Consider the following 54,748-nt stretch of genomic DNA (forward strand, 5'->3'; position numbering starts at 1 on the left):
ACGCCATCACGAACGATGGCCGGCCACATCAGTCCGTTCCATGGCGCAGCGCCAATGCTGCCGCAACCGGCCCCAGCACGGCAAGAAACAAGGTCAGCGCGGCAAGAATGAGGAAGGGCTGCAGAAACGGATCAGGGTTCGCCACCGCGCCATAGCTTGCCGAGACGCCGAAGATCAGCACCGGGATGGTCAGCGGCAGCACCAGCACCGAGATCAGCAGCCCGCCGCGCGGCAGCGCCACCGCTACCGCCGCACCGGCAGCGCCGATGAAGGTAATCGCCGGCGTGCCGACCAGAAGGGTCAGCGCCGTGGCGCCGATGCCGATCGGCGCCATATTCATGAACAGGCCGAGCAAGGGTGTCGCGATGACCAGCGGCAGCACGCTTCCCGCCCAATGCGCCAGGCATTTCGTCAGCACGGTCAGCGCCAGCATCTGCCGGTCGTCGCCGAGCACCAGCAGATCGAGCGAGCCGTCCTCCCGGTCTGCCTGGAACAATCGGTCGAGGCCGAGCAGGCAAGCCAGCAAGGCACCGATCCACAGGATCGCCGGGCCGATGCGGGCAAGCAGATTGAGGTCCGGCCCGACGCCGAAGGGGATCGTGGCGATCACCGCGAGAAAGAAGATCACGCCGGTCAGCGCCCCGCCGCCGGCCCGGATACTGAGGCGGATGTCGCGCAGGAAGAGGGACCACATTACGATGCGGTCCCTTGTCGGTGGCAAGGCGAAACGTGGAGTTCCTTCGCGCCCCCCTCTGTCCTGCCCTCTTTGCCACCACTTGGCATCTCCCCCACGAGGGGGGAGATTGGCAGCTTCACCGCGGGCGCCCAATTTGCAACGTTGAAAATTGGCGAAAGCGGAGGCGACGGCCAATCTCCCCCCAAGGGGGGGAGATGTCCGGCAGGACAGAGGGGGGCGCCGTGGAACGCCGACATCAATCGACCTCCCCCATCCTCAATTCTGTCGCTCCTTCAATTCCCAGCGGCAGATGCGTGGCTGCGACAATCATCCCTCCCTCATCAAGATGCTTTGTCATCAGCTCGCCGAATCGCTCCTCCGAAGCCTTGTCCAGCCCGGCCGTAGGCTCGTCGAGCAGCCACAGCGGCCGGCGGCTGACCAGCAGTTTTGCGATCGCCGCGCGGCGGCGTTGCCCGGTGGAGAGATAGCCGAACGGCAGATGGCCGATACCATCAAGCCCGACCATTGCCAGCGCCTGTTCGGCGCTCAAAAAATCCGCGCCCGAAAAGTCGCGCCAGAAGCGCAGATTTTCCGCCACGCTCAGCGCCGTCTTCATCGCGTTCTGGTGGCCGAGATAGTGGCAGGCTGAGGCGACCGAGGGAAAATCCTCAGCCCCGCCTTCGATAAGCAAACGGCCTGCCGCCACCGGCAGCAACCCGGCGACCACCCTGAGCAGTGTCGATTTTCCCGCGCCGTTCGGCCCGGTGACGATCAGCGCCTGGCCTTTGCCAAGGGCAAAGTTGATGCCGGAAAAAACCGCCTCGCCGCCGCGTTCGCCGCCCAGATTTTCGGCGATCATCCGCATTCCTTGCCCGTCCCGAAAACGCCGCTTCACGGCAGCTGCCGCATCGCACAAAATAGCCTTTCGACTGTCTAGAACTATTCCAGGAAATTCTCTATATGCGGGGCATCCGTGCCAGCGGTCGGCACGGGAAGCGAATTAGCGCCGAACCAGCGCACGCGCCGCCTTGAACGGCTCGGGTTGGCTGGGAACGGACAGCGGAAATGGCCGTACCCGCACCTTTGCGCGTGATTGCATGCCATCGGCGTCCGTTCCCTTTCAGGCTGAACAGACAAGGACGGATCGCACGTGTCAAAATCCCTCGATAGTTTCAATTGCCGCCGCACGCTGACTGCAGGCGGCGCCGACTATGTTTATTACGACCTCGTAGAGGCCGAGAAGAACGGCCTAACCGGCATCGCCCAGCTGCCCTATTCGATGAAGGTGCTGCTGGAGAACCTGCTGCGCAACGAGGACGGCCGTTCCGTCACCAAGGAGAGCATCCAGGCGGTCGCCGGCTGGCTGACCGACAGGGGCACCGCCGGGGTCGAGATCGCCTATCGCCCGGCCCGCGTGCTGATGCAGGATTTCACCGGCGTTCCGGCCGTGGTCGACCTGGCCGCCATGCGCGATGCCATGGCCTCGCTCGGCGGCGACCCGCAAAAGATCAATCCGCTGGTGCCGGTCGACCTGGTCATCGACCACTCGGTCATCGTCGATGAGTTCGGCACGCCGCTGGCTTTCGCCAGGAATGTCGAGCTTGAATACGAGCGCAACGAAGAACGCTACAAATTCCTGAAATGGGGCCAGCAGGCCTTCCGCAATTTCCGCGTCGTGCCGCCCGGCACCGGCATCTGCCACCAGGTCAATCTCGAATATCTCGGCCAGGTCGTGTGGACCAACACTGAAGGCGGCGAAACCACCGCCTATCCCGACACCTGCGTCGGCACCGATTCGCACACCACCATGATCAACGGCCTTGGCGTGCTCGGCTGGGGCGTCGGCGGCATCGAGGCCGAGGCCGCGATGCTCGGCCAGCCCGTCTCCATGCTGTTGCCCGAAGTCATCGGCTTCCGGCTCACCGGCAGGCTCAGGGAAGGCGTCACCGCCACCGATCTCGTGCTCACCGTCACCCAGATGCTGCGCAAGAAGGGCGTCGTCGGCAAATTCGTCGAATTCTTCGGTCCGGGTCTGTCCAACATGACGCTGGCCGACCGCGCCACCATCGGCAACATGGCGCCCGAATATGGCGCCACCTGCGGCTTCTTTCCAGTCGATGACGAAACCATCCGCTACCTCACCATGTCCGGCCGCGAGGAAAAACGCATCGCGCTGGTCGAGGCATACGCCAAGGCGCAAGGCATGTGGCGCGATACCGGCTCGGCCGACCCGGTCTTCACCGATCTGCTCGAGCTCGATCTCGGCAGTGTCGTGCCGTCGATGGCCGGCCCCAAGCGTCCAGAGGGCCGGGTCGCGCTTGAAGGCATTCCCGCCGGCTTTGTCAAGGCGATGGAAACCGAATACAAGAAGGCGGTCGAAATCGACAAGCGCTATGCCGTCGAGGGCACCGGCTACGACCTTGGCCATGGCGACGTCGTCATTGCCGCCATCACCTCCTGCACCAACACCTCGAACCCGAGCGTGCTGATCGGCGCCGGGCTTTTGGCACGCAACGCCAACCGGCTCGGGCTCAAGCAGAAGCCGTGGGTCAAGACATCACTGGCGCCAGGCAGCCAGGTCGTCGCCGAATATCTGGAGAAATCCGGCCTGCAGAAGGAACTCGACCAGATCGGCTTCAATCTGGTCGGCTTCGGCTGCACCACCTGCATCGGCAATTCCGGCCCGTTGCCGGCGCCGATCTCCAGAACCATCAATGACAAAGGTTTGATCGCTGCCGCGGTGCTTTCCGGCAACCGCAATTTCGAAGGCCGCGTCTCGCCCGACGTGCAGGCGAACTACCTCGCTTCGCCGCCGCTGGTCGTCGCCCACGCGCTGGCCGGGACCGTGACCAAGGACCTGACCACCGAGCCGCTCGGCGAGGACCGCGACGGCAACCCGGTCTACCTCAGGGACATTTGGCCGAGCTCGGTCGAGATCCAGGAGTTCATCGAGAAGAACGTGACGCGCGAACTGTTCGCCCGCAAATATGCCGACGTCTTCAAGGGCGACGAATACTGGCAGAACGTCAAGGCGCCGGAAGGCCAGACCTATGCCTGGGACAGCAATTCGACCTATGTGCAGAACCCGCCCTACTTCGCTGGCATGACACCAGGCTTCGGCACAATCGGCGACATCAAGGGCGCCCGCGTGCTCGGCCTGTTCGGCGACAAGATCACCACCGACCACATCTCACCGGCCGGCTCGATCAAGGCGGCCTCGCCGGCCGGCAAGTACCTCATCGATCACGGCGTCGGCGTTGCCGACTTCAATCAATACGGCACACGGCGCGGCAATCACGAGGTGATGATGCGCGGCACCTTCGCCAATATCCGCATCCGCAACCACATGCTGGGCGAGAACGGCCGCGAGGGCGGCTACACGATCCACTATCCGTCGAAGGAAGAGAAATCGATCTACGACGCCGCCATGGAGTACAAGAAGGAAGGCGTGCCGCTGGTCATCTTCGCCGGTGTCGAATACGGCAACGGCTCGTCGCGCGACTGGGCGGCCAAAGGCACCAACCTGTTGGGTGTTCGCGCCGTCATCGCTCAGTCCTTCGAGCGCATCCACCGCTCGAACCTGGTCGGCATGGGTGTCATCCCGTTCGTCTTCGAGGAGGGCACCTCATGGGCCTCGCTCAACCTCAAGGGCGACGAGCTGGTCGAAATCGACGGACTGAGCGCCATCAAGCCGCGTCAGAAGATGATCGCGAAGATCACTTATGGCGACGGCACGGTGAAGAACATTCCGATCATCTGCCGCATCGATACGCTGGACGAGCTCGACTACTTCAAGAACGGCGGCATCCTGCAATATGTGTTGCGCGATCTAGCCGCATAATGTGAAGGGAGTAGGGCAGTAAGACAGTAGGGAAAACAATACCTACTGCCCTACTGCCCTACTGCCCTACTGCCCTACTGCTTTTCCCTTGCCGAACCGCGCCGCCGCCGCCAGCAGCACGCCGAGCATCAGCCCGTTGAGGATGTGCCACAGGAAATGCGTGCCGAGCGGGAAGCTGCCGCAGACCAGCGGATCGATCGTCCTGAAGATGACCGACACGACGAAGATCGCCGAGCCCGCCAGATTGTACCAGCCGGCGCGGTTGCCGCTCGCCGCCACCCAGGCGCCGAAGAAGGCGAGCGCCAGGAAGGGCGGCAGATAGCCGGTCGTGCCGTTCGATGCCTGGCGCAGCCAGTCCGGCACGGCCCAGGTCAACAACCCGGTGACCGCATAAAAGGCGACGAAGATGGCGATCGCCTTGCCCCATTTCATGCCGAGGAAATGGCGCAGGTTGAACAGCGTGTAGGCCAGCGTGAACCCGGCGATCGGCAGGACGTCGGCCCAGACCGTGACATGGTTGGCAAAGGTGTGGAACAGCGCCGAGCCGATGCCGATCGCCACCACCCACCAGGCCAGCATTTCGGCGTAGATGCCTGTGCCACGCCGGCGCACCTCTCGAACACCCCACAGCCCGGCGACAAGAAAAGCCATATTGGTCAGTGCATTGACCGGCTCGGCCCAGAACTCCGGCCCGGCCCGCTCGCAGTACAGGTCGATCGGCGTCAGGAGAGTTTGCCACATGCTGATGTTGCCCGAATCGGTTTCTATCTCGAAGTGTAGCCCGTCCTGTTGCGCCCTTGCAGTTGGTTGCAGCGCAAAGTTTCACCGCAACGTGACTTCCCGTTGACTGCCGCTTCTGCCACATATTTTGCCAATCAGAACAAAGCCGGCCATCACCGGCGGGAGTCGAAACGGCCATGACACCTCGAAGACCATTGCGGCTTGCGGCATTTGCGCTGGCCCTCTCGGTGCTTGCCGACGCTGGACTTGCCGGAAATGCGCTTGCCGGCGGGGCCGACCGTTCACGGACAGATAAATCCTTGTCCGGCCAGCCCCTGGGCGTGGTCGAGCTCTTCACCAGCCAGGGTTGCAGTTCCTGCCTGCCGGCCGATGCGTTTTTCGCCGAGCTTGCCGCCAAAGAGAACATCGTCGCGCTCGCCTATCACGTCGACTACTGGGATTATCTCGGTTGGAAGGACACGCTGAGTCGCAAGGAGAACACCGAGCGGCAGTATGAGTATATGCGTGCCTTCGGCAGCCGCTCGGTCTATACGCCGCAGGCCGTCATCAATGGCCGCAGCCATGTCAACGGCGCCCGCCGCGAGGAAGTCGACGGCGCGCTCGCCCGCATGGAAACATCCGGCGAAGGCATGCGGGTCAGCATCAACGTCAGCCGGACCAGCGATCGCGTCATCATCGACGCCGGCGATGCCGGGAGCGGCCCCAGCGATGCCCATGTCGTCATTGTCTATTTCGACCCGCCGCAGACGATCAAGATCGGCAAGGGCGAAAACACCGGCCGCAGCATGACCTACTGGAACGCCGTCTCCGGCATCCAGACCGCCGGCATGTGGCACGGCAAGGCGCAGCGCTACGAATTGCCGATGAGCGTGATTACCAAGAAAGGCGGCTGCGCCGTGCTGCTGCAATCGGTGGGCAAGGACGGCATGCCGGGCCCCATCCTGGGCGCCGCCTTGATCCACAAGCCTTGAACGGGAACCTCTCCTTCTCCCCTTGTGGGGCCCGAAGGGGCGGGCGAGGCCTTCGGACCCCACAAGGGAGAAGGGAAGGCCGCGCGCATTCACTCGGCCAATAAAAAACCGACGTCAGCTTGCTTCTGACGCCGGTCATTTAGGTTTTGGGATCGTCGCACTCGATTTCTCCAAGGGAAAAACCGAGGTTGGTTCGATCCGACGCAGACCCGTGGGCGGGGGGCTTGGGGTTTACGAGCCAGTGCCGGACCGAACCGTCTCAGGCAACGCCTGTAAATTCGTCGGAGATTGGGGCATTAGCGCGGATAAAACAAGGCAGAATTGTGGCGAAGCATCACCAATTCCAACGGGCGTTTTTATAAATGTGACTGGACACCGCGGAAACGGTGCGCCGCCAGCCTTTGCCCAGCTGGGCTTGCAATTCCATGGCGAAAGCGCCAACTTTGATTAGTGTAAGATTCAGTCGAAGGGATCGAGGCATGACTGATCACGGCAGTGGGACGGAGGATGGGGACGCATCCGCAATACTGATCCCGCTGCATGAGGCAAGACGCGAACGCCTCGACCAGCCGGTGCGGTTCGACCGGCGTGAATTGGACCAGATCCTGAGGCTTTACGGGCGGATGGTCGCCGCCAATGAATGGCGCGACTACGCCATCGACCATCTTGCCGACCGCGCCGTCTTTTCCGTCTTCCGTCGCACCAGCGAGGTGCCGCTGTTCCAGATCGTCAAGGATCCGAAGCTGGCGCGCCGGCAAGGCGCTTTCGCCGTCATTGCCGCCGGCGGCCGCATCCTCAAGCGCGGCCAGGAACTTGGCCGCGTGCTTGGCGTCTTCGACCGCACGCTGAAATTGGTGGAGGCCTAATTACTTGTTTTGCTGGCGGAATCTCCGTTCCGGCAGTGAGTTGGGATCGGGCGGAACCAGAGACCCGGCATTGATCGGCAGTTGCATGAACACCGTGTCCAGCCAGCGTCCGTGCTTGTAGCCGGAGCCTTCCAGACGGCCCGAATGGCGAAAGTCGAGCTTTTCATGCAGCCGGACCGAGGCACTGTCCGGCCGACCGTCGCCGATCACCGCGATGATCTGGCGGAAGCCCGCCGCCTCGGCCGCCTCGATTAGCCCTTGCATTAGCTTCAGCCCGATGCCATGGCCCGTGGCCTCGGGCGCGACATAGACCGAGTCTTCGACGATGAACCGGTACGCAGGCCGCGCCCGGAAGGGGCCGGCATAGGCATAGCCGAGCACGATGCCGTCTTTTTCCGCCACCAGATAGGGAAAGCCGCCCGCTATCAAACTGTCGAAGCGCTCGCCCATCTCGGCACGATCAGGCGGCTCCAGTTCGTAGCTCGCCGTGCCGTGGGTCACCGCATCGGCATAGATATCGGTGATCCGGTCGAGATCGGCCAATGTCGCGCCGCGTATCGTGATGCTGCTCATAATTTATGCAAGCCGTCCATCTGCCTTCTATCACAGCAAAGGCCGGCATAAAAGGAAAGGGCGGCCGTTGGGCCGCCCTTTCCAAATTCGCTGGTCCACAGACGCAGGGACCGTTTCTAACGGCGATCGCCCATGAACTGCAGCAGGAACATGAACAGGTTGATGAAGTCGAGATAGAGCCTCAGAGCGCCCATGATCGCCTTGCGGCCGGCGACATCGGTCTCGTCGCCCTCGAAATACATCTCCTTGATGTTCTGCGTGTCGTAGGCGGTCAGCCCTGCGAAGATCAGCACGCCGATCGCCGAAACGGCGAAGGTAAGCGCCGACGACTGCAGGAAGATGTTGATCACACTGGCGATGATCAGACCGACCAGGCCCATGATCAGGAACGAACCGAGCGCGGAAAGATCGCGCTTGGTCGTGTAGCCGTAGAGCGACAGTCCGCCAAAGGCGGCGGCGGTGGCGAAGAAGGTCTGCGAGATGCTGGCGGTGGTGTAGACCAGGAAGATCGACGACAGCGACAGGCCGACGAGGCCGGCATAGACCCAGAACGTCGTCTGCGCGGCCGAAACGCTCATCGACTGGACGCGGAACGACAGGAACAGCACCGCTGCCAGCGGGGCAAAGATCACCAGCCATTTCAGCGGCGAGCCGAAGATCGCGTAGCCGAAGGACGTCAGCATATCGCCATTCGGCAGCGTAGCGACCGCCGAAGCCGGATCGGTGGTGGTGGCCAGCATGATCGTTCCGACCGCGGCGAGGCCGGTGATGAGGAGGCCAAGCCCCATCAGATTGTAGACCTTGATCATATAAGCGCGCAGGCCCTGGTCGATAGCAGCATCGACGCCGACGCCGGGCACGGCACGCGTCTGATAATTGCGAACGGGTTCAGCCATGGAAATCCTCATATTGCTTCTGCCCCGTCCGGTGTCCGGTCATTTGGACCGAGGCGCCGCTGGCGGGGCTCCAGCATGCCTGCGGCGAAATATGATGGTTATTGGCGTCAAGAACAAGACCGTAACCGGGCGTAATGCTTCGTGAAGGAGCAAAAATCCGGATTTATCGGCGTTAAGAAGCCCAACATTAACAAGATTTAACCGAATCTGGTCGCGTTGAGCTTGCAGTTCCCCCACAGATCAGAGATTGCGCAGCACCGGCGCCGCCTTATGACCCAGCACCCGCCAGGTGCCGGCGAGGCCGATGCCGACCGTGACCAGCAAAGCAAAGACGATGGTTGCCACCGCCACATCGGGCATGAAATGCGACGGCAGCGCCATGACGCGCACGACAACGAACCACGCCGCAATCCCACCTGCCGCCAGCGCGAAGATCGCGGTGGCGAGGCCGATCAGCATGTATTCCAGCGAAAAGGCCGCGATCAGCGTTTTCCTGGTGGCGCCGAGCGTCTTCAGCACCACCGCATCGTGGATGCGGGCGCGGTTGCCGGCCGCCAGCGCGCCGGCCAGCACCAGCACCGAGGCGATCAGAGCCACGCCGGCCGCGGCCCTGATCGCAGTGCCGAGTTGCGCCACCAGCCGGTTGACGATGTCGAGCGCGTCCTTGACCCTGACTGTCGTCACCGCGGGAAAGGCACGGGTGACGGCGTTGAGAAGACGGGCATCGTCGGCCGGCGACGCGCCCTTTTCGGTCAGCGTCGCCAGCCAGCTGTGCGGCGCGCCGGCAAATGTGCTGGGCGAGAACACCATGACGAAATTGATGCCCATCGTCTCCCACTCGACCTGGCGGAAATTGGCGATCTTCGCCGTCACGTTGCGGCCAAGCACGTTGACGGTGACGGTATCGCCGAGTTTCAGCCCGATCTCTTTGCCTTCCTCGGCCGAAAACGAGACCAGCGGCTCGCCGGCATAATTCTCCGGCCACCATGTGCCTTCGGTCAGCGTCGCATTCGCAGGAATTCTGGCCTCGTAGGTCAGCCCGCGATCGCCGCGTAGCACCCAGGCCCCTTCCGCCGGCACCTTGACCTTGTCGACGTCGACGCCGTTCAGCGCCATCACCCGGCCGCGCAGCATCGGCACCTTGACCAGCGTGCCTTGCGGTACCTCCTTGCCGACCAGCGCCGAAAACGCATCGACATTGCTGCTCTGGATGTCGACGAAGAAGAAGTTCGGCGCTCGCTCCGGCAGGCTGCCGGAAATCTGCCGCCTGAGATTGCCGTCGATCAGCGCCAGCGTCACCAGAAGCGTCAGCCCCAGTCCCAGCGACAGCACCACCGATGGCGTCAAGGCGCCCGGCCGATGGATGTTGCCGATGGCGAGCCTGAGCACCGTCGAGCCAACGCGCGGAGTCCTTTTGGCGGCCCACTGCACCAGCGCGCCGACAAGGCGCAGCACCAAAAAAGCAAAAATGGTGGCGCCGACGAAGATCGAGGCGATGTAGCGGTCGCCGGATGACAGAATGGCCAGCGCCGCCAGGAGCAGCGCAATGCCGAGCGCCGCCGCCGTGTAGAGCGGACGCGGGAAGCCGCGGCCCTCAAAACCCATTTCACGAAACAGCGCCGTCGCCGGCACGTCGCGCGCACGGCCGAGCGGCAGCAAGGCAAAAGCCAGCGTCACCAGCAGCCCGAACAGCGCCGCCATGCCGAGCGCGCCGGGATAGAATCCGCCCTCCGCCGGCACCGGAATGATCGACTGGAGCGCCGCGCTCGCCGCGAACGGCATCAGCGCGCCTAGCGCGACGCCGAGCGTGATGCCAAGCGCGGCGATCATCAGGATCTGCACCAGGTAGACGGCAAAGACGAAACCGCCCGAAGCCCCCAGGCTCTTGAAAGTGGCGATGACGCCGCGCTTGCCGTCGAGATAGGCGCGCACCGCATTGGCCACGCCGACGCCGCCGACCACCAGCGCCGTCAGCCCGACCAGCGTCAGGAACTGCGAAAACCGTTCGATATTGGAGGACAACGCCGGTGCTGCATTGCTGCGCGTGCGGATCGACCAGCCGGACTCGGGAAAATCCTCCGCCGCCTGATCCTGAATGGCTTTTATGCGCGCCTGCCCGGCGCCGCCGGGCAGGCGGACCTTGTAGGCGTTCTCGACCAGGCTGCCGGGCTGGATCAAACCGGAAGCGGCAAGCCCGTCCGTCGAGATCATCAGCCGCGGCGCAAAGCCGAAGCCGTCGGATACCACGTCCGGCTCGTTGACGAGCCTGGCGCGCAGTTCGAAGGTGGCACTGCCCAGCTTCAGCCGGTCTCCGATCCGAAGGTTCAACCGCTCAAACAAAAGGTCGGGTGCGGCGGCGCCGAGAACACCAGATTTTTCGCCGAACAATTCCTGCTTCGACAGCACCGGCTCGGTTTCCAGCGCGCCATAGAGCGGATAAGCGCCGTCGACCGCCTTGGCTTCGACCAGCGCCTGGTCGGAGCCGTCCTCGAGCCGCGCCATCGAGCGCATGTTGGCGCTGTGCGAGACCGAGCCCAGCCCGTCAAGAAAGACGTGCTCGGCCTGCGTCGCGGCGCGCTGATTGAGCTGAAAACGAAGATCGCCGCCGAGCAGCGACTGGCCTTCGTTGGCGACACCGGCGGTAATCGCCCGGGCCACCGAATTGACGCCGCCGATCGCCGCGACGCCAAGCGCAATGCAGGCAAGGAAGATCAGGAAGCCGGACAGCCCGCCGCGCATCTCGCGCAGCGAGAAGCGGAAGGCGAGCTTCAGCGTGCGCGACAGCGGCATCAGGCCGGCACCCTGCCGGGCTTTGGAGCTGGTTCTGGCGCATCTTCGATCCGGCCCGACCGCATCGACACCTGCCGGGAGCAGCGTGCGGCGAGCGCCGGATCGTGGGTGACCAGCACCAGCGTCATGCCGCGCTCGGCCGCTTTGGCGAACAGAAGATCGGCGACCTGCCGTCCCGTTGCCTGGTCCAGATTGCCGGTCGGCTCGTCGGCGATCAGGATGCGCGGCGAAGGCGCCAGTGCCCGGGCGATCGCCACACGCTGCTGTTCGCCGCCGGACAATTCGCCGGGATAGTGAGTGACGCGGTCGCTCAAGCCCACCGCCTCGAGCTCCCTCGCCGCCACCCCGAACGGATCGGCATGGCCGGCAAGTTCCAGCGGCACTGCGACATTTTCGAGCGCTGTCATATTGGGAATGAGGTGGAAGCACTGGAAGACGATGCCAATGTTTCGCCCACGAAACGACGCGATCTGGTCTTCGCTCTTGTCGTTCAGCAATTCGCCGGCGATTCGTACCGTACCCGAATCGACCCGTTCCAAGCCGGCCAACACCATCAGCAGCGTCGACTTTCCCGAGCCCGACGGCCCGACAATGCCGGTCGCCTCGCCACTTGCCACGTCGAGGCTGACGCCTTTCAGCACATGGACGGAAGACGCTCCTTCGCCGAGCGTCAGCGATACATTTTTCAGCGCGATGACGGCTTCTGTCAAAATAAAATCGTCCTATATGGGAAAGGGAGGCCAGAATTCCGCCTACCGCCAGTATCATGTTCTCGGTCATATGGGGCCCTGCCGCATGGCTTTCAAACACCGACTTGCCGCAGCCTTCGTCCTTTTCCTCGGAATTTGCGGCGCCATTTCTTCGGCGCGCGCCGAGCCCCTGGAGATCGTCGGCTTCGGCGACAGCCTGATGGCGGGCTTTGGCCTCGGACCGGACGAAGGCTTCACCCAAAAACTCCAGGCAGCACTTCGCGCCAAGGGCCACGATGTGACCGTTGTCAACGCCGGTGTATCCGGCGATACGTCGAGTGGCGGCCTGTCGCGGCTCGACTGGTCGGTGCCGGACGGTACGCAGCTTGTCATTCTCGAACTCGGTGCCAACGACATGCTGCGCGGCGTTTCTCCCGATATCACGCAAAAAAATCTGGACGCCATGCTGGCGAAGCTGAAGCAGCGCAACATCGCCGTGCTGCTGGCCGGCATGCGCGCCGCACCCAATCTCGGCGCCGATTACCAGAACGGCTTTGACGCGATCTTCCCGAAACTGGCGGAAAAATACGGCGTCCCGCTCTATCCATTCTTTCTCGACGGCGTCGCCGGCGAACCAGCTTTGCAACTTGAGGACGGCCTGCACCCGAATGCCAAGGGCATCGACCGCATGGTCGAGCGCATATTGCCGGATGTCGAGAAAGCCATTGCCGTGGTTAAGGGCAACTCTTGAAGGGACCGGATTTCGATGAGGCTACGCATTCCCCGCACGATTTGATTTTAGGCCAGGTGCAACCAACAAACCGCTTGCCCCGCTCGATTTTCGATGATTCGCTAGGGACAAGAGTTCGATTCGAGGACAGGAGGCTTACCATGCCGCGTCTTTTCACCGCCCTCGAAATACCGCGTGATGCCGCCCTTTCGCTGTCCCTGCTCCGGGGCGGCCTGCCCGGGGCCCGCTGGATCGACGTCGAGAACTACCATTTGACGCTGCGCTTCATTGGCGATGTCGAGGGCCATGTCGCCGACGAAATCGCCAACGCGCTCGACCGTGTCCACCGGCCATCCTTCGCGCTGACACTGTCCGGCGTCGGCGCCTTCGGCCAGAAGAAACCGCACGCGGTGTGGGCCGGCGTCTCCGCCTCGCCCGATCTTGCGGCACTGCAAGCCGAGATCGAGCGCATCTGCCAGCGCCTCGGCATCCCCGCCGACACGCGCAAATTCATGCCGCATGTGACGCTGGCCAGGTTGCGCAATTCGAGCCCGCTCGACGTCGCCCAGTATCTCTCGGCGCGCGGCAATTTTTCGACGCTGCCCTTCCGTGTCGGCCGCTTCGTCCTGATGTCTTCGCGCGATTCGGTCGGCGGCGGACCCTACATCGTCGAGGAGGCCTGGCCGCTGTCGGGCACTGATGCCCGTGCCTCGAGCCGCGTCGCCAGCGCCTCCGACGCTTCGCGGATCATGCGGTAGACCGAGGCAAACGCCTCTGGCCCCTGGTGATAGGGGTCCGGCACGTCGCCCACCCTTCCCTCGGCGAACTCGAGGAACAGATGGACGCGGTCGCGCATGGCGGCAGGCACCAGCGCTTTCAGGTCCCGGAGATTGGATCGGTCCATGGCGAGAACGAGGTCGAAACGCGAAAAATCGTCCGGCGCCAGCTTGCGCGCCGTCTGACCAGAAATATCGACGCCGTGCCGCTCAGCGATCGAGATCGAGCGCGGGTCGGGTGCCGAACCGGCTTCCCAGTCGCTGGTTCCGGCCGAATCGAGCAGGATATCCCGATCGAGGCCGCGCTCTGCCAGGACGGCGCGCAACACGCCCTCGGCCAGTGGCGAGCGGCAGATATTGCCGAGACAGACGAAAAGAATGGATTTTATCGGCTTTGCGCTCATCGATCCGGCACTATGCTGAAGACTGCGAATCCAGATAGCACGGGAAATGACCATGGCGAGAGAGAAACTGGGCAGGGAGGCGGTCGCCGAGGCGCTGGCCGGGCTCGACGGCTGGTCGCTGGCCGAGGATGGTGGCTCGATCGCGCGCAGCTTCAGCTTCAGGAATTTTTCCGAAGCCTTCGCCTTCATGACCCGCGTCGCCCTGGCGGCGGAGAAGATCGATCATCACCCCGACTGGTCGAACATCTACAAGACCGTGAACGTGACGCTGAACACCCATGATGCCGGCGGCCTGACCGCGCTCGACTTCGAACTGGCCAGCAAGATGAACCGCTATTTCGGCGGCTGAGCCAACCCAAAGCCTGCCCCCGGGGCACGACCCTAGTTGCGCAGCATGAAAAGACAGCATCTTGCAGCGCGGTTCGGGTTTCACCACATTTCCATTCGCAGGCGCGTGTAGAACGATATGCGCAGCCTGGTTAGGAGAAACTGATGGCGCAAAAATCAAGTTTTGATTTCTTCGGCTTTGGCGGCAAGCCGGGCGACGAGGTGGAAGTGCGCGAGAAATTCTGGCGCACCGCCAAGCGGGCTGCCCGGCAGATCCCGTTCATGGAGGAGCTGGTCGCCGCCTACTACTGCGCCATGGACAAGAACACGCCGCTGCGCGCCAAGGGCATCCTGGTGGCGGCGCTCGGCTATTTCGTGCTGCCGGCTGACGTCATCCCCGACTTCCTCTTCGGACTGGGCTTTACCGACGATATCGCCGTGCTGACCGCCGCGATCACCACCGTCAAGGCCCACATCACATCAGCGCATCGGCTCGCCGCCAAACAGGCGATTGCCGACAACGGCTGAGCCGGCGATAAGGCAGAAAAGTCAAACTCTTGCCGCTTTCGTGGCATCCAAGTCGCGAAAGGGACGTTGCAACTGCCGCTTTCGAGCGACGGGCGCAAGGATGGCGGCGGTTTCCTGGGGTGGATGTCCTTTTCCTGAGGTAAGTTCACCGTTTGGTAACCCAGATTAAATCAAAATGAAGCGACGGGCAGGACGCCGAGCCGGCCTGCCTCCGCACCATATATGGGAAAAGCGATGCGCGGATTGATTGCTACAATTTCGAGCCTGGCGCTGGTGGCCATGACAGCGCCGGCTCTGGCGCAGTCGGCGACCAAGATCGGTCAGCACAATGCCTGGGGCACCTACAGCTACCAGGCGTCGGGCGGCAAGGTTTGCTATGTGTTGACCGTGCCGACCGACAAGCAGCCCCCGACGCTTGACCATGGCGACATGTTCTTCTTCGTCAGCCAGCGGCCGGGACAGCAGGTGTCTTACGAGCCGCAATTCATCGCCGGCTACAATTTCCAGGAAAACTCCAAGGCCACCGTCACCGTCGACGGCAAGAGCTTTTCGATGTTCACCCGCGGCAAGTCGGCCTGGGTCGAAAACGCCGCCGAGGAGCCGGTGCTGATCGCCGCGATGAAGTCAGGCAGCGACATGAAGGTGCAGGCGAAGTCCGGCCGCGGCAACACCACGACCTATGTCTTTTCGCTGAAAGGCATTTCGGCGGCGCTGTCGTCCATCGCCAGGTGCAAATAGCCAAAGTTAGGTCTTCCCTTCTCCCCTTGTGGGAGAAGGTGGCCGAGCGTAGCTCGGTCGGATGAGGGGTTTTCCAGCTTGGCGCCGATGGTGTTCCGTCCAACACCCCTCTTCCGTCTCGGCGCTGCGCGCCGATCCACCTTCTCCCACAAGGGGAGAAGGAAACCGCCGCCACCCATGACTCCGCCGTCAAGCTGTGCTATGCGCCGCGCTTCATTTCGGGCACGATACTGTAATCGGCCGTAAATCGCTTATTTGGCGCACAATGACCCTTTCATTCGACCATACCACTGAAGGCGCCCGTGATGCGTTGCGCGCCCGCGCCACGCCGGCCGAAAAACCGTCGCTGATCGGCCTGACCCGGGCCGAGCTTGGCGCGGCCCTCGTTGCATCAGGCATCGTGCCGGAGCGCCAGGCCAGGATGCGCACCCAGCAGCTCTGGCACTGGATGTATGTGCGTGGCGTCTCCGACTTTGCCGGCATGTTCAACATCTCCAAGGATCTGCGCGCCGAGCTCGACAAGCATTTCACCGTCGCCAGGCCCGAGATCGTCGACGAGCAGATTTCCTCCGATGGCACGCGCAAATGGCTGTTTCGCTTTCCGCCGCGCGGCGCCGGCCGGCCGGTCGAGATCGAGACCGTCTACATTCCCGAAGAAGGCCGCGGCACGCTGTGCATCTCGTCGCAGGTCGGTTGCACGCTGACCTGCTCCTTCTGCCACACCGGCACGCAGAAGCTGGTGCGCAACCTGACCGCAGAGGAAATCCTCGCCCAGCTTCTGACCGCCCGCGACCGGCTCGGCGATTTCCCCGACCGCGACACGCCTGATGGCGCCATCGTGCCGGCCGAGGGTCGGAAAGTGTCCAATATTGTCATGATGGGTATGGGCGAGCCGCTCTACAATTTCGAGGCGGTGAAGAAGGCGCTGCTGATCGCGTCCGACGGCGACGGGCTTTCCCTGTCGAAAAGACGCATCACGTTGTCGACTTCCGGCGTCGTGCCGGAGATCTTCCGCACCGGCGAGGAGATCGGCGTCATGCTTGCGATCTCGCTGCACGCCACCAATGACGATTTGCGCGACCTTTTGGTGCCGATCAACAAGAAGTATCCGTTGAAAGAGCTGATCGCCGCCTGCCGCGCCTATCCCGGCCTGTCGAACGCCCGCCGCATCACCTTCGAGTATGTGATGCTGAAGGACGTCAACGATTCGATTGATGACGCCAAGGGGCTGATCAAGCTGCTCAAGGGTATTCCGGCCAAGATCAATCTGATCCCGTTCAATCCGTGGCCGGGCACCAACTACCAGTGCTCGGACTGGGAGACGATCGAGAAATTCGCCGACTACATCAACAATGCCGGCTATGCCTCGCCGATCCGCACGCCGCGCGGCCGCGACATCCTCGCCGCCTGCGGCCAGCTCAAGTCGGAGTCGGAGCGCATGCGCAAGGTCGACCGGCTCGCGCTGGAAGCGATGATGATCGCGGGCCACGGCGAGGCGTGAACCGCCTTGTCGCCTATCTCATTCGCTTCGCGATCATCCTGATCGGCTATGGCGTTGCCGCGCTGGCGGCCAGCGCCTTCCTCAACATCATGTTCCTGGCCTCTCTCGGGCTGATGACGGACGAGACGCAGCCGGCAGCGCAGGCCTCGCTGTGGTTTTCAATCCCGTTCGTTGCACTGTTCGTCGCCTACTTCGCCTTCATGCCGGCAGCGGTGGCGATTCTCGTCTCGGAAATCCAGGGACGGCGCGACTGGCTGTTCTATGCGCTGGCGGGCGCGGTGGTCGCGGCGGTCTTCCTCGGCTTCGCCCACCAGACCGCCGATGCCAATTTCGAGATCACCGACCCGCGCGTCGTCGCTGCCGTGATCGGCTGCGGCATGGTCGGCGGCATTTTTTATTGGCTGAGCGCCGGGCGCTGGGCCGGAAGCTGGCGGCAAGCCGGAAGGTCCGCGCCTACTTCGCCTGAGCGGTCAGGATCTTGAGCGCGAAGGCCGAAAACACCCCGGCGAACAGATAGTCGACGGCGCGCGTCACCCGCGGGCTGGCTTTCATCGCGGTCGAGAACTTTTCTGCCGCAAAGACCATCGGCGCTGTTACCGGGATCGACAAAACGACGAACATCGTGCCGAGGAAGAACAGCTTTCCAGGCGCGTTGGGATCATGGGCTGAGACGAACTGCGGCAGGAAGGTCATGAAGAACAGGATGATCTTCGGGTTGAGCAGATTGACGCCGAGCCCCGCCGCCCAGGCGCGAAACAGCGAAATCTCCGGCCCGCTCTTCTTCTCGGGTGAGAAGGCCGATCCCTTGGTGATCGCTTGCCAGGCCAGGAAGACGAGATAGCCGGCGCCGAACATCTTGAGCGCAAGAAAAGCCGCCGGCGAGGCGACGATCAGCGCCGAGATCCCGACCACCACAAGTGTGGTGTGGATCAGCGTGCCGCATAGCGCGCCGGCCATCGAGGCAAAGCCGGTGGCGCGGCCATGGCTCAGCGTGCGCGACACGAACAGCGTCATGTCGGGCCCCGGCGTGATCGCCAGGATCACGGTGGCGATGGCGAACTGGATCAGCGTGGTGGTGTCGGGAATGAAGGACATCTGCGGGCCCGTGGATAAAGAATGCGCAGCCTATACCGTAAGCGTCTTCTCTGCACCAGCGACTGGCCGGCACAAGGGCTGATCCAGTATGCCAGCAGCGACCGAGGGACCGTTCATCACTTGCGCAGCCCGGAAAGGCCGTGATACCTCGCCCGCGAAGAACCCTGTCGCGGAACAGCCAGATGTCGAAAGCAAAAGCCGTCAAGAAGGTCGTGCTCGCCTATTCCGGCGGCCTTGACACCTCCATCATCCTGAAATGGCTGCAGACCGAGCTTGGCGCCGAGGTGGTCACCTTCACCGCCAATCTCGGCCAGGGCGGCGAACTGGAGCCGGCGCGGCGCAAGGCCGAGATGATGGGCATCAAGGACATCCGCATCATGGATGTCCGCGAGGAGTTCGTTTCCGACTTCGTTTTCCCGATGTTCCGCGCCAATGCCGTCTATGAAGGCACCTATTTGCTCGGCACCTCGATCGCCCGTCCGCTGATTTCCAAGCACCTGGTCGAGATCGCAAAAGAAACCGGCGCCGATGCGATTGCGCATGGCGCCACCGGCAAGGGCAACGATCAGGTCCGTTTCGAGCTTTCGGCCTATGCGCTCAACCCCGACATCAAGGTCATCGCGCCATGGCGCGACTGGTCGTTCAAGTCGCGCACCGATCTGATCAACTTCGCCGAGCAGCACCAGATCCCGGTGCCGAAGGACAAGAAGGGCGACGCGCCGTTTTCGGTCGACGCCAACCTGCTGCATTCGTCTTCCGAAGGCAAAGTGCTGGAAGACCCGTGGAGCGAGCCGCCGGAATTCGTCCACCAGCGCACCATCTCGCCAATGGATGCGCCGGACAAGGTCACCGAGATCGAAATCGAATTCCTGAGGGGTGATCCGATCGCGCTCGATGGCAAGAAACTGTCGCCGGCGACGATGCTGGCGGCGCTCAACGATCTCGGCCGCGACAACGGCATCGGCCGGCTCGACCTTGTCGAGAACCGTTTCGTCGGCATGAAATCGCGCGGCGTCTACGAGACCCCCGGCGGCACCATCCTGATATCAGCCCACCGGGCGATCGAATCGATCACGCTGGACCGCGGTGCTGCCCACCTCAAGGACGAATTCATGCCGCGCTACGCCGAGCTGATCTACAACGGCTTCTGGTTCGCGCCCGAGCGCCTGATGCTGCAGGCGATGATCGACAAGAGCCAGGAAGATGTCGAAGGCACGGTGCGGCTGAAACTCTACAAGGGCAACGTCATCGTTACTGGCCGCAAGTCGAAGAAGACGCTCTATTCCGACGCGCTGGTCACCTTCGAGGACGATCGCGGCGCCTACGACCAGAAGGACGCCGAGGGCTTCATCCGCCTTAACGCGCTGAGGTTGCGGACGCTGGCGGCGCGTAATCGAAAAAGCTAGCCAGTTTCTCTGCGCAGAGAGATTTGGCTCTTTGACTGAGACCGAAAGGGGTATGGACCGCCACCGCGGCTCAGGATAAATGCTGATCTGTCGTGATCCTTCGCGCCCCCCTCTGTCCTGCCGGACATCTCCCCCACTTGGGGGGAGATCGGCCGTCACCACCGCCTTCGCGAACTGCCACCGTCGCAGGAGTGAGCGGTGCGCCAACGCTGCCAATCTCCCCCTTATGGGGGCTTGTGGGGGAGATGTCCGGCAGGACAGAGGGCGGCGCTGTCCCTCCGGCATCAAAGGTTCTGCACCGTCGTGACGCCGACGTCCCCGGCCTATAACGGTTTTGCACTGTCGATCCACCCCCGCCTGGCCCATAGTCGGAAGGCACTTCTTCAGCTCAATATCGCCTAAAAATATGCGAGGAAAGGCCCATGCGAAAACTGATCTCCACCGGCTCGCCCTTCGAGAAGGCCGCCGGTTATTCGCGCGCCGTGGTACAGGGCGACTGGTGTTTCGTTTCCGGAACGACCGGCTACGACTATGCGACCATGTCGATGCCGCAGACGGTCGAGGCGCAGACGCGCAATTGCCTGGCGACGATTGCCAAGGCGTTGCAGGACGGCGGCTTCGAGATGGCCGATGTGGTGCGGGCGCATTACTACATCACCGACGCGGCTTTCGTCGACATCGTCTTTCCGCTCCTCGGCGAGGCTTTTGGCGACATCAGGCCGGCGGCGACGATGATCGTCTGTCAGCTCAACAAGCCGGAAATGAAGATCGAGATCGAAGTGACGGCACTCAAGCGCTGAGTTCGACGGCGGTGCAGGAGCTTGCGCGACCTTGTCGAGGCGCGATGATCGACAAAGATGCTCTGAACCAAAGGCTTGCGCATAGTCCACTTGGCGTTTAGCAAGGCCGCGGCTCACGACAGCGCCGCGCGTCCTTTGGACGCGCAAAGGACGCTGTAGAATTTTGTTTCTGCGCATGAAGCTTTCCGAAATCGATTCCGATTTCATGCGCCACAGTTAGGACGGTTCCGGATGGCTTCGAAAAATCTTCTCCTGCTCGCCGGCGACGGCATCGGCCCCGAGGCGATGGCCGAGGTGAAGAAGCTGATCGCCGCCATGAACGTCAAGCTCGGCAGTGGTTTTATCACCGATGAGGGGCTGGTCGGCGGCTGCGCCTATGACGCGCATGGCGCGGCGATTTCCGATGCCGACATGGCCAAGGCGATGGCCGCCGACGCGGTGCTGTTCGGCGCCGTCGGCGGGCCGAAATGGGATGCGGTGCCTTATGAAGTGCGCCCGGAGGCCGGACTGCTGCGGCTGCGCAAGGACATGGAGCTGTTCGCCAATCTCAGGCCGGCTATCTGCTATCCGGCGCTGGCCGCATCCTCCTCGCTCAAGCAGGAGGTGGTCGAAGGGCTCGATATACTGATCGTGCGCGAGCTCACCGGCGGCGTCTATTTCGGCGAGCCGAAGCAGATCATCGATCTCGGCAACGGCCAAAAACGCGGCATCGACACGCAGGTCTACGACACGTTCGAGATCGAGCGCATTTCGGGAGTTGCGTTCGAATTGGCGCGCACGCGCAAGAACCACGTCACCTCGATGGAAAAGCGCAATGTGATGAAGTCGGGCGTGTTGTGGAACGAGGTCGTCACGCAGACGCACAAGGCCAGATATGCCGACGTCAAGCTCGACCACATGCTGGCCGATGCCGGCGGCATGCAGTTGGTGCGCTGGCCGAAACAATTCGACGTCATCGTCACCGACAATCTGTTCGGCGACATGCTGTCCGACATCGCCGCCATGCTGACCGGCTCGATCGGCATGCTGCCGTCGGCGTCGCTCGGCGCGCCGGATGCCAAGACGAAAAAGCGCAAGGCGCTTTACGAGCCGGTGCACGGTTCGGCGCCCGACATTGCGGGCAAGGGCATCGCCAACCCGATCGCCATGATCGCCTCCTTCGCCATGTGCATGCGCTATTCCTTCGGCATGGTGGCCGAGGCAGATCGCCTGGAAAGCGCCATCGCCGCCGTGCTCGATCAGGGCTTGCGCACCAGGGATATTCTTTCCCCTGGGATGACCGAAGTCGGCACCACTGAGATGGGCGACGCGATTATCGCCAAGTTCCTGGGCTGAGCCTGTGGCGGTCGACGTCCGCCCGGCTTCCAGCCCCTCAAAATCGCTGTGTGGAGCAGCTAGGCCCTGACGCCCGCCGGCACCGGGCCCCACTGATTTTCACGGGCCTGCGTCGGGATCAGCGCAAAGACCAGGATGATCAGCCAGCCGATGGTCGGGATGAACACCACCAGAAAAAGCCAGCCGGTCAGGCCGATGTCGTGCAGGCGACGCACGTTCAGTCCGATCCAAGGCGGGATTGTCGCCAGCACAAACGCGCCGCAAAGACCGACCGTCACTGCCGGCAATTCGTCAAGATGGCCCATGGCGTCATCGACGAAGAGGCCGACGCCAACGACCACGATCAGCGCGATCGTCGAGAACAGGCAATAGCCCCAATATTCCTTGCGGCGGGCACGGCCGGAGAAATTGAAGTAATTTTCAGTCAGGCCCCGCCGGAAGTAGCTCCAAAGGTCGGTGGCGGGAGCATTTTCAGCGAAACGGCCGAAATGTTGCGGCGCCACGGGCGCGTTGCCGGTTTGAGTCGGGGCGGCGGTTGCGGCAGGCGCATCGGCGGACGGGCTGGCAGTTTGGGCGCGGATCGAAAAAACGTCGCGTGCCCGTCCGCCGGTCGGCTGGAACTCGATAACCGTGCCCTTGGCCATCGACGCTTCTCGGCGCAGATCCTCGCGCGCGAAAGTGTAGCGATTGCCGTCGGCTCCGGTGATGAAGCCAAAGCCGTGGTCCTCGTCATAGTGAAGCACTTCGCCGCGCATGTCCTGCCCCTCGTCCCGCTGGCCAGACTGTTCAAAGTTGCGGCAGACCGCAAGGGGTGCGGGGCGAAATGCAGGTGCGTCGGCTACGAGCAGGCCGCGTGTTTTTCGTCATACCGGGCCGGAGCAGGAACGGACATCGCCCCCGCAAGGGGGAGATTGGCGGTCATCCCGGCCTTCGCCAATCTTGAACAATGGAAGTTTGGAGCCACCAGTGAAGCTGCCATCTCCCCCCTTGCGGGGGAGATGGCCGGCAGGCCAGAGGGGGGTGGGAAGGATCGCTACAGCTTCGTTTTCCGCGGCCTTCTTTGGCCACCTGTCAAGATCGCACAATTAGTTCAAGCCGGCCGCTTCTTCGACTTCTTGTGCTTCGCCGGTGCGCCTTCAAACTTCGCCTTCGCTGCCTTCCCGGCCCAGGGCTTTGCTTCGAATGCGGCGGGGCGCTGATCGGCTGACGGTGCGCGCTTCTCGAATTTGGGCGCGTTCTGGTCGAACGTCCGCTTGCCGCGGTGCGGCTTCTTGTCCGGCCGTGGCTCCTGATAGCCGGCCCGCGACAGGTCGGGCGTGCCGTCCAGCCGCTTGACCGCGATGTTGTTCTGCAACTTGCGGTCCGGGCCGATTGCCTGGAAAAACCGGTCGGCCCTATCCGCCGCGATCTGCACGAAGGTTTCTTCCGGCTGCATCTTGATGGCGCCGATCTCGCGCTTGGAGATGCCGCCGGTCCGGCACAGCATCGGGATCAGCCAGCGCGGCTCGGCATTCTGCCTGCGTCCCACCGACAGCGAGAACCAGACGCTGTCGCCGAAATCGTCGCGGCGGCTTGGCGCCTCGTCGCGACGGACAGATCTATCGCCAGAGGGCCTGTCGCCCGACGGCGTGAACGGAGCGACGTCCAGGAGATCCTCGGGCGCCGAGCGGCTGGAACGGCACAGACGCAGGAAGGCGGCGGCCACCTGATCGGGGCGGTGCTGCTCAAGAAGCGCGTTGATGAAGCCGCGCTCCTCTTCCTTCACAGGCTCGCTGAAAACCGGGTCGGCGAGGATGCGCTCGTCGTCGCGGCGCAGGACGTCGTCGGCCGAAGGCGGGCTTGCCCATGTCGCCGCAAGGCCAGCGCTTTGCAGCAGCCGTTCGGTGCGCCTGCGGGCATTGTTGGGCACGATGAGCGCGCTGACACCCTTGCGTCCCGCCCGTCCCGTCCGCCCGCTTCGGTGCAGAAGCGTCTCCGGATTGGTCGGCAGGTCGGCGTGGATCACCAGTTCGAGGTTGGGCAGGTCGATGCCGCGCGCCGCCACGTCGGTGGCGACGCAGACTTTTGCGCGGCCGTCGCGCATCGCCTGCAGCGCGTGGCTGCGCTCGTTCTGGCTCAGCTCGCCCGAAAGCGCGACGACGGAAAAGTTTCGGTTGTTGAAGCGCGCGGTCAGGTGATTGACGGCGGCGCGCGTGTTGCAGAACACCAGTGCGTTCTTCGCTTCGTAATAGCGCAGCACGTTGATGATGGCATTTTCCCGGTCGGCCTGGGCTACGCTCAGCGCCCGGTATTCGATGTCGAGATGCTGCTTCTCCTCGCCGGCGGCCGAGATGCGCACCGCATCGCGCTGGTAGCCTTTGGCCAGCGTGGCGATGGAGCGCGGCACCGTGGCCGAAAACATCAAGGTGCGACGCTCGGCCGGCGCGGCGTCGAGGATGAATTCCAGATCCTCGCGAAAGCCGAGGTCGAGCATCTCGTCGGCTTCGTCCAGCACGACTGCCTTCAGCTCGGACATGTCGAGCGAATTGCGGGTGATGTGGTCGCGCAGCCGGCCGGGCGTGCCGACAACGATATGGGCGCCGCGCTCCAGCGTGCGGCGCTCGGTGCGCATGTCCATGCCGCCGACGCAGGACGCTATCGCTGCGCCGGTCAGGTCATAGAGCCATTCGAGCTCGCGCGTCACCTGCAAAGCGAGCTCCCGCGTCGGTGCCACGGCCAGCGCCAGCGGTGCTGCGGCTTGGGAAAAGCGCTCGGCGCCGTCGAGAAGGGTCGGTGCCAGAGCCAGCCCGAAGGCCACGGTCTTGCCGGAGCCGGTCTGGGCGGAAACCAGCGCATCGGCCTGCCCGAGCTCGAGAACCGCCTTCTGCACCGGCGTCAGCTCGACATAGCCGCGTTTTTCCAGCGCCTTTGCCAGCGCGGGGACAAGTGCTTCGAAATTGGACATATGCTTCTTTCGGAATTCGGATTCTTTTATGCCCGGCAATGGGTCATCCGTCGGCGAGCACCAGGAGCGCCACGAGCCAAACGATCCAATCGTTCGTACTTCGCGCCGCCGCCATTGTACAGGGCAAGCCGCCTCGCTGCGTCGCGATTGACTCTTCGCCTAAACCGCGTAAAAGCCGGCACCGAACGGGATAGTTTCGATGCGCGGCCTTTTAATGGCGCTTCTTGCATTCGACTTCCCCGGCCGCAATGCGAACCATTGGGCCGGGCGCGTCGGCGCGTCTCCTCGTTCCAGCAAAACTACGGCTAAAACGACCACTAAAACGGTCTGATTCCCTTGGCCTAACCACCCTCTCCCGGGTCCGGCCCGGGGGTTGAAACCCGCATCGGCCGGCGGGTTTTCTCCAAAAAACCGAGCGGAGAGGACAGGAGATTTCGATGAGTTTCAAGGTTGCAATCGTCGGCGCCACGGGCAATGTGGGCCGGGAAATGCTCAACATACTGGAAGAGCGCGGCTTTCCGGTAAGCGAGGTGGTGGCGCTGGCCTCGCGGCGCAGCCAGGGCACGGAAGTGTCGTTCGGCGACCGCACGCTGAAGGTCAGGACGCTCGACCAATATGATTTTTCCGACACCGACATCTGCATCATGTCGGCCGGCGGCAATGTCTCGAAGGAATGGTCGCCGAAGATCGGCAAGCAGGGCTGCGTCGTCATCGATAATTCGTCGGCCTTCCGCTACGACCAGGACGTGCCGCTGATCGTGCCGGAGGTGAACCCGGACGCGATTTCGCAGTTCACGCGCAAGAACATCATCGCCAACCCGAACTGCTCGACGGCCCAGCTGGTCGTGGCACTGAAGCCGTTGCACGACTTCGCCACCATCAAGCGCGTCGTCGTCGCCACCTACCAGTCGGTCTCCGGCGCCGGCAAAGAAGGCATGGACGAATTGTTCACGCAGACGCGGGCCGTGTTCGTCGCCGACCAGGTCGACGTCAAGAAGTTCACCAAGCGCATCGCCTTCAACGTCATCCCGCATATCGACGTCTTCCTCGACGACGGCTTCACCAAGGAAGAGTGGAAGATGGTCGCCGAGACCAAGAAGATGCTCGACCCCAAGATCAAGCTGACGGCGACCTGCGTGCGCGTGCCGGTGTTCATCGGCCATTCGGAAGCGGTCAACATAGAGTTCGAAAAGCCGATCACCGCCGAGGAAGCACGTGAGATCCTGCGCGAAGCGCCAGGCTGCCAGGTTCTCGACAAGCGCGAGGACGGCGGCTACATCACGCCGCTGGACTCGGCCGGCGAGGACGCCACCTTCATCTCGCGCATCCGCGAGGATTCGACCATCGACAACGGCCTGTCGATGTGGATCGTCTCCGACAATCTGCGCAAGGGCGCGGCACTCAACGCCGTGCAGATCGCGGAGCTGCTGATCGAGCGCGGGCTGATCCAACCGAAGAAAAAGGCGGCTTGATTCTCGCTCACGGCTTGGCCTTCGGCCGATTTAGTTTTCGCTCACGGCCGTATCGCCGCTGCCGCGGCGGGCCCTCCGCGGGGGCGCCGGATGACCGGCGGCCTGCGGTCGCGGGCTCGGCCTTCGGCCGGTTAGCCCCTTCTCTCCGTCTTGCGGGGAGAAGGTCCCGGCAGGGGGATGAGGGGCAGCGCCCACATTTCCAGACACAAGGCGCCCGCCTCACCCACGATTCTCTTCCGCCAGCTTCGTCAGTATCGCCACCGCCTCTTCCGCCCGATCGGCCGGGACAAACAGATGGTCATGATAGAAGGCCGAGACCGGATTGACGCCTATGCCGGCGGCGGCAAGACGCGTGGTGATGGCGGCGAGGAAGCCTACCGCCTCCAGCGACGAATGGATGTTCAGCGTCACCATGCGGCAGCGAAACACGATCTCCAGGCCAGCGGCCGTGGCTTTCTCCTCTAGCGCGATCACCGTCGTCCCCTCGCGCTCGCGAAACAGCATCACTGGCTCAAAGGCGTCTGGTACGGGCGCATCGGGCGGCAACGTGTCGAAGACGTGGATGCCGGGACGCAATTCCGGCGTCATCGTTGCCAGCAGTTTCTTCAGATCGGTCTCGCCGGCCATCGATTCCTCCCGAATGTCTTGCGGATTTTCGATAACGTGCTCGGTCCCAGGCCGGCAAGACGACATCGCCATGTCGCTGGCGGTTGGGCTTGTGCGTGGATTGCATCGCACAATGGAACCGATCAGGATCATTGCCGGTCCGTGAAAGGGGTTTCGATGATCGTTCGCCCGCGCCCGGGATTCTTGCATCTGTTCTTCATCATGCGCGGCTCGGTGGTGCCGCGCATCCTGCCGCAGATCTTCGGCTTCGGCGTCTATGGCGCGCTGGTGGTGCTGGCGGTCAGGGCACTGAAGCTTGACTTCGGCAATGCCGGCCCCGCACCGTTCGCCCTGCTCGGTGTGGCGCTGTCGATCTATCTCGGCTTCCGCAACAACGCCGCCTATGACCGCTGGTGGGAAGCGCGTAAGCTGTGGGGTCAGCTTGTCTTCGACATTCGCAATCTGGCGCGCGCCAGCACCGGGCTGATCGAAAACCGGGCGGAACTGCGCGGCCTGCTGATGGAGGCGATCGCCTTCTGCCACTTCCTGCGCGGCCTGCTTCGGCGGGTGGACGCAGCGTCGGACGCACGCGCGTTCATCGGCGACGAAGCCGAATGTGCCGCCAAGCTGGCCAACCCGCCCGACGCCTTGGTGCGGCGGATGGGCGAGCGAGCCGCCGCGCTGTACAAGGCCGGCGCGATCGACGTCATGGGCTACCGCATCCTCGACGAGCGCCTGTCGCAAATCGCCGCAGCGCAGGCCGGCTGCGAGCGCATCATGGGAACACCGCTTCCGTTTGCCTACACGCTGCTCTTGCAGCGCACCGCCTATATCTTTTGCCTGCTGCTGCCGTTTGGGCTCGCCTCGACTGCCGGGTGGGCGACGCCGCTGTTCACGGCGCTGATCGCCTACACCTTCTTCGGCCTCGACGCGCTCTCGGAGGAACTCGAGGACCCGTTCGGCACCGAGGCCAACGACCTCGCCCTCGACGGCCTGTGCCGCGTCTGTGAAATCTCGGTGTTCGAGGCCCTCGGCGAGGCGCCGCCAAAAATGATCCCCGCCGAAAAATACTATTTCTCCTAGGGTTTGTTCCCACGCTCATGGCAGCGCCGTGCGCTCAAAAGATCGTAGGCGTGTCGGATCGCCGCCTCACGCGCGTCCTTGGTTCGACCTTCGCCAAGAGGGCTCGAAACAACCGGAGGACCAATGACCATGTCTCAAACAGCATCCGTCACGCCGGGCGCGCTGTGGACCGGCCGAGGGCTCAGCGCCCTCATCGTGCTGTTCATGATCTTCGACGGCGTCATCAAGCTGCCGCCGCTCGATGTCGTCACCCAGACCATGGTGCAGCTCGGCTGGCCGGCCGATCCCAATGTCTCGCGCATGCTCGGCATCATCGGACTGGTCTCGACCGCGCTCTATGCGGTGCCGCGCACCTCGGTGCTTGGCGCCATCCTGCTCACCGCCTACCTCGGTGGCGCCATCGCGACGCATATACGTATCGGCAGCCCGCTGTTTTCGCACACACTGTTCGGCGTCTATCTCGGCTTCGTCTTGTGGGGTGGCCTTTTCCTGCGCAACCCCAGGGTGCGCGCGCTGATCGCGCTCAGCCGATAGCGGCGACTTCAAAAGCCGTTCGATGGCGGTCGCGTCGCCAGAGATGGCGCGGTCTGCCGCCACCCTTCTTCTTTGACTTTGGATCAAATCGCCCGGTTGCAAGTTAGAAGATGTGGCGGCGAGGACGGAAAACCCCGTTTGAGAGGAACGACAATGAAGAAACTGGTAGTCCTGATGGTATTGGCAACCTCACTCGCAGCCTGTTCCCGGACAGAACAGGGCGCGGCGGTCGGTGGCCTAGGGGGCGCTGCTGTCGGCGCTGCCGTTGCAAACGATCCGGTGGAGGGAGCTGTTGTTGGTGGTGCCGTCGGCGCCGTCGCCGGCGCACTGATCGGTCGTGCTACCGAACCCGGCCGGTGCCGCTATCGCGGTCGCGATGGGCGCGTCTACATCGCCCGCTGCCCTGAAGGCTATTGATCGGGCCGCGTCATAAGTCGGACGAAACAGCAAAACGGCGGACAAAGGCGCCCGCCGTTTCGTAGGGGATAAAAAGCAGATTATTCGGCGGTCGCGGGTTCCGCCTCGGCCGGCGCCGCTGCCGCGGCGGCAACAGCGGCGGCTGCATCGTCCTGCGCCTTCTTCAGAAGTGCGGCGCGTTCCTGCGCCTTCTTGCCGGGCTCGGCCTTCTTCGGGTTGGAGCGGGTCTCACGCTTGGCAATGCCGGCCTCGTCGAGGAAGCGCAGCACGCGGTCGGTCGGCTGGGCGCCGTGCGAGAGCCAATGCTTGACGCGGTCGGCGTCGACCTTGACCCGCTCGCCGTCCTTGGGCAGCAGCGGGTTCCACGAGCCGAGCGACTCGATGAAACGGCCGTCGCGCGGCGAACGGGCGTCGGCGACGACGACGTGGTAATAGGGACGCTTCTTCGAGCCCGCACGGGCAAGTCGGATTTTCAGTGGCATTTCTTTCTCCTAAAATTCTGATTTTCGTTGATCGGGGTTATGACTGTTGTCTTTATGCATGTCGTTGTCCCAAAACCGCTGCGCACTTTTTGGGCGACATACACTGGTCCTCAGCCGGTTTTCGTTACGCCGTTGGATGCGGCGATATGCTCGTGATGCCGGATCACTTCACGGACGACGAAGTTCAGGAATTTCTCCGCGAAATCCGGGTCGAGATGGGCGTCCTTCGCCAGTTGGCGAAGGCGGGCGATCTGCTGCTGCTCGCGTGCCGGATCGGCCGGCGGCAGGCCATGCGACGCCTTCAGCTTGCCGACCGCCTTGGTGCAGCGGAAACGCTCGGCCAGCATGTGGATGAGCGCTGCGTCGATGTTGTCGATCGAGGCGCGGTAGTCGACCAGCGCCGCACGTGCGTCGGCCATGTCCTTTTCTTCGTTCATCGCGCCCTCACTTCTTCTTGCCGGGGCCGTTCTTGCCAAGCATTGGCAGACCGCCGCCAGATCCCGGCAAACCAGGAAGCTTCATGCCGCCGGGCAGCCCAGGCAGGCCACCGCCACCTGAAAGGCCAGCGGGCAGGCCCTTCATGCCGCCGAGACCGGCTGCCTTCGCCTGCTTCTGCAAGGCTTCGAGCTGCTTGGGGTCCATCTTGGACAGGTCCGGCATACCGCCGCCCATCATGCCGCCCGGGCCACCCATGCCGCCCATACCCCCCGGCATCATGCCGCCGAGGCCCATCTTCTGGGCCAGGCCGCCCATCATGCCGCGCATCAGGCCACCGCCTTTGCCCTTGCCGCCCATCGCCTTCATCATGTCGGCCATGCCGCGATGCATCTTCAGGAGCTTGTTGATCTCGGCCGCGTCGGTGCCGGAGCCGGCGGCGATGCGCTTCTTGCGCGAGTGCTTCAGAATATCGGGGTTGGCGCGCTCCGCCTTGGTCATCGACGAGATTATGGCGAGTTGGCGGCCGAACATCTTGTCGTCGAGACCGGCGGCAGCCATCTGATCCTTCATCTTGCCCATGCCCGGCATCATGCCCATGATGCCGCCCATGCCGCCCATCTTCGACATCTGCTGAAGCTGGCCGGCAAGGTCGTTCAGGTCGAACTTGCCCGACTGCATCTTCTTGGCCATCGCCGCCGCCTGCTCGGCGTCGATGTTTTCGGCAGCCTTTTCGACGAGGCTGATGATGTCGCCCATGCCGAGGATGCGGTCGGCGATGCGCTTGGGATGGAATTCCTCCAGCCCGTCCATTTTCTCGCCGGTGCCGATCAGCTTGATCGGCTTGCCGGTGACGGCGCGCATGGAAAGTGCTGCACCACCACGGCCATCACCATCCATGCGGGTCAGCACCAGCCCGGTGATGCCGACGCGCTCATCGAAGCTTTTCGCCAGATTGACGGCGTCCTGGCCGGTCAGCGAATCGGCAACCAAAAGGATCTCGTGCGGCGACGACACCTTCTTGATGTCGGCCATCTCGACCATCAGCGGCTCGTCGATATGGGTGCGGCCGGCGGTGTCGAGGATGACGACGTCGTGGCCGCCGAGCTTTGCCGCCTGCACGGCGCGGCGGGCGATGTCGACCGGCGTCTGGCCCCCGACGATCGGCAGCGTGGCGACCTTGACCTGCTCGCCGAGTTGACGGAGCTGCTCCTGCGCCGCGGGACGCCGCGTGTCGAGCGAGGCCATCAGGACCTTCTTGTTCTGACGCTCGGTGAGACGCTTGGCGATCTTGGCCGATGTCGTGGTCTTGCCGGAACCCTGCAGGCCGACCATCATGATGACGACCGGAGCCGGTGCATTGAGGTCGATGGCGACGCCCTCGGCGCCCAGCATCTCGACCAGCTCGTCATGGACGATCTTGACGACCATCTGCCCCGGCTTGATCGACTTCAGCACGGCGGCGCCGACGGCCTTCTCGCGCACCTTGTCGGTGAAGGAACGCACCACTTCCAGCGCAACGTCGGCCTCGAGCAGCGCACGGCGCACCTCGCGCAGCGCCGCCGAGACATCGGCCTCGGACAGGGCACCGCGGCCGGTGAGGCCGTTCAGGATCGAACCAAGGCGCTCTTGCAGGGTCTCAAACATTGGTCAAACCGCTGTGCGAGAGCGCCTTGGATTCATGCTGATCCCCGTCGGGCCTGCGGCCCTCTACGCCTCTTGTGCGTTCCTGCAGTGATTCAAGCATTCTTTTTCCTTTTCCCTGGCACCCGGATGATGCCCGAGAGGTAATGCGTTCGCGCCTACTATCCAACTCAAAGCCGTCCAGGCAAAAGCCCAAAGCCAAAAAGCACCCGGGGGCGCACAGCGCTGCCGGATGTTGGCCTCCAGGATCTATTTACAGCACGTCACCTCAAACAGGCTTCGGCGTCCCGGTCGGCTTGCTCGGAGGGATACTCGTCGCGGAATTCGCGGCGTGTAGACAGGAAATCGGCCGCGGAGTCAAGGTGGGGGGCCGAATACTCTGAACCGGGCCGGTTCGGTTTATGGCAGCACCACCAGCGTGATGCGCATCAGCTTGGGCCGCCAGGGTGCGAAAAATCAGGCTCGACCTTCAGCGGCGAGCGCGGGTGCAGGAGCAACAGAACAGTCAACAGGCTGCAGACGATGCCGATCGCCGCGATGAGGACGGCATCAAGCGTCGTCCAGCCGGGACCTTCGAGCGGCTTGGCGTTGAACAGGGCGAAGGAATTGTAGCTTTGCTGATGTGAAATCAGCAGGAAGCCGGTCAGATTGTTGCCGACGTGGGCGCCGAAGGCCGCGCCGAGATTGCCCGTGGCATAGACCACCAGCGTCAGGACCAGCGCAAAAGCAGCGATCGAGGCCAGCACACAGGCGTTGATGGCGGTCGTCGAGCTTGGGCTCCAATGCATCACAGTGAACAGAAGTCCTGGCAGCAGCGCCCAGATGAACGGGTTTTGAAACCGATTGGCCAGGCCCCTGAGGAGATAGCCGCGAAACAGCACCTCTTCGGACGAGGTCTGCAGCAGGGTCAGCGCGGCGATCGGGATCAGGAACAGCAGCCAGGACGACAGGGCGATCGCACCGCGCGCAATGTCGGGCTGCAAGAGGTAGAGCAGGATCTCGGAGAGCAGCGATGTGACCAGCACCGCGGCCAATCCCCTAAAAAATCCCGAACGCGAAACGCGGCGGCTGGTGCCGATCAGCGCCATCAGCGGCTCGCGATGGACCCAGCGCATGGCTGCCCACAGGCCGAGCCAGATTCCGGCAAAGGAGGCGAGCGCGGCGAGGATCCCGGCGGGCGAGGCCATGAAATTCTGCACCGCCCCTCCTTCTATCACGGCGCCAGACAATGCTTGCCAGAGATAGGCGCCGCCGAACAGCACGGCGATGGTTGTCGCGACCCAGAACAGGACGACGACCACCGTTCCGAGCAGGAGCCGCGGCAGGGTCGTCTTGGCGTGGGGAGTATGCCGGTAGCGCTCGAAGGCGGCAGGGTCTATCACGCGGGCTCACAGGCTGGTGCTTCGAGTCGCATGATCTAGTCGATCGGTTCGTGCCGCGCAATCGTCACGGTTATCGCTCCAGCCATCCCTTCTGGCGTTTGCGCCGCCCCTCACCTGCCTGCCGGCATCCTCTGCCCGTAAACGGGGAGAGGGGCGCTCTCACCAACGATTTCGCTAATCGCCAGCATTGCAGGAAAGGTCCTTCTCCCCGTCACTATACGGGGAAGTGCCCGGCAGGGCGATGAGGGCAGCGCCAACCTCGACAATTGGTGGTCTCTAACGGCACCGTCAGCGCTCGACATACATGATGCGTCGGGTGCCCGGATCGACCAGTGCCGGCTGACCGTTCACATAGACATAGCGGTAGTCATAGTCCGGGATCTCGCGCAACTCGACAGTATCCGGTAAGGTCGCACCGGTAACCACCTCGCCCTCGAGATAGACCGGGTCGATCCGGTTGGTCTCGATATAGGTGCGAACTTCGGCCGGCGGCCGCCTGATCGGCTCGATCGGCTCGCCAGCGACGATCGCTCCGGTATAGATGTCGGGATCGTCGACGTCGGCGGGCGCTTCGACGATGGTAATGTCTGCGTCATCAGGGCGTTCCGTCAGGACGACCTTGTTGCCGCCGAAATCGGCCGTCACATAGTCGGAATAGATCCAGCCTTGGCCATTGGCCTCGGCGATGGTGCACCATTTGCTGTTTCGGATGCAGCCATCAAGCGTTGCCGACTGGCCGGCGGCGAGCACACCGATGACCGGGTATTGCGGGCCGGGGCCGGCGCGTACGTTGAGATCGGTGACAGCCGAGACGGCGGTATCAGCCAAGGCTGTGCCCGACATGGCGACAAGCGCTCCGGCGACAGCAGGAAATAGTATGCGCTTCATGGTTTCGCTCCGTTTTGATGGTCCCTCACGAACGAAAACGAAACAGGGCTTCACGCGTTCCGGCTAAAACGCCTCGGCCGGCTCACGTTTTGTTCCGGTTTCTTTCACGGCAGTCAGGAGTTCATGAACGAAGGCCAGCTTCCGTGCGGTCACCTCCGAGATCACGAAGGGATAAAGGTCCGGCAGGCCCATGCAGCGGTTGATCGAGTTGGACGCTTCCGACAGCACCAGCCAGCGGGCCAGGATCTTTTCGAACGGTTCGGGAACGGCGGCAGGTTCCGACGGCGCCGGTTGCAGCTCGCCGCCGGTGTCGCTGCGCGACAGCTCGTTGGCCTCTACCGTTTCCAGTCGGCCGAGCGGGAAATTCAGCGCATGCACCATCTCCAGCGTATCGGTGATGTGCAGGTGGTGTGCCCATGTCTCGGCCCAGTCCTCCCAGGGATGAGACGTGGCATAAGCAGAAATGTGGTCCTGCTGCCAGTCGGGCGCAGCACCTTTGGCATGGTAGGTCTTCAGCGCCTGCTCGTAATCAACGCGCTCGTCGCCGAACAATGCGCGGAAGGCGGCAAGCCGTTGCGAGTCGTCGCGGATCAGGCGGTCCCAGTAATAGTGGCCGAGCTCATGGCGGAAATGGCCGAGCAACGTACGGTAGTTCTCGCCCATCTCGACGCGCCGTCTTTCGCGCTCGGCCGAGTCCGCCTCGGCGACATTCAGTGTGATCAGGCCGTTGTCATGGCCGGTCAGGATGCGCGCGCCCCCTGGGCCGCCGATCGGATCGGCGAGAAAGTCGAAGGCGAGGCCGGCCTCGTCGCCGGCGTTCCGCTTGGGCACGACCGGCAGTCCGGCGGCGAGCAGCGAATAGATTGCCCGCTTCTTTGCCGCTTCGACGCGGATCCAGCGACGGCGGTTGCCATCCACCGAAAGGTCGGGGATCAACTGGTTCAGCTCGCAGGCGCGGCAGAAGGCATGGCCAGGTTCCGCCATCCAGTTGCAGGCGCACTCGTCGGCATTTGTGCACTGGAAAACGCCGCCGGCGCCTGACAACACGAAGCGCGCATCCCCGGGATCGTAGAGCACGGGGCTGGCGCAGTTCAGGCACTGGGCGTTCTCGAAATAGAGGCGGTGGCCGCAATGCGGGCAATTGAAGAGCTTCATCCCAATCTCAAATCACCAGGTCTCAAATCATCAGCCCGGATATAGTGCGGAGCGGCATATCGCCCAAACGCCTGTCGGCGACAGGCGTTCCTGCCAACGCTATTTTGCCGCAAGCTGCGCGGCGACCGTTCTCGCCACCGCCTCGCCCGATAGCCTGGCGCCGCCGCAGGTCTGCATCAGCGGACCGGCCAGGTGCTCGCCGGCGAAGAAGATTTTTTCCGCCACCGGCTGCATCAGCGTTGCGCGCGCCTGCGAACGGCCGGGGCGGGCCGCAGCATAGGCGCCGCACGAACCGCTCGCCGCCCCAATTGGTCATCATGGCGCGCCCGACATGTTTTCTGACGTCGCCTCCGAATATGGCGCACAGCCGGTCGACGACGAAGTCGACACCTGCCGCCTCGCCCGCCGCCGACATTTCCCAGGCGAAATCGCCGCCGACGAATCCGATCATCAGGTCGAGGTCGAAGGGAAAGCAAAGGAAGTAGATGTCGTGCCTGGCCAGCCGTTCGATCAGCAGGTCGTCGAACGGCCCAAGCCCGAGCCTTGTGCCCCTGATCTCGACCGGCAGCTTGGTCAGCATGCCCATCGGCAGGTCGAAGAAGGCAGCGAAATGCCTGTCTGGCAGCGCCGGTGCGAATTCGATCTCCTCGAAGGCGAGCACCGCCGGCGACGCGGTGACGATGGCCGCCTTGGCGCGAATAGTGCCGCGATCGGTGACGCAGGCGACGCCGGGCACGTCCCAGAGGATTTTCCGCACCGGCGTCGACAGCTCGACCGGCACGTCGGCGCCGAATCGGGCGACCAGCGCGCCGAACCCCTCCTTGGTGAAATAGTTCGGATCGAGATCGGCGGCGGCCTGAAAGTCGCGGATCGATATCTCGTCCTCGTCGGCGCCGAAGTCCATCGGCCCGGCAAAGGTGGCGGCGGCGCGCGGCGCATGGCCTTTGGCGAGCAACGCCGAAAGCCGGTCGTCGTCACCTACCTTGACCTCATGCGCGGCCAGCAGCTCGAACAGCCTGCTATCGGCCGCCTTCATTGCGGCCTCTTCGTCCTCGCTCGCCTTTCGGTTGCGATAGTAGAGATGATCGATATTCATGTCGTGATGGTGAAGCGTCCAGCGGGCGGCTTGCGCCTCGGGAAAGTAGGGATTGCGGTCGGCCGCGTGCAGCCAGGCGCAGCCGATGTCGAAAGGAACACCGAAATGCTGGTCGCTGGTCCAGGCGCGGCCGCCGATACGGTTCATCGCTTCGACCAGCTTGAAGGAAAGGCCGGCCGCACGCAGGGTCTTGGCGGCGGAAAGTCCCGCCGAGCCGGCGCCGATGACCACGACGTCAACGTCTTCCATGAATATTCCAGCCCCCGCCACAATAATTACTTGATCGTAAGCAAGTTCTCCGGCATTCGCCAGCGCTGCGGCGGCGATGCGTAAACGACTTCTTAGCGCGGCGGCTCGAAAATCGGGTTCGGTTCTCGGAAAGCACGATGCGCTGATTGTAAAGTGTTGGAGCCGACTGCGTCCAAGTGGGCGCACGTGTGACAAGCGGGCGTTTCGCTGGCAAATTCGTATTCGGGACAAGATCCAGGCAACCAGGAGAGAAACATGGCATTTTTTGCCAAGGCAAAGATTTTCGCAGCGGCGGCATCGATGACGCTTGCGGCGGCAACTGCGGCACAGGCCGCCCAATGCGGCAATAATGGCGCGGGCTTCGAAGCGTGGAAGGCGGAGTTCGCGCAGGAAGCAAGGGCCAGCGGTGTAGGCTCGAAGGGTCTGGCCGCTCTGGCTAGCGCGACCTACGCAAAAAGGACGATCGCCGCCGACCGCGCTGTCCACAAGGCTTTCGGCGGCTCGGTGGAAGCTTTCATGAAGCGCCGTGGCGCGTCCACGATCATTTCCAAGGGCCGTTCGCTGAAAAAGTCGAACGCGGCGCTGTTCGACAAGATCGAGCGGACCTACGGCGTGTCGCCGGGTGTGTTGCTCGCCATCTGGGGTATGGAAACCGGCTTCGGTTCCTTCCTGGGCAAGCAGAATACGGTCTCTGCCATTGTAACGCTTGCCTATGATTGCCGCCGCCCGGAGTTCTTCTACCCGCATGCTGTTGCAGCCCTGAAACTGGTCGATCGCGGCGCGTTGAGCGCCTCGTCGGTCGGCGCCATGCATGGCGAGATTGGCCATACGCAGTTCCTGCCCGGAAATGTCTTGAAGTACGGGGTCGGCAACAAAAATCTGCGCGACAAGGGCACTGCGTTGGCTTCCACTGCCAACTTCCTCAGGGGCCATGGTTGGCAGGCCGGCGCGAGTTCTGAGGCGAATATGGGCGCAATTGCCGGCTGGAATTCCGCGAGCGTCTATCAACAGGCCATCGCTCGCATCGCCACGGCGATCGACGGCGAGTGATACAAGTTTCTATTCGACAAAAAAGCCCGGCCATGCGCCGGGCTTTTTTGTTGGTGGCCTCGCGTTCAGGCCCAGGGCCGCAGCTCGGCGTTCTTCTTCTCGAACGAGGCGATGGCGTCGGCCTTCTCCATGGTCAGGCCGATATCGTCGAGGCCGTTCAAGAGGCAGTGCCGCTTGAAGTCGTCGAGGTCGAACTTGACCACGCCGCCGTCCGGCCCGCAGATTTCCTTGGCCTCGAGATCGATCGACAGCGTCGCGTTGGAGCCGCGCGAGGCGTCGTCCATCAGCTTCTCCAGGTCCTCGGGGCTGACGGTGATCGGCAGGATGCCGTTCTTGAAGCAGTTGTTGTAGAAAATGTCGGCGAACGAGGTCGAGATGACGCAGCGTATTCCGAAATCGAGCAGCGCCCATGGCGCATGTTCGCGCGACGAGCCGCAGCCGAAATTGTCGCCGGCGACCAGGATCTGCGCCTTGCGATAGGCCGGCTTGTTGAGCACGAAGTCGGAGTTTTCCGAACCATCGTCCTTATAGCGCATTTCGGCAAACAGTCCGCTGCCGAGCCCGGTGCGCTTGATCGTCTTGAGGTAATCCTTCGGGATGATCATGTCGGTATCGACGTTGACGATCGGCATCGGCGCGGCAACGCCGGTGAGCTTGGCGAATTTTTCCATAGGTCTTGCCCGTCTTGTTTTCGCTGCGGGGATGTGTTGGCGCCCGGTTTACACAAAGCTGCAGGCAAATAAAAGGCGGCTGTTTTCGGCCGGCCTTGGTCCTGGAGCACAGACCGCTTCAAAACCGCCGCCCTATGGTGCAACTTGGCCGGCATGACAACACGTCCCAAAGTCCTCTACGCCAGCGAACCAGCCCTCGACGCAGCCGAGTTTCGCCGCGTGTTGGTGGAATCCGGCCTCGGCGTCACCCGGCCTATCGATGACGACCTCCGTCTGAAGGCGATGCTTGCCAATGCCGATCTGGTGTTGACGGCGCGCCTCGATGCGCCTGGCAAGCCGCTGATTGGCCTCGCCCGAGGCATCACCGACTTCTCGTGGGTGTGCTATATTTCCGAGCTCGCCGTTTGCAAATCGGCGCAAGGGCTCGGCATCGGCAAGGGCCTGCTCGACGAAGCGCGGCGGCAGCTCGGGCCATCCGTCGCCATTTCACTGATTTCCGTGCCCGACGCCGTCGGCTTCTACGAACGGATCGGCATGGCGCGCATGGCCGACGCCTTCTGGTTCGGACGCGAGCGCTGACGGGACGCATTATTCTGCCGGCGGGAGCCAAGCAGCGGCCGAGCACGCGGAATGGTGGTGACAGGTGAGCGCCGGCCGCATGGTCTCGGCCTAGTACACTCCCTTGACCTGCGCAGTGCCCTGTCCACATCTCCGGCATGGAAAAGCATCGATGCTTCGTGGGCACGGCCGGTTGGAGCATCCCGTCGCGTTACAAGGATCTTTTGCCGGGTTCCGGGGCGCATCTCGAGCGTTACTCCGGCCGTCTTGCCGGCGTCGAAATCAATTCATCCTTTTATAAGCCGCACCGCCGTGAGACCTATGAGCGTTGGACGCATTCGGTCCCGGAAGATTTCCGCTTCAGCGTGAAGGTGCCCAGGGCAGTGACACACGAGCATCGGCTTGCCGACTGCGAAGACCTGATCGAGGCATTCCTCGGGCAGGCCGGAGGCCTAAGCCCGAAGCTCGCTGTGCTGCTAGTGCAGTTGCCACCCAGCCTGTCCTTCGAGCCGCGTGTCGCTGAGGAGTTCTTCGGTTTGTTGCGAAAGCAAACCGGCTCGAAAATAGCCTGCGAACCTCGTCATGCGAGCTGGTTCGAACAGGACGCCGATGCGCTTCTGACCGGCTTCCGTGTAGCGCGTGTGGCAGCCGATCCGGCTCGCGCCCCCGCTGCAGCCACGCCATCCGGCTGGCCGGACCTGGTCTATTTCCGCCTGCATGGCGCGCCGCGTATCTATTACTCGGACTATGACACTGAAAGCCTGGCCGCGATCAGGCAGCGGCTGGATTCGGCGAGTGCGGCGGGCGCTGAGGTCTGGTGCATTTTCGACAACACGGTTAAGGGTAATGCGCTCGGCAACGCCCTTGCCGTAGACGCGATGGCGCCTCAAATCACGTTCAATTCCCGAAACGCGCGCCCCTCTGCGACGCGCTCATACCCAAACGCCGAGCAGTCCACCGTGCGGTAGACGCCATGCACGATCAGCTCGGCCAGCGCCTTGCCGACCGCCGGCGCCTGCTGCAGGCCGTGGCCGGAAAAACCGTTGGCGAAGAGGAAATTCCCGACTTGCGGATGCGGGCCGATCACCGCGTTCTGGTCGAGCGTGTTGTAATCGTAATGGCCGGCCCAGGCGCGCGTCGGCTTGATCGCCTCGAAGGCGGGGATGCGGGTCGCCAGCACCGGCCAGATAACCTCTTCGAACAGCGGCCAGTCGGGCTCGAAATCGCCGGGATCGGCGGGGCTGTCGCCCTCTCCCGGTTCGGCCCCGCCGGTGATGTAGACCGAGCCTTCCGGCCTGACATAGATGCCTGAGGGATCGACCAGCAGCGGCATGTCGTCATATTTCTCGCGCGCCTCGAAGATGAAGACACTGCGCTTGCGCGGCTCCACCGGCAGCACCAGTCCGGCCATTGCGGAAACCTTGCCGGCATTCGGCCCGGCGGCGTTGACGACGATGCCGGCGTCGAGCCGCTCGCCATTGTCGAGGTTTACCCCGGTGACGCAGTCGCCCTGCCGTTCGATGCCGGTCACTCCAGCGGTGATGAAATCGATCTTGTTCTCCCGCAGCGCCTTCCGGAACAGCATCAGCATGGCATGCGCGTCGAACCAGCCCTCGCCCGTGCGGCCATAGGCGCCGGCGGTGATGCCCTCGGCCGACAGCCACGGAAACCGGCGGACGAGCGCCTCCGCATCCTCAAGCACGATGTCGGCGCCCTCGGCCATCTGCGTCTGGTGATTGGCCTTGAGGATCGGCAGTCCGTTGTCGCCGGCAAGGATGAGATAGCCGCCTTCGCGAAAGCCGATATCGGCGTCGGCCCCGAATTCTTCCGTAAGCCGCCGGAACAGTTTCAGCGTGAACTGCGACAGGCGGATGTTCTCAGGGATCGAAAACTGCTGGCGGATCGAAGCGCAAGACAGCGTCGTCGCCGCATGGGCGAACTGCGGGTCGCGCTCGACCAGCGCGATCGAGCCTGAAAACCCTTCCTCGCGCAGATAATAGGCGATCGAGGAGCCGACGATGGCTCCGCCGATGATGACGACGTCGTAGCGCACTTTTTCGCTTCTCCAGTTCCAGAGCATGATCCCGAAAACCGGCTTTCGGATCAGGCTCCAATTCATGCAGCCGGCAGGATGATCTCGAAGCGCGCGCCGCGCTCGGAGTCAACCAGGCGTATCGTGCCATCATGAGCTTTCAGGAGGGCCAGAACGATGCCGGGGCCCATGCCGCTGCCGCCGCATGGGCCTTTCTCGCTCTTGCATACCACCCTTTTCGCCGGCCGAAATGCAGGCAGCGAGGCGGGTCCGAGGAGATTTTCCAAGTTTTATGCAGTTTTTGTGCAGGGCTATCGCTCCAGGCAAAACATTCCGGAGTAGGGCCGTCGGCGAAACTGCCGATCCTCCCCTTTGCGGGGGAGATCGGATGTCGCTTCGGCTTTCGCCAAACAAACGTTGGAACGCAGCGATAAGGGGCTAATTCAAACCTGAAGCGATTGGCCCTGGATGTTGGGGCCAGACGGCTTGCCTCAACCGGCCGCAGGCGGCATAGATCTGAGATGACCGAAACCTACCGCCCGCGCCGCTCGGTGCTTTACGTCCCGGCCTCGAACGACAAGGCGCTGGCCAAGATCTCGTCGCTGGCCTGCGATGCCGTCATCATCGATCTTGAAGACGCCGTCGCCCCGGCCGACAAGCTTTTCGCACGGGAAAAGCTGGCCGGCATCTTCGCCAACCGGCCTGGCCGACGCTGGGAAATGGTCGTGCGCATCAACCCGCGCTCCAGCGAATGGGGCGCCGACGATTTGCTGGCTGCGGCAAGCTGCGAGCCCGACGCCATCCTACTGCCCAAGGTCGACACGCCACGCGATGTCCTGGAAGCCGGCGACGTGCTCGACGACAATTTTTCACCCGACGAGGTGAAGCTATGGGCGATGATCGAAACGCCCAAGGCGCTGCTCAACATCGGCCCGATCGCTGAGCTTGGCCGCGATCCGGCCTCGCGGCTAGTCTGTTTCGTTGCCGGAACGAACGATCTGGTCAAGGACACCGGCATTCTCGCCACGCCCGACCGGCGCTATCTCACGCCGTGGCTGATGCAGATGGTGCTCGCCGCGCGCGCCGGCGGCCTCGATCTGCTCGACGGTGTCTTCAACGATTTCCGCGATCTGGATGGTTTTGCGCGCGAATGCGCGGAGGCGGCCGCCATGGGGTTCGACGGCAAGTCGCTGATCCACCCGGCCCAGATCGATGCCGCAAACCGCGCCTTCGCGCCATCTGCCGAAGCGGTGGCCGAGGCGCGCTCGGTGAAGGAGGCCTTCGCGCTGGCCGAAAATGCCGGCAGGCAAGTCATTGCGCTGAATGGAAAAATGCTCGAACGGCTGCATCTGGCGCAGGCCGAGAAACTGCTGGCGAAGGCGGCCGCCATCGGGGCATGCCAGCGGGGCATGATTGGCAACTCACCACAGGAATGAAAAATGAAACTCTACCGCTTTCTGTCCGGCCCGGACGATTCCAGCTTCTGCCACAAGGTGACGGCGGCGCTGAACAAGGGCTGGCACCTGTTCGGTTCGCCGACCTATTCCTACGATAAGCAGACCAAGAGCATGCGCTGTGGCCAGGCCGTGGTGAAGGATGTCGAGGGCCAGGAATACGGGCCCAGCACCAAGCTCAGCGATTGGTAGATCTGCAAAGCTCGACGCAGGGTGTGTTGAGATTCAGGTCAGGCCGCGCCGGAGTCGAAGACGGGCGCGAAGCGACCAGACTGGGTAGTTTCCGAGAACCGGAGCGGAGCGTACTTTTGGGTACGTGAGCAGGGAACTGCCGTTCGCAGGCCGGCATCACCTGAATATCAGCACAGCCTATTCGGCCGCCTCTTCGATCCGCTCCATATCGTCGTCCGACAGGCCGAAATGGTGGCCGATCTCGTGGATCAGCACATGGGTGACGATGTCGCCCAGCGTCTCCTCGTTCTCGGCCCAGTAGTCGAGGATGGCGCGGCGGTAGAGCGTGACGCGGTTCGGCCCCTCGCCGGTCTGCGGATTCCAGCGCTCGGCGATGCCGCGCCCCTCGAACAGGCCGAGCAGGTCGAAAGGCGTTTCCAGCGACAAATCGTCCATGATCTCGTCGGTCGGGAATTCGGCGATCTGGATGACGATCTCGCCGGTCAGCTTGCGAAATTCCTCCGGCAGATGGGCGTAAGCCTCCAGCGCCAGGAACTCCATTTCCTCCATCGACGGCGAAAGCTCGCCGTGCCAGGTACGGGTCTTGTAGATGCGGGCCATGCTTTGTCCTTCTGATCCCGGCATATAGGCTTTCGCGCCGGACTCGGCAAATGGCCAGGTTGCCGCCACGCGCGGGCAGGAATAAATTCCCCATGACTCCGCTTGACTCTTCGGGCGCCCTCTGGAATCTATTAGAACATAGCAGGAACAATTGTGAGTGGAAGCTGACCGTCATGGCGACAAGCGCCGTGGCGCGGGAGACTGTTTTTGCCCTGCGCCGCCAGATCGCGAAGATCGAGGGAACGCTGCCCGAGCGCCTGCAGGCGCCGGCCGGCGCAGCCCCCGTTGATGCGGATGTCACGCCCCGGGATCCAACAGCTGATGTCACGCCCGGGGATCTGACAATCGTCCGCCGCGGCCTCGCCGTGGCGCCGCCCGATGCGTTTCTGCGTACCGGCGCCGAAGGTCTCGACGCCGCGCTCAGCGGCGGCCTGCCGAAGGCGGCGCTGAGCGAGATCCATGGCGCCGCGACCCGCGATGCCGGGGCCGTCGCCGGCTTCGCCCTGTCGCTCGTCAGCCTGATCCTCAAACAGGGGCCGCGACTGCCGGTCCTGTGGATCGGCACCGCGGAAATCTTCCGCGAGGCCGGCTTCCCCTATGCCAGAGGGCTTCATCGTCTTTTCGGCATCGAGCCGGAGCAATTGCTGTTTTCCGAGGCGCCAAGGCTCCTCGACGCGCTGTGGACCGCCGAGGAGGCCGCCCGGATGACGGCGCTCGCCGCCGTCATCCTCGAAATCCGCGGCAGTCCGCAGCGGCTGGACCTCACCGCGACGCGGCGGCTGCACGCCCGGGCACGGAGCGCCGGCCGGCCGGTGTTCCTGCTCCGCCAGGCCGGCGAACCCGAGCCGACGGCGGCACCCGTCCGCCTCGTCCTGTCGGCGGCGCCGTCGGCACCGCGCGAGACGATCGCCGGGCCGCTCGCCGGCTCGATCGGCCGCCCCGCCTTCACCGTCAGCATCGGCAAGAGCCGCACCGCCTTGCCGGGACAATTCACACTGGAGTGGAACCCCGATGAACGCAGTTTCGAGGAAAGAAGGGCCAAGGAAGGACGAGCGAGGCAAGAACGGGCAGCGAATCCTGTCGCTGTGGTTTCCGCATCTCGCCGCGGAAAGAATCCTGCGCCAGCGTCTGGGGCGGTCCTGGCGTTCCCGACCGTCGGATCACCTGCCGCTGGTGATCAGCCATCGCCAGGCGAACGCGCAGCGCATCGCCGCCCTCGACGAGCGGGCTGAGGCGCTTCATCTGAAGCGCGGCATGGGCATAGCCGACGCGCGTGCCATGCATCCGTCGATCGACGTCGTGGAAGCCGATCCCGAGGCCGACCGCCGCCTGCTCGAAAGCCTCGCCGACTGGTGCGACCGCTACACCCCGCTGGTGGCGATCGACGCAGCCGACGGCCTGTTCCTCGACGTCACCGGCTGCACCCATCTTTTCGGTGGCGAACGGGCGATGCTGGACGACATCCTGTCGCGCTTTTTCCATCAGGGTTTCGATGTCCGCGCCGGTCTTGCCGCCACACCAGGTGCGGCCTGGGCGGCAGCGCGGTTTTCTGGTGACCGCATCGTTCCCGGTGGCGAGGAGGAGGCGCTTCTCGCACCCTTGCCGCTGGCGGCGCTGCGCATCGGGCCTGACATCCGCGCCAGCCTGGAAAGCGTCGGCCTGCGCACGGCAGGCGCCGTCATGGCAGCACCGCGCGCGCCGCTCGCCCGCCGCTTCGGCACATCGCTGCTTTTGCGCCTCGACCAGGCGCTCGGCCGCCTCGACGAGGCGGTGTCGCCGCGCCTGCCGGTGGCGCCGCTTTCGGTCGAACGCCATCTCGCAGAACCCATCATGCTGACCGACGAAATAGAGCGGCTGGTGAAAATGCTGGCGACGACATTGAAGGCGGACCTCGAGCGCCGCGGCGAGGGCGCAAGAAGGCTGGCGCTGCTGCTCTTCCGCGTCGACGGCGCCGTCAGCCGCATCGCCGTCGGCACCTCGCGGCCGTTACGCGAGCCGTTGCTGATCCAGAAATTGTTCCACGAGAGGCTTGCCGCGCTCGAACAGGATATCGATGTCGGCTATGGCTTCGATCTCGTGCGCCTCTCGGTCCTGTCGGCCGCGGCCTTCGACATGCAGCAGGCGGATCTGACCGGCGAAACGCGCGACGACGGCGCCGACATCGCCCTTTTCGCCGACCGCATCCGCGCCCGGCTCGGCGAAAGCGCGGTTTTGAAACCGGTCGCCGTCGAGAGCCATCTGCCGGAGCGCGCCGTCGCCATGCTTCCCTATGCGGAGGCGCCGCAAAGGGTCTCTCCGCCGAAGAAGCCGGGCAAGATACAAGACACTTCCTCCAAGCCTGTCTTTCGGCCGGAACGGCCGATCCGGCTGTTCCGTTCGCCCGAGCCGATCGAGGTGCCGGCCACCGAAATGCCTGAGGGACCGCCGCTGAACTTCCGCTGGCGGCGCGCGCTCTACCGGGTAGCGCGCGCCGAAGGGCCGGAACGCATCGCCCCGGAATGGTGGCGGGAGGCAGCGGGGCCGGAAGACGCGCCGACCCGGGATTATTTCCGCATCGAGGATAGCGACGGCCGCCGTTACTGGCTTTATCGCCAGGGTCTCTACGGCGCCTCTCAACTCCCGCCGCGCTGGTTCATGCATGGGGTCTTCGCATGAACGCGCTGGCGGCCGTTCCCTATGCCGAATTCGGCATCCAGTCGAATTTCTCGTTCCTGCGCGGCGCCTCGAAACCGGAGGAGCTGGTGGTCGCGGCGAAGTTCCTCGGCTTTTCGTCGATCGGGCTTGCCGACCGCAACACGGTGGCCGGCGTCGTGCGCGCCTGGCAGCAGGCCAAGGTGGAAGGTCTTTCCTATCATCCCGGCTGCCGCCTGGCTTTTTGTGATGGCACGCCCGACGTTCTCGCCTATCCGCAGGACCGCAAGGGCTGGGGCCATCTGTGCCGCATGCTGACGCAGGCCAATATGCGCGACGACAGCGAAAAGGGCGCACCGCTTCTCTATCGCGACGATCTTTTCGAATGGGGCGATCTCATGTCGCTGGCGATCCTGCCGGATCTGTCGACGCCGGCGCAAAATGATCTCAGGCTGGTTAGCCGCCTCAAGGATCGCTTCGGCAAGACCCTGCGGCTTGCCGTTTCGCCGGATTATCACGGCAACGACCGCTACCGTATCGAGCAGGCGGCTGCCATGGCTGAGGCATCAGGCATTCCGCTGATGGCGACCAATGACGTTCTTTACCATACGTCCGAACGGCGCCGGTTGCAGGACGTGCTGACGGCGATCCGCCTCAACCTGCCTGTTGCCGAAGCGGGGCTGGAACTGGCGGCCAATGCCGAGCGCCATTTGAAGCCGCCAATGGAGATGGCGCGGCTGTTCCGGCGGCATCCGCACGCACTGGCGCAAACGCTGCGCTTTGCCGGCGAATTGAGCTTCTCTCTCAGTGACCTCCAATACAACTATCCCGACGAACCGACGGAATCGGGCCTCGGGGCCCAGGCCGAACTGGAAAGGCTGGCTCGGGAGGGAGCCGCGATACGCTACCCCTCGGGCGTTCCCGCCGATGTGACCAAGCGCATCCGCGAAGAGCTCGATTTGATCGAGCGCCTGAACTACGCGCGCTATTTCCTGACTGTCTACGACATCGTCAAATTCGCCCGCAGCCAGGGCATACTCTGCCAGGGGCGTGGCTCCGCGGCCAACTCGGTGGTCTGCTATTGCATCGGCATCACCGAAGTGGGGCCTGAGCGGATCGATTCGCTTTTCGAGCGTTTCATTTCCGAGGAAAGAAACGAGCCGCCCGACATCGATGTCGATTTCGAGCATGAAAAGCGCGAAGAGGTCATCCAGTATATCTACTCGAAATACAGCGCCAAGCGCACCGCGCTTGCCGCGGCCGTCGTCAGCTACCGGGGCCGGTCGGCGATGCGCGAAGTGGCCAAGGCGATGGGCCTGTCGGACGATGTCAGGAGCGCGCTGTCCAGCTCGATCTGGGGCTGGTCGTCCTCGGAGCTCGGCGAAAAGGAGACCAAGGCCGGCGGCCTCGATCAAACCGATCCGTCGACAAGGCATGTGATCGAATGCGCCAACGAGATCATGGGCTTTCCCCGTCATCTGTCGCAGCATGTCGGCGGCTTCGTCATCACCAGGGATCGGCTCGACGAGATCGTGCCCATCATCAAGACGGCGATGGACGAACGCAAGATGGTCGAGTGGGACAAGGACGATCTCGACGCGGTGAAAATCCTCAAAGTCGACGTGCTGGCGCTCGGCATGCTGACCTGCCTGCAGCGCGCCTTCACGCTGCTTAGGGATTATTATCCCGATGCGCGGGATGACTATGGCCGGCCCTATGTGCTGGCCACGCTCCCGCCGGAGGACAAACATGTCTACGACATGATCTGCCGTGCCGACACGATCGGCGTCTTCCAGATCGAATCGCGCGCCCAGATGTCGATGCTGCCGCGGCTCAAGCCGAAAACATTCTATGACCTCGTCATCGAGGTGGCGATCGTGCGGCCCGGCCCGATCCAGGGCGACATGGTCCACCCCTATCTGCGCCGCCGGCAGGGCAAGGAAAAACCCGAATACCCCAAGCCGGAGCTGGAAGAGATACTCGGCAGGACGCTGGGCGTGCCGCTGTTCCAGGAGCAGGCGATGAAGATCGCCATTGTCGCCGGCGGCTTCAGGCCGGGCGAGGCCGATGAACTGCGCCGCGCCATGGCCACCTTCAAGCGCACCGGCACGATCGGCAATTATCGCAAGCGGATGGTCGACGGCATGGTTTTGCGGGGCTACGAAAAGGACTTCGCCGAGCGCTGCTTCAAGCAGATCGAGGGTTTTGGCGAATATGGCTTTCCCGAAAGCCACGCCGCCTCCTTCGCCCTGCTGGTCTATGCCTCCTGCTGGTTCAAGACCTTCTATCCCGACGTATTCTGCGCCGCGATCCTGAATTCCCAGCCGATGGGGTTTTATCAGCCGGCTCAGCTTGTCCGCGACGCGCTCGACCATGGCGTCGAAATCCGCGAGATCGACGTCAATTATTCTGGTTGGGACTGCGCGCTGGAGGAAGTGCCTTTCGACCCGGTCCGCATCCTCGACCGCCATGCCCAGATGCGCGGCGTCATCCGGACCAATCATGCCGTCCGGCTGGGTTTCCGGCAGGTCAAGGGCCTGTCGAAGGAGCGCATGGAGGTGTTTGTCGCCAGACGCGGCGACGGCTACGCAACCGTTCGCGATGTCTGGCTGCGCTCAGGCCTCTACGTCGACGAGATCGAGAAGCTGGCGCAAGCCGACGCTTTCCGTTCGCTCGGCCTCGACCGCCGCGACGCCTTGTGGGCGGTCCGCGCGCTCGACGGCAGGAGTGCCGCCGAGACCCTGCCGCTGTTCGACCAGCCGGGGATCCGCTTGCGCGATCTCGAGCCCGCGACCAGGCTGCCGACAATGCCGCTCGGCGAGCACGTCGTCCACGACTACCGTTCGCTCGGCCTGTCGCTGAAGGCGCATCCGCTGGCCTTTCTGCGCCAGCGGCTGGATCGTTCCGGCGTCACCCCCAATGCGCGCCTCGGTCAGGTTCGGGACGGCAAGCGCGTTTCGGTAGCCGGCCTTGTCCTGGTGCGGCAGCGGCCAGGTAACGCCAAAGCGATTTTCCTGACGCTGGAAGACGAGCAAGCGGTCGCCAACGTCATTTTCTGGGAAAGGACCTTCAACCGCTACCGGCCCATTGTCATGGGCGCGCGGCTGGTCCGCGTCACCGGCAAACTGCAGTCGGAATCGGACGTCATCCATATCGTCGCCGAGAAGGTCGAGGATCTGACACCTTGGCTGTCCGTGCTTTTGGAGGAGGAGCTCGATTTACCTGTCGTGCAAAACGACCGGCAGGATATCGCGACGCTATCCGGGAAAGCAGAAAGTGTCATGCCCAAGGGGCGTAATTTTCAATAGGGCATGGTGCGGCGGTGCACAATCTTGCGAAATGCCGGCGGGACAGCGCCCTGGACAGCGCCCCCCTCTGCCCTGCCGGGCATCTCCCCACTCAAGGGGGGAGATCGGCAGCTTCGCCTGCAGCGCCTTTCCTGCGACGGTGATGATTGGCGAAACCGGCGGTGACGGCCGATCTCCCCCCAAGTGGGGGAGATGTCAAGTCTTGGCAAAGAGGGGCAGGACAGAGGGGGGCGCGAAGAATCACCACGCTTCAAGACGGCCCACCCAACCGCGGCGGCGGCAATCCGTCGTCGAAGGGGACCGAGCGTGCCTCCGAAGGCAGCATGATCGGGATGCCGTCACGCACCGGATAGGCAAGCCGTGCGACCCTCGAGATGAGCTCGCTGCGCTCCGGATCCCAGCTAAGCGGACCCTTGGTCAGCGGGCAGGCCAGTAGTTCCAGCAGCCTGGGATCGACATTGGCCTTCTTTCCCTCACGCCCATCCACCATTTTTGTCTGTCTTTCTCTCGGAGCAATCACTTCAGGTTTAGCGTTCGCCCTCAGTTTTCGGGCATTGACGCTGCCCCTCACCTGCCTGCCGGCATCCTCTCCCCGTATAGTGACGGGGAGAGGGACGCTGCCATCAGCGGTTTCGCCAATCACCAGCGTTGAAGGACGGGCGCCGAGCCCGCCACCAGCCCCTTCTCCCCGTCACTATACGGGGAGAAGGTCCCGGCAGGGGGATGAGGGGCGGCGCCGACTTCCGCAATTGGCCTAATCCCTGCGTCCTTCTAGCTTGCCTACTGCAAACTCGATCCGAAATCCTCGTTTTCGCGCGCCAGCGCCATTTCGGTGATGGCGATCAGCGTTTCGGCGCGTGTCTTCAGGTCCGCCGCTTCGAGCAGCGCCTGTTTCTCGGCCGGCCCGTAAGGAGCCATCATCGACAGCGCATTGACCAGCATGGCGTTTTCGGCGCGGCTGACGCTTTCCCAGTCGGCTTCAAGATCGTTGGCCTGCAAATAGGCGCGAAATGCCCTGAGCAGCGCCGGCCGGTCGATCTCGGTCTCCGCCTGATCTTCGTCGAGATCGGTGAGAAAGGGCGCAAACCGGCACTGGCGGAAGGGCGTCTTGACCGCAAGCTCCTGCACGATGCGGAACCGGCACACACCTTGCAGCGAAATCAGGTAGCGGCCGTCGCCGCTCTCGGAAAGCGCGATGATGCGTCCGGCGCAGCCGACATTGCAAAGCGCCGGCTCGCCATCGGCACGCCGCGCACCGTCGAGGCTAGGCTGTATGAGGCCGATCAGCCGCGATCCGGCGATCGCCTCGTCAACCATCTCCAGATAGCGCGGCTCGAAAATGTTGAGCGGCATGCGGCCGCCCGGCAGCAGCAATGCGCCTTCAAGCGGGAAGATCGGCACCGTCGGCGGCAAATCGGTATCGAGCCGGTAATGCGCGTTTCCCGCCTGCACTTCAAACCTCCGCTCGCTCCCTCAAGAAGCGCATCAAACCCGCCCATCTCTTCGCAACCTGACGCGTAATCGTCACCGAGCGAAGAACGGATCGGTCAGGCCTCCTAATCTGGCGCAGCCGTTGTCGACCGCAAGGCCATCAGGCAAAAACAGCTTGAGGCGGGCTCAGGAAAACAGCAGCGACGACAATTTGCGCCGCGCCGCCAGCGTTGCCTCGTCGGTCATGCCCCATGCCTCAAAAAACTGCAGCAACTGCGTCTTGGCGCCGTCGTCGTTCCACGAGCGATCGGCTTTGACGATCGCCAGCAGATTATCGGCTGCGGCCATGCGCTCGCCGTTGGCGTTCTGGATCATGGCAAGCTCGAAACGTGCCTGATGATCCCCGGGGTTTTCAGCCAGGCGCCGCTCGAGCTCGGCCGGATTGCCAAGTGCTGCCGCCTGCGCGGCAAGCGCCATCTTGGCGCGCACCGCGGCGAGCGGCGGCGCATCCTTCTTGGCTTCCGGCGCCCGCGCCAGCACGGCTTCGGCGCCCTCGGCATCGTCGGCCTCGAACAGCAGATCGCCCAGCCCGGCAATCGCCTCGATCGTCTCCGGCGCCTGTTCCAGGATCGCATCGTAGATATCAGCCGCGGTCTGCACATCGCCGGCGGTGCGCGCTTCCGCGGCCGCGGCAAGCGCCTCGGCCACCTGCGGCGCACCATTGTTCTTGCCGCCGACCTTCTGGATGAACGCGGCGATCTGGCTCTCGGGAATGGCGCCCATGAAGCCGTCGACCGGCTGGCCGTCCTTGAACGCGATGACTGCCGGTATCGACTGGATGCCGAGCTGTCCGGCGATCGAAGGATGGTCGTCGATGTTCATCTTGACCAGCTTGACCTTGCCGCCGGCGGCGGTGACCGCCTTTTCCAGCAGCGGCGTCAGTTGCTTGCAGGGCCCGCACCATGGCGCCCAGAAATCGACCAGCACCGGCTGACGGCGCGATTCCTGGATGACGTCGGCGGCAAATGTGGCGGTCGTCGTCTCCTTGATGACGTCGACGGCGACAGGCGGGTCGCCAAGCGCGACTTTCGCGGGGCTGGCCTCAGTGCCGCCATACTGCACAGTGGTTGCATACTGTCCGCCATTGCTGCCAAATGGGCCGCCAAATTGATTGTTGTCGCTCATCTCGTGCCCTTTCGGTCGCGCCGCCCGGCCGCCAGCCCGGCGCAACATCCTTAATTCTCACTCAGAAGCCGGTTTATCGTCATCCATGTGGCGATCATGCCGTGACTTTCAAGATAACAGCATCATGTCCGGTTGCCTCGACGAATTTGACCAGGTCGGCGGCGGCGATCGATGTCGTTGCCTCGTTGGTCAGCGGATGGGCGTTGATGACGGCATGGCGCATCAACTCCTGGTCGAGAACGACCTTGACCCGCAACTGCGTATCGTTGATCAAGCCGAACACGGTGACCGCTCCCGGTGCGACGCCGAGAAGTTCCATCAGCATCTCCGGCTTGCCGAAGGAAACGCGCCCGGCGGCGCCGATGATTTGGTGGATCTGCTTGAGATCGACCGCCGCCTCCTCATCGACGCTGACCAGGAAGAAATTGTCCTTCCTGTCCTTGAGGAACAGGTTCTTGGTGTGCCCGCCGGCGATTTCCCCGCGCAGCGCCTGCGAATCGGCGACCGTGAACAGCGGCGGATGGCGCAGAGTCGAGACCTCGATCCCGAGATCGGCGAGAAAGGCGAAAAGCTCGGCTTCGGTTTTCGGCATGTCGTTTCTTGTCGGACTTTCTTGTTGTCGCGGTTTTGGCTTGTGTCGCGGTTTGGGTCATGCCGTTTACGGCCAATGACGCGGCCGAGACAAGACCGTTGCGCAGCAAGGCTGCCGATTGCGTTCCTATCCGCTAGGGAAGGCTCGTTTACGTCGCCGGGTGCGGCCCAAAAAACCTGCGATTTCCCTGTTGCAATCGCCGCGCCCTTCAGCCATATAGGCTCGGCTTGCGGCCCAAAAGCCGCGCGAGCGGGTGTAGCTCAGGGGTAGAGCACAACCTTGCCAAGGTTGGGGTCGAGCGTTCGAATCGCTTCACCCGCTCCAGTTTTCCCAAGGGGAATCAAGCATTTAAAGCGGTCGCCTTCGGGCGGCCGTTTTGCTTTTTCGGGCCGTGTCGCCACCATGTCGCCACCAAAGGCTTTTTGGGGTTGGCCGCGGAACGCCCTCGCCTCAACCTTGAACGTTTGCGGGCCGTTGCCTAGGGGTCGTTGCCGCCATCTACTCACCATCTATTTTAGACACCCTACCCCTGAGAGCTTCCATGAGGCGGTGCAGACGACACTGGCCAGCTTCGACATTTGGGGCGAGGCAAAGTCTGGCCGACTGCTCGAAATGAAATTCAGGCTGCGGCGTGCACGGCAGGGAAACGGGAGTGATGGGTTGCCCATAGAAAGCAAAACTGGGAGCGGATTTTTCCAATGTTTTCCCCGGTGTGGGAATTCCCACAGCCGAGCCTGGTCCGACTGGCATATCGTTGTTGCAACATCCAGGCCCTGCGCAGAAGCCATAAGGTGTCCCGCGATGGGTCAATAAGTCTGGCACGGCAGTTGGATGGTCAGGTATGGGGGAATGGGGCGGAGGCCCGTCGCTTCGCAAATGTAGCGGCGGGTCTTCTGCATAGAGGTCGCGTCCCAGTCTACGCGCTGCCGTCCGTGTCGCTTTCCTCGTCTATCGCCCGGACCGGCAGTAAGCAGCTGTAGGTATCGGCGAAGTCGAGATCGAGGAAGACATAGGGGGGTGTCTACGAAGTGGTCCTCGATGCGCTGTGGCCAAGCGACCTATTAACCGGAAACCTGTTAACTAAATTGGCCTAAGCCATTGATCCTCAATAGGGACTTTTGAACTAACTCCCCCTCGCGAGCATGCGCGTACCGGTCCCGATATTACCCTCCCCAATAGGGGGTAATGGCCGCGATTACCACGCTATAGCAACGGGCCGTTCTGATAGCCTGACCGGCTAAATGAAAAGCCCGCCACCGTGAGGCAGCGGGCTTCAACATGGCGCCGATCGTTAAGACGCTTTTCCTTCGAACGCTTTGAATAGGCGTCCTTGGCCTTGTGGGACATTGACTCCGCGACACTGGCAACGAAGAACAGGCGGCTACCTTCCGCCTCGGTGATGACGTAGTTGCCGCTTTCGGGAGGGAGACAGCTGAAATGCTCCTCCAAGAGGTTCAACAGGACGTCGACCATGTTGTCGGAGTCGCAGATCAGCGGCTCCAGATCCGCGAACGTCATCCTTTCCTTGCCGGCGCTCATGCTGATGCATCCCCTTCCGAAGCCAACTGGAGAACCGACGCTGCCAACTGTGCAGCCCAAAGCTCGCCATCCAAGGGGTATTTGCGCGCAATCGCCTTGTTGAAGGTGGTGACCGCCTGCGCCTTGATCAGCATCCCCTCCATGGTCGTTCCCGACTGCTCCATGATAGCGGTCACCAGATCTGAAAGTGACTTCTTCGCAGCCGCCGCCCTCGCCTTCGCCATGTCCATTCCTGAAACCTTGCGAAGGCGGGTGGTTTGAACCTTGTAGAGCTTGCCAATCTTGAGCTCTCTCTTGGCTCTAGCTAGCCAGGCCGCTCGCCTAGCTCGCATGGCCTCACTCGCGTTGTGTCGCAGCGGGCGTTCGTTGGCTACTATGGCCGCGAGGTTTCTGACATCGCGTACACAGCGAAGCTCTTCTCCTGGACGCCTAAGGAACCGTCCGGCGATATCGCGCTCGCCGTCTATGTAGTTCCCGCGCGGCATGGTGATTTCGTCGGGGGCCAGCGGCCAGCGGTGTTTCCATTCCGCGGCGATCCATTCGATTTCTTCGAGCGCCGCGCGGTATTCGGCCGCAGCTTCCGGCAGTTGATTGCCTAGCCGGATCAGTTCCGGGTTTTCAACAGGTGCGCAGCCAGCGGCCGACGCCACAGTGATTGTGGCGGCAGCGGTTGAAGCAGCCGCGAGCCCGAGTAGCATGCGGCGGCGGTTGATCTCGGGCATGCCTTCGGCGGCTGCCCGAACAGTGGTGTTCGGCATTGTCATTCTCCCTATGTTGAACGTTGTGCCGGGCTATCCGGCGAGGGCTGCTAGTTCCGTTTCGAGTTGACGGCGGCGGGGTTCGATGTTGACGCGGAACGACTGATACTTGAGGCGGTCAATCTCAACCGTAATGCGATCGGCGCGGCGCTCTGGCGCGGTCATCTGCGCCGCCTTTGCCTCATGCCAAGCGGCGGCGAGATAGAAGCCAAAGTCGGCCCGGTTGAGCTTGCGCGCGATATGCGGACGGGCCGCGAAATGGGCATTCCACTTCGCCCAGGCTGCCTTCATGATTTCCGAGCGGTTCAACATTAGCTTGCTCCTCACGTCGCCTTGTGCGATACCTGAGGTATTAATTCATTGTTGGAACCCTGTCAATACCTCAGGTATTAAATGGTTCACGAGGAACTAAACAAAAATGGCGATTTCGAGCGAACAAATCCGGGCCGCTAGGGCACTACTCCGATGGGAGCAGAAGGATTTGGCTGCGGCATCAAAGGTGTCTCTGCCGTCGATCAAGCGACTTGAGTCTCAGCCGGGACTCCTTGCGGCACAGCCCCGGACAGTCGCCGCACTTCTGGAGGCGTTTGACCGCGGCGGAGTTATCTTCGTTGCAGAGAACGGCGAGGGGCAGGGCGTGAGGCTGCGAAAGAGCCGATAGGCCCTAGAATGAAACA

At 63.2% G+C, this 54,748-nt stretch carries 55 protein-coding genes, 1 tRNA gene and 1 pseudogene (1 of these 57 running past the window's edge); 26 read left to right on the top strand and 31 right to left on the bottom strand.

The window, feature by feature from the left end:
- Nucleotides 1-28: 28 nt before the first annotated feature.
- Both ccmB and ccmA read right to left on the bottom strand, forming a co-directional pair.
- Nucleotides 29-694 carry a heme exporter protein CcmB gene (gene ccmB, locus NMG70_RS29875; protein WP_254027805.1) on the bottom strand — a complete coding sequence of 222 codons (666 nt, stop codon included), beginning with the start codon at nt 692-694 and terminating at the stop codon, nt 29-31.
- A gap of 238 nt (nt 695-932) precedes the next feature.
- Nucleotides 933-1,541 carry a heme ABC exporter ATP-binding protein CcmA gene (ccmA, locus tag NMG70_RS29880; RefSeq protein WP_254027806.1) on the bottom strand — a complete coding sequence of 203 codons (609 nt, stop codon included), beginning with the start codon at nt 1,539-1,541 and terminating at the stop codon, nt 933-935.
- A 285-nt stretch (nt 1,542-1,826) separates the two neighbouring features.
- Between ccmA and acnA the strand changes: the two genes are divergently transcribed.
- Complete coding sequence (gene acnA / locus NMG70_RS29885; RefSeq protein ID WP_254027807.1) at nt 1,827-4,517, top strand: aconitate hydratase AcnA; 2,691 nt, start codon at nt 1,827-1,829, stop codon at nt 4,515-4,517.
- A 66-nt stretch (nt 4,518-4,583) separates the two neighbouring features.
- On the opposite strand, the gene NMG70_RS29890 is transcribed toward acnA, so the two are convergent.
- On the bottom strand, nt 4,584-5,258 hold the full coding sequence (locus NMG70_RS29890) for a ceramidase domain-containing protein (RefSeq protein WP_254027808.1): 675 nt from the start codon (nt 5,256-5,258) through the stop codon (nt 4,584-4,586).
- Nucleotides 5,259-5,434: 176 nt separating this feature from the next.
- On the opposite strand from NMG70_RS29890, the gene NMG70_RS29895 reads away from it, so the two are divergent.
- Together NMG70_RS29895 and NMG70_RS29900 are read left to right on the top strand one after the other, a co-directional pair.
- Nucleotides 5,435-6,229, top strand: coding sequence for a DUF1223 domain-containing protein (locus NMG70_RS29895; RefSeq protein ID WP_254027809.1), 795 nt, complete (start codon nt 5,435-5,437; stop codon nt 6,227-6,229).
- A 479-nt stretch (nt 6,230-6,708) separates the two neighbouring features.
- Nucleotides 6,709-7,095, top strand: coding sequence for a DUF2794 domain-containing protein (locus tag NMG70_RS29900; protein ID WP_023803338.1), 387 nt, complete (start codon nt 6,709-6,711; stop codon nt 7,093-7,095).
- On the opposite strand, the gene NMG70_RS29905 is transcribed toward NMG70_RS29900, so the two are convergent.
- The 4 genes from NMG70_RS29905 to NMG70_RS29920 form a co-directional block, all read right to left on the bottom strand.
- Complete coding sequence (locus tag NMG70_RS29905) at nt 7,096-7,668, bottom strand: GNAT family N-acetyltransferase (protein WP_254027810.1); 573 nt, start codon at nt 7,666-7,668, stop codon at nt 7,096-7,098.
- A 116-nt stretch (nt 7,669-7,784) separates the two neighbouring features.
- Nucleotides 7,785-8,564 (bottom strand): Bax inhibitor-1/YccA family protein, encoded by a 780-nt coding sequence (locus tag NMG70_RS29910; protein WP_254016984.1) that lies wholly within the window; start codon nt 8,562-8,564, stop codon nt 7,785-7,787.
- A gap of 240 nt (nt 8,565-8,804) precedes the next feature.
- Complete coding sequence (locus NMG70_RS29915) at nt 8,805-11,354, bottom strand: ABC transporter permease (protein WP_254027811.1); 2,550 nt, start codon at nt 11,352-11,354, stop codon at nt 8,805-8,807.
- On the bottom strand, nt 11,354-12,064 hold the full coding sequence (locus tag NMG70_RS29920) for an ABC transporter ATP-binding protein (protein WP_254027812.1): 711 nt from the start codon (nt 12,062-12,064) through the stop codon (nt 11,354-11,356). The genes NMG70_RS29915 and NMG70_RS29920 overlap by 1 nt, the downstream gene beginning before the upstream one ends.
- 85 nt (nt 12,065-12,149) lie before the next feature.
- Here NMG70_RS29920 and NMG70_RS29925 point away from each other — a divergent pair, with 85 nt between their 5' ends.
- Together NMG70_RS29925 and thpR are read left to right on the top strand one after the other, a co-directional pair.
- Nucleotides 12,150-12,794: an arylesterase gene (locus NMG70_RS29925; RefSeq protein ID WP_254027813.1), complete on the top strand. Its 645-nt coding sequence runs from the start codon at nt 12,150-12,152 to the stop codon at nt 12,792-12,794.
- 140 nt (nt 12,795-12,934) lie between these two features.
- On the top strand, nt 12,935-13,531 hold the full coding sequence (gene thpR, locus NMG70_RS29930) for an RNA 2',3'-cyclic phosphodiesterase (protein WP_254027814.1): 597 nt from the start codon (nt 12,935-12,937) through the stop codon (nt 13,529-13,531).
- On the opposite strand, the gene NMG70_RS29935 is transcribed toward thpR, so the two are convergent.
- Nucleotides 13,435-13,953: a low molecular weight protein-tyrosine-phosphatase gene (locus NMG70_RS29935; protein ID WP_254027815.1), complete on the bottom strand. Its 519-nt coding sequence runs from the start codon at nt 13,951-13,953 to the stop codon at nt 13,435-13,437. The genes thpR and NMG70_RS29935 overlap by 97 nt on opposite strands.
- A 52-nt stretch (nt 13,954-14,005) precedes the next feature.
- Between NMG70_RS29935 and NMG70_RS29940 the strand changes: the two genes are divergently transcribed.
- From NMG70_RS29940 to NMG70_RS29960, 5 genes are all read left to right on the top strand, one after another.
- Nucleotides 14,006-14,302, top strand: a complete 297-nt coding sequence (locus tag NMG70_RS29940; protein WP_254027816.1) for a 4a-hydroxytetrahydrobiopterin dehydratase — start codon at nt 14,006-14,008, stop codon at nt 14,300-14,302.
- 143 nt (nt 14,303-14,445) lie between these two features.
- The gene (locus NMG70_RS29945) at nt 14,446-14,808 is read left to right on the top strand and encodes a YkvA family protein (RefSeq protein ID WP_254027817.1); all 363 of its coding nucleotides are present in this window, start codon (nt 14,446-14,448) and stop codon (nt 14,806-14,808) included.
- Nucleotides 14,809-15,042: 234 nt separating this feature from the next.
- Nucleotides 15,043-15,546, top strand: coding sequence for an invasion associated locus B family protein (locus tag NMG70_RS29950; protein ID WP_254027818.1), 504 nt, complete (start codon nt 15,043-15,045; stop codon nt 15,544-15,546).
- Nucleotides 15,547-15,811: 265 nt separating this feature from the next.
- Nucleotides 15,812-17,047 carry a dual-specificity RNA methyltransferase RlmN gene (gene rlmN / locus NMG70_RS29955; protein WP_254027819.1) on the top strand — a complete coding sequence of 412 codons (1,236 nt, stop codon included), beginning with the start codon at nt 15,812-15,814 and terminating at the stop codon, nt 17,045-17,047.
- Nucleotides 17,044-17,529, top strand: coding sequence for a hypothetical protein (locus NMG70_RS29960; protein WP_254027820.1), 486 nt, complete (start codon nt 17,044-17,046; stop codon nt 17,527-17,529). The genes rlmN and NMG70_RS29960 overlap by 4 nt, the downstream gene beginning before the upstream one ends.
- On the opposite strand, the gene NMG70_RS29965 is transcribed toward NMG70_RS29960, so the two are convergent.
- Complete coding sequence (locus tag NMG70_RS29965) at nt 17,501-18,142, bottom strand: LysE family translocator (RefSeq protein WP_254027821.1); 642 nt, start codon at nt 18,140-18,142, stop codon at nt 17,501-17,503. The genes NMG70_RS29960 and NMG70_RS29965 overlap by 29 nt on opposite strands.
- A 182-nt stretch (nt 18,143-18,324) precedes the next feature.
- On the opposite strand from NMG70_RS29965, the gene NMG70_RS29970 reads away from it, so the two are divergent.
- The 3 genes from NMG70_RS29970 (at nt 18,325) to leuB (ending at nt 21,683) form a co-directional block, all read left to right on the top strand.
- Nucleotides 18,325-19,548 carry an argininosuccinate synthase gene (locus NMG70_RS29970; protein ID WP_254027822.1) on the top strand — a complete coding sequence of 408 codons (1,224 nt, stop codon included), beginning with the start codon at nt 18,325-18,327 and terminating at the stop codon, nt 19,546-19,548.
- A gap of 422 nt (nt 19,549-19,970) precedes the next feature.
- Entirely contained in the window at nt 19,971-20,348 is a 378-nt protein-coding gene (locus NMG70_RS29975; protein WP_254027823.1) for a RidA family protein, read from the top strand.
- Between the two features lie 231 nt (nt 20,349-20,579).
- Nucleotides 20,580-21,683, top strand: a complete 1,104-nt coding sequence (leuB, locus tag NMG70_RS29980; protein ID WP_254027824.1) for a 3-isopropylmalate dehydrogenase — start codon at nt 20,580-20,582, stop codon at nt 21,681-21,683.
- A gap of 59 nt (nt 21,684-21,742) precedes the next feature.
- On the opposite strand, the gene NMG70_RS29985 is transcribed toward leuB, so the two are convergent.
- Both NMG70_RS29985 and NMG70_RS29990 read right to left on the bottom strand, forming a co-directional pair.
- Nucleotides 21,743-22,438: a DUF805 domain-containing protein gene (locus NMG70_RS29985; RefSeq protein ID WP_254027825.1), complete on the bottom strand. Its 696-nt coding sequence runs from the start codon at nt 22,436-22,438 to the stop codon at nt 21,743-21,745.
- Between the two features lie 335 nt (nt 22,439-22,773).
- Nucleotides 22,774-24,627 carry a DEAD/DEAH box helicase gene (locus tag NMG70_RS29990; RefSeq protein WP_254027826.1) on the bottom strand — a complete coding sequence of 618 codons (1,854 nt, stop codon included), beginning with the start codon at nt 24,625-24,627 and terminating at the stop codon, nt 22,774-22,776.
- Between the two features lie 437 nt (nt 24,628-25,064).
- Here NMG70_RS29990 and NMG70_RS29995 point away from each other — a divergent pair, with 437 nt between their 5' ends.
- Nucleotides 25,065-26,099: an aspartate-semialdehyde dehydrogenase gene (locus NMG70_RS29995; protein WP_254027827.1), complete on the top strand. Its 1,035-nt coding sequence runs from the start codon at nt 25,065-25,067 to the stop codon at nt 26,097-26,099.
- Nucleotides 26,100-26,318: 219 nt separating this feature from the next.
- Here NMG70_RS29995 and NMG70_RS30000 read toward each other — a convergent pair whose 3' ends face one another.
- Nucleotides 26,319-26,726 carry an ACT domain-containing protein gene (locus NMG70_RS30000; RefSeq protein ID WP_254027828.1) on the bottom strand — a complete coding sequence of 136 codons (408 nt, stop codon included), beginning with the start codon at nt 26,724-26,726 and terminating at the stop codon, nt 26,319-26,321.
- A 156-nt stretch (nt 26,727-26,882) separates the two neighbouring features.
- Between NMG70_RS30000 and NMG70_RS30005 the strand changes: the two genes are divergently transcribed.
- From NMG70_RS30005 to NMG70_RS30015, 3 genes are all read left to right on the top strand, one after another.
- On the top strand, nt 26,883-27,788 hold the full coding sequence (locus NMG70_RS30005; RefSeq protein WP_254027829.1) for a bestrophin family protein: 906 nt from the start codon (nt 26,883-26,885) through the stop codon (nt 27,786-27,788).
- Nucleotides 27,789-27,911: 123 nt separating this feature from the next.
- The gene (locus tag NMG70_RS30010) at nt 27,912-28,322 is read left to right on the top strand and encodes a DoxX family protein (protein ID WP_254027830.1); all 411 of its coding nucleotides are present in this window, start codon (nt 27,912-27,914) and stop codon (nt 28,320-28,322) included.
- A 153-nt stretch (nt 28,323-28,475) separates the two neighbouring features.
- Nucleotides 28,476-28,739, top strand: coding sequence for a YMGG-like glycine zipper-containing protein (locus NMG70_RS30015; RefSeq protein ID WP_254027831.1), 264 nt, complete (start codon nt 28,476-28,478; stop codon nt 28,737-28,739).
- Between the two features lie 80 nt (nt 28,740-28,819).
- Here NMG70_RS30015 and rpsP read toward each other — a convergent pair whose 3' ends face one another.
- From rpsP to NMG70_RS30050, 7 genes are all read right to left on the bottom strand, one after another.
- Nucleotides 28,820-29,221, bottom strand: a complete 402-nt coding sequence (gene rpsP / locus NMG70_RS30020) for a 30S ribosomal protein S16 (protein WP_254027832.1) — start codon at nt 29,219-29,221, stop codon at nt 28,820-28,822.
- A 110-nt stretch (nt 29,222-29,331) separates the two neighbouring features.
- On the bottom strand, nt 29,332-29,658 hold the full coding sequence (locus NMG70_RS30025) for a chorismate mutase (RefSeq protein WP_254027833.1): 327 nt from the start codon (nt 29,656-29,658) through the stop codon (nt 29,332-29,334).
- A gap of 7 nt (nt 29,659-29,665) precedes the next feature.
- Nucleotides 29,666-31,303, bottom strand: a complete 1,638-nt coding sequence (ffh, locus tag NMG70_RS30030; protein ID WP_254027834.1) for a signal recognition particle protein — start codon at nt 31,301-31,303, stop codon at nt 29,666-29,668.
- 425 nt (nt 31,304-31,728) lie between these two features.
- A complete protein-coding gene (locus tag NMG70_RS30035; protein ID WP_254027835.1) occupies nt 31,729-32,682 on the bottom strand; it encodes a CPBP family intramembrane glutamic endopeptidase in 954 nt (317 codons plus the stop codon).
- Nucleotides 32,683-32,970: 288 nt separating this feature from the next.
- Nucleotides 32,971-33,570, bottom strand: a complete 600-nt coding sequence (locus NMG70_RS30040; RefSeq protein WP_254027836.1) for a DUF1236 domain-containing protein — start codon at nt 33,568-33,570, stop codon at nt 32,971-32,973.
- Between the two features lie 63 nt (nt 33,571-33,633).
- Nucleotides 33,634-34,725 (bottom strand): zinc-binding metallopeptidase family protein, encoded by a 1,092-nt coding sequence (locus NMG70_RS30045; protein WP_254027837.1) that lies wholly within the window; start codon nt 34,723-34,725, stop codon nt 33,634-33,636.
- Nucleotides 34,726-34,747: 22 nt separating this feature from the next.
- The gene (locus NMG70_RS30050; protein WP_254027838.1) at nt 34,748-36,070 is read right to left on the bottom strand and encodes a flavin monoamine oxidase family protein; all 1,323 of its coding nucleotides are present in this window, start codon (nt 36,068-36,070) and stop codon (nt 34,748-34,750) included.
- 255 nt (nt 36,071-36,325) lie between these two features.
- Between NMG70_RS30050 and NMG70_RS30055 the strand changes: the two genes are divergently transcribed.
- A complete protein-coding gene (locus tag NMG70_RS30055) occupies nt 36,326-37,120 on the top strand; it encodes a lytic murein transglycosylase (protein WP_254027839.1) in 795 nt (264 codons plus the stop codon).
- 65 nt (nt 37,121-37,185) lie between these two features.
- On the opposite strand, the gene leuD is transcribed toward NMG70_RS30055, so the two are convergent.
- On the bottom strand, nt 37,186-37,791 hold the full coding sequence (gene leuD, locus NMG70_RS30060) for a 3-isopropylmalate dehydratase small subunit (protein WP_254027840.1): 606 nt from the start codon (nt 37,789-37,791) through the stop codon (nt 37,186-37,188).
- Between the two features lie 153 nt (nt 37,792-37,944).
- Here leuD and NMG70_RS30065 point away from each other — a divergent pair, with 153 nt between their 5' ends.
- Nucleotides 37,945-38,370 (top strand): GNAT family N-acetyltransferase, encoded by a 426-nt coding sequence (locus NMG70_RS30065; protein ID WP_254027841.1) that lies wholly within the window; start codon nt 37,945-37,947, stop codon nt 38,368-38,370.
- Nucleotides 38,371-38,528: 158 nt separating this feature from the next.
- The gene (locus NMG70_RS30070; protein WP_367185623.1) at nt 38,529-39,317 is read left to right on the top strand and encodes a DUF72 domain-containing protein; all 789 of its coding nucleotides are present in this window, start codon (nt 38,529-38,531) and stop codon (nt 39,315-39,317) included.
- Here NMG70_RS30070 and NMG70_RS30075 read toward each other — a convergent pair.
- Both NMG70_RS30075 and NMG70_RS30080 read right to left on the bottom strand, forming a co-directional pair.
- Complete coding sequence (locus NMG70_RS30075; protein ID WP_254027843.1) at nt 39,236-40,402, bottom strand: NAD(P)/FAD-dependent oxidoreductase; 1,167 nt, start codon at nt 40,400-40,402, stop codon at nt 39,236-39,238. The two genes, NMG70_RS30070 and NMG70_RS30075, sit on opposite strands and share 82 nt — an antisense overlap.
- Before the next feature lie 62 nt (nt 40,403-40,464).
- A pseudogene (locus NMG70_RS30080) lies at nt 40,465-40,584 on the bottom strand (two-component sensor histidine kinase); the annotation flags it as partial.
- 318 nt (nt 40,585-40,902) lie between these two features.
- On the opposite strand from NMG70_RS30080, the gene NMG70_RS30085 reads away from it, so the two are divergent.
- Together NMG70_RS30085 and NMG70_RS30090 are read left to right on the top strand one after the other, a co-directional pair.
- Nucleotides 40,903-41,817: an HpcH/HpaI aldolase/citrate lyase family protein gene (locus NMG70_RS30085; protein ID WP_254027844.1), complete on the top strand. Its 915-nt coding sequence runs from the start codon at nt 40,903-40,905 to the stop codon at nt 41,815-41,817.
- 3 nt (nt 41,818-41,820) lie between these two features.
- On the top strand, nt 41,821-42,027 hold the full coding sequence (locus NMG70_RS30090) for a DUF1737 domain-containing protein (protein ID WP_254027845.1): 207 nt from the start codon (nt 41,821-41,823) through the stop codon (nt 42,025-42,027).
- Nucleotides 42,028-42,204: 177 nt separating this feature from the next.
- Here NMG70_RS30090 and NMG70_RS30095 read toward each other — a convergent pair whose 3' ends face one another.
- Nucleotides 42,205-42,627 (bottom strand): metallopeptidase family protein, encoded by a 423-nt coding sequence (locus NMG70_RS30095; protein WP_202365292.1) that lies wholly within the window; start codon nt 42,625-42,627, stop codon nt 42,205-42,207.
- Between the two features lie 173 nt (nt 42,628-42,800).
- Between NMG70_RS30095 and NMG70_RS30100 the strand changes: the two genes are divergently transcribed.
- Genes NMG70_RS30100 through NMG70_RS30110 form a run of 3 tightly spaced genes read left to right on the top strand, consistent with a single transcriptional unit; the run spans nt 42,801 to nt 48,566 of the window.
- Nucleotides 42,801-43,859: an ImuA family protein gene (locus NMG70_RS30100; RefSeq protein ID WP_254027846.1), complete on the top strand. Its 1,059-nt coding sequence runs from the start codon at nt 42,801-42,803 to the stop codon at nt 43,857-43,859.
- Nucleotides 43,801-45,282, top strand: a complete 1,482-nt coding sequence (locus NMG70_RS30105) for a DNA polymerase Y family protein (protein ID WP_254027847.1) — start codon at nt 43,801-43,803, stop codon at nt 45,280-45,282. Before NMG70_RS30100 ends, NMG70_RS30105 begins: the two co-directional genes overlap by 59 nt.
- Nucleotides 45,279-48,566, top strand: coding sequence for an error-prone DNA polymerase (locus tag NMG70_RS30110; RefSeq protein WP_254027848.1), 3,288 nt, complete (start codon nt 45,279-45,281; stop codon nt 48,564-48,566). Before NMG70_RS30105 ends, NMG70_RS30110 begins: the two co-directional genes overlap by 4 nt.
- A 250-nt stretch (nt 48,567-48,816) precedes the next feature.
- Here the strand turns inward: NMG70_RS30110 and NMG70_RS30115 are convergent, their stop codons facing one another.
- The 4 genes from NMG70_RS30115 to NMG70_RS30130 form a co-directional block, all read right to left on the bottom strand.
- A complete protein-coding gene (locus tag NMG70_RS30115; RefSeq protein ID WP_254027849.1) occupies nt 48,817-49,056 on the bottom strand; it encodes a Trm112 family protein in 240 nt (79 codons plus the stop codon).
- 290 nt (nt 49,057-49,346) lie between these two features.
- Nucleotides 49,347-50,018 carry an LON peptidase substrate-binding domain-containing protein gene (locus NMG70_RS30120; protein WP_254016952.1) on the bottom strand — a complete coding sequence of 224 codons (672 nt, stop codon included), beginning with the start codon at nt 50,016-50,018 and terminating at the stop codon, nt 49,347-49,349.
- Nucleotides 50,019-50,183: 165 nt separating this feature from the next.
- Nucleotides 50,184-51,182: a thioredoxin gene (gene trxA, locus NMG70_RS30125; RefSeq protein WP_254027850.1), complete on the bottom strand. Its 999-nt coding sequence runs from the start codon at nt 51,180-51,182 to the stop codon at nt 50,184-50,186.
- Between the two features lie 94 nt (nt 51,183-51,276).
- Nucleotides 51,277-51,774 (bottom strand): prolyl-tRNA synthetase associated domain-containing protein, encoded by a 498-nt coding sequence (locus NMG70_RS30130; protein WP_254027851.1) that lies wholly within the window; start codon nt 51,772-51,774, stop codon nt 51,277-51,279.
- Between the two features lie 249 nt (nt 51,775-52,023).
- On the opposite strand from NMG70_RS30130, the gene NMG70_RS30135 reads away from it, so the two are divergent.
- Nucleotides 52,024-52,098 (top strand) — tRNA-Gly (locus NMG70_RS30135).
- A gap of 879 nt (nt 52,099-52,977) precedes the next feature.
- Here NMG70_RS30135 and NMG70_RS30140 read toward each other — a convergent pair.
- From NMG70_RS30140 to NMG70_RS30155, 4 genes are all read right to left on the bottom strand, one after another.
- The gene (locus tag NMG70_RS30140) at nt 52,978-53,313 is read right to left on the bottom strand and encodes a hypothetical protein (RefSeq protein WP_254027852.1); all 336 of its coding nucleotides are present in this window, start codon (nt 53,311-53,313) and stop codon (nt 52,978-52,980) included.
- Entirely contained in the window at nt 53,310-54,071 is a 762-nt protein-coding gene (locus tag NMG70_RS30145) for a hypothetical protein (RefSeq protein ID WP_254027853.1), read from the bottom strand. The genes NMG70_RS30140 and NMG70_RS30145 overlap by 4 nt, the downstream gene beginning before the upstream one ends.
- Nucleotides 54,072-54,104: 33 nt before the next feature.
- Nucleotides 54,105-54,380, bottom strand: coding sequence for a hypothetical protein (locus NMG70_RS30150; protein ID WP_254027854.1), 276 nt, complete (start codon nt 54,378-54,380; stop codon nt 54,105-54,107).
- A 355-nt stretch (nt 54,381-54,735) separates the two neighbouring features.
- Nucleotides 54,736-54,748 carry the end of a hypothetical protein gene (locus NMG70_RS30155; protein ID WP_254027855.1) on the bottom strand. Its footprint extends 575 nt past the window's final position, so 13 of the gene's 588 nt are visible here — the last part of the coding sequence; the start codon falls outside the window, past its right edge; it ends in the stop codon at nt 54,736-54,738.

This window comes from Mesorhizobium ventifaucium (assembly GCF_935822925.1).
GTDB lineage: Bacteria > Pseudomonadota > Alphaproteobacteria > Rhizobiales > Rhizobiaceae > Mesorhizobium > Mesorhizobium ventifaucium.

What these genes read in the sequence shown, in the direction of transcription:
- NMG70_RS30100 (WP_254027846.1), top strand. Translation starts at nt 42,801, where the DNA reads ATGGCGACAAGCGCCGTGGCGCGGGAGACTGTTTTTGCCCTGCGCCGC.
- thpR (WP_254027814.1), top strand. Translation starts at nt 12,935, where the DNA reads ATGCCGCGTCTTTTCACCGCCCTCGAAATACCGCGTGATGCCGCCCTT.
- NMG70_RS30025 (WP_254027833.1), bottom strand. Translation starts at nt 29,658, where the DNA reads ATGAACGAAGAAAAGGACATGGCCGACGCACGTGCGGCGCTGGTCGAC.
- leuD (WP_254027840.1), bottom strand. Translation starts at nt 37,791, where the DNA reads ATGGAAAAATTCGCCAAGCTCACCGGCGTTGCCGCGCCGATGCCGATC.
- rlmN (WP_254027819.1), top strand. Translation starts at nt 15,812, where the DNA reads ATGACCCTTTCATTCGACCATACCACTGAAGGCGCCCGTGATGCGTTG.
- rpsP (WP_254027832.1), bottom strand. Translation starts at nt 29,221, where the DNA reads ATGCCACTGAAAATCCGACTTGCCCGTGCGGGCTCGAAGAAGCGTCCC.
- NMG70_RS30040 (WP_254027836.1), bottom strand. Translation starts at nt 33,570, where the DNA reads ATGAAGCGCATACTATTTCCTGCTGTCGCCGGAGCGCTTGTCGCCATG.
- NMG70_RS30050 (WP_254027838.1), bottom strand. Translation starts at nt 36,070, where the DNA reads ATGGAAGACGTTGACGTCGTGGTCATCGGCGCCGGCTCGGCGGGACTT.
- trxA (WP_254027850.1), bottom strand. Translation starts at nt 51,182, where the DNA reads ATGAGCGACAACAATCAATTTGGCGGCCCATTTGGCAGCAATGGCGGA.
- NMG70_RS29890 (WP_254027808.1), bottom strand. Translation starts at nt 5,258, where the DNA reads ATGTGGCAAACTCTCCTGACGCCGATCGACCTGTACTGCGAGCGGGCC.
- NMG70_RS30085 (WP_254027844.1), top strand. Translation starts at nt 40,903, where the DNA reads ATGACCGAAACCTACCGCCCGCGCCGCTCGGTGCTTTACGTCCCGGCC.
- NMG70_RS30090 (WP_254027845.1), top strand. Translation starts at nt 41,821, where the DNA reads ATGAAACTCTACCGCTTTCTGTCCGGCCCGGACGATTCCAGCTTCTGC.
- NMG70_RS30000 (WP_254027828.1), bottom strand. Translation starts at nt 26,726, where the DNA reads ATGGCCGGCGAGACCGATCTGAAGAAACTGCTGGCAACGATGACGCCG.
- NMG70_RS29915 (WP_254027811.1), bottom strand. Translation starts at nt 11,354, where the DNA reads ATGCCGCTGTCGCGCACGCTGAAGCTCGCCTTCCGCTTCTCGCTGCGC.
- NMG70_RS29950 (WP_254027818.1), top strand. Translation starts at nt 15,043, where the DNA reads ATGCGCGGATTGATTGCTACAATTTCGAGCCTGGCGCTGGTGGCCATG.
- leuB (WP_254027824.1), top strand. Translation starts at nt 20,580, where the DNA reads ATGGCTTCGAAAAATCTTCTCCTGCTCGCCGGCGACGGCATCGGCCCC.
- NMG70_RS30110 (WP_254027848.1), top strand. Translation starts at nt 45,279, where the DNA reads ATGAACGCGCTGGCGGCCGTTCCCTATGCCGAATTCGGCATCCAGTCG.
- NMG70_RS30010 (WP_254027830.1), top strand. Translation starts at nt 27,912, where the DNA reads ATGACCATGTCTCAAACAGCATCCGTCACGCCGGGCGCGCTGTGGACC.
- NMG70_RS29985 (WP_254027825.1), bottom strand. Translation starts at nt 22,438, where the DNA reads ATGCGCGGCGAAGTGCTTCACTATGACGAGGACCACGGCTTTGGCTTC.
- NMG70_RS29910 (WP_254016984.1), bottom strand. Translation starts at nt 8,564, where the DNA reads ATGGCTGAACCCGTTCGCAATTATCAGACGCGTGCCGTGCCCGGCGTC.
- NMG70_RS29990 (WP_254027826.1), bottom strand. Translation starts at nt 24,627, where the DNA reads ATGTCCAATTTCGAAGCACTTGTCCCCGCGCTGGCAAAGGCGCTGGAA.
- NMG70_RS30140 (WP_254027852.1), bottom strand. Translation starts at nt 53,313, where the DNA reads ATGAGCGCCGGCAAGGAAAGGATGACGTTCGCGGATCTGGAGCCGCTG.
- NMG70_RS30145 (WP_254027853.1), bottom strand. Translation starts at nt 54,071, where the DNA reads ATGCCGAACACCACTGTTCGGGCAGCCGCCGAAGGCATGCCCGAGATC.
- NMG70_RS29895 (WP_254027809.1), top strand. Translation starts at nt 5,435, where the DNA reads ATGACACCTCGAAGACCATTGCGGCTTGCGGCATTTGCGCTGGCCCTC.
- NMG70_RS29925 (WP_254027813.1), top strand. Translation starts at nt 12,150, where the DNA reads ATGGCTTTCAAACACCGACTTGCCGCAGCCTTCGTCCTTTTCCTCGGA.
- ccmB (WP_254027805.1), bottom strand. Translation starts at nt 694, where the DNA reads ATGTGGTCCCTCTTCCTGCGCGACATCCGCCTCAGTATCCGGGCCGGC.
- NMG70_RS30015 (WP_254027831.1), top strand. Translation starts at nt 28,476, where the DNA reads ATGAAGAAACTGGTAGTCCTGATGGTATTGGCAACCTCACTCGCAGCC.
- NMG70_RS30095 (WP_202365292.1), bottom strand. Translation starts at nt 42,627, where the DNA reads ATGGCCCGCATCTACAAGACCCGTACCTGGCACGGCGAGCTTTCGCCG.
- NMG70_RS30045 (WP_254027837.1), bottom strand. Translation starts at nt 34,725, where the DNA reads ATGAAGCTCTTCAATTGCCCGCATTGCGGCCACCGCCTCTATTTCGAG.
- NMG70_RS29965 (WP_254027821.1), bottom strand. Translation starts at nt 18,142, where the DNA reads ATGTCCTTCATTCCCGACACCACCACGCTGATCCAGTTCGCCATCGCC.
- NMG70_RS30055 (WP_254027839.1), top strand. Translation starts at nt 36,326, where the DNA reads ATGGCATTTTTTGCCAAGGCAAAGATTTTCGCAGCGGCGGCATCGATG.
- NMG70_RS29905 (WP_254027810.1), bottom strand. Translation starts at nt 7,668, where the DNA reads ATGAGCAGCATCACGATACGCGGCGCGACATTGGCCGATCTCGACCGG.
- NMG70_RS29970 (WP_254027822.1), top strand. Translation starts at nt 18,325, where the DNA reads ATGTCGAAAGCAAAAGCCGTCAAGAAGGTCGTGCTCGCCTATTCCGGC.
- NMG70_RS30130 (WP_254027851.1), bottom strand. Translation starts at nt 51,774, where the DNA reads ATGCCGAAAACCGAAGCCGAGCTTTTCGCCTTTCTCGCCGATCTCGGG.
- NMG70_RS29900 (WP_023803338.1), top strand. Translation starts at nt 6,709, where the DNA reads ATGACTGATCACGGCAGTGGGACGGAGGATGGGGACGCATCCGCAATA.
- NMG70_RS30005 (WP_254027829.1), top strand. Translation starts at nt 26,883, where the DNA reads ATGATCGTTCGCCCGCGCCCGGGATTCTTGCATCTGTTCTTCATCATG.
- NMG70_RS29975 (WP_254027823.1), top strand. Translation starts at nt 19,971, where the DNA reads ATGCGAAAACTGATCTCCACCGGCTCGCCCTTCGAGAAGGCCGCCGGT.
- NMG70_RS29940 (WP_254027816.1), top strand. Translation starts at nt 14,006, where the DNA reads ATGGCGAGAGAGAAACTGGGCAGGGAGGCGGTCGCCGAGGCGCTGGCC.
- ccmA (WP_254027806.1), bottom strand. Translation starts at nt 1,541, where the DNA reads ATGCGGATGATCGCCGAAAATCTGGGCGGCGAACGCGGCGGCGAGGCG.
- NMG70_RS29935 (WP_254027815.1), bottom strand. Translation starts at nt 13,953, where the DNA reads ATGAGCGCAAAGCCGATAAAATCCATTCTTTTCGTCTGTCTCGGCAAT.
- NMG70_RS30065 (WP_254027841.1), top strand. Translation starts at nt 37,945, where the DNA reads ATGACAACACGTCCCAAAGTCCTCTACGCCAGCGAACCAGCCCTCGAC.
- NMG70_RS29995 (WP_254027827.1), top strand. Translation starts at nt 25,065, where the DNA reads ATGAGTTTCAAGGTTGCAATCGTCGGCGCCACGGGCAATGTGGGCCGG.
- NMG70_RS30115 (WP_254027849.1), bottom strand. Translation starts at nt 49,056, where the DNA reads ATGGTGGATGGGCGTGAGGGAAAGAAGGCCAATGTCGATCCCAGGCTG.
- NMG70_RS29945 (WP_254027817.1), top strand. Translation starts at nt 14,446, where the DNA reads ATGGCGCAAAAATCAAGTTTTGATTTCTTCGGCTTTGGCGGCAAGCCG.
- ffh (WP_254027834.1), bottom strand. Translation starts at nt 31,303, where the DNA reads ATGTTTGAGACCCTGCAAGAGCGCCTTGGTTCGATCCTGAACGGCCTC.